This is a genomic window from Ferrovibrio sp., from assembly GCF_964218355.1.
Lineage (GTDB): Bacteria > Pseudomonadota > Alphaproteobacteria > Ferrovibrionales > Ferrovibrionaceae > Ferrovibrio.
Window position 1 is genome coordinate 1 of sequence record NZ_CAXPMC010000021.1, and the last position, 56092, is coordinate 56092.

54 protein-coding genes and 2 tRNA genes (1 of these 56 cut by a window edge) are annotated in these 56092 nt (G+C 65.6%); 22 read left to right on the forward strand and 34 right to left on the reverse strand.

Translation table 11 applies throughout. The annotated features are described in order from the left end of the window. On the forward strand, positions 1-243 hold a 243-nt coding region (locus ACEQZY_RS15330), incomplete at its 5' end, for a hypothetical protein (RefSeq protein ID WP_370155623.1). Positions 244-439: 196 nt separating this feature from the next. On the opposite strand, the gene ACEQZY_RS15335 is transcribed toward ACEQZY_RS15330, so the two are convergent. Next, complete coding sequence (locus ACEQZY_RS15335; protein ID WP_370155625.1) at positions 440-1501, reverse strand: polysaccharide deacetylase family protein; 1062 nt, start codon at positions 1499-1501, stop codon at positions 440-442. A gap of 98 nt (positions 1502-1599) precedes the next feature. Between ACEQZY_RS15335 and pyrF the strand changes: the two genes are divergently transcribed. Genes pyrF through ACEQZY_RS15365 form a run of 6 tightly spaced genes read left to right on the forward strand, consistent with a single transcriptional unit; the run spans position 1600 to position 7301 of the window. Next, the gene (pyrF, locus tag ACEQZY_RS15340) at positions 1600-2325 is read left to right on the forward strand and encodes an orotidine-5'-phosphate decarboxylase (RefSeq protein ID WP_370155628.1); all 726 of its coding nucleotides are present in this window, start codon (positions 1600-1602) and stop codon (positions 2323-2325) included. Between the two features lie 3 nt (positions 2326-2328). Continuing rightward, positions 2329-2970: a phosphoribosylanthranilate isomerase gene (locus tag ACEQZY_RS15345; protein ID WP_370155630.1), complete on the forward strand. Its 642-nt coding sequence runs from the start codon at positions 2329-2331 to the stop codon at positions 2968-2970. A gap of 18 nt (positions 2971-2988) precedes the next feature. Continuing rightward, on the forward strand, positions 2989-4200 hold the full coding sequence (trpB, locus tag ACEQZY_RS15350) for a tryptophan synthase subunit beta (protein WP_370155632.1): 1212 nt from the start codon (positions 2989-2991) through the stop codon (positions 4198-4200). Then, on the forward strand, positions 4200-5033 hold the full coding sequence (gene trpA, locus ACEQZY_RS15355; RefSeq protein ID WP_370155635.1) for a tryptophan synthase subunit alpha: 834 nt from the start codon (positions 4200-4202) through the stop codon (positions 5031-5033). Before trpB ends, trpA begins: the two co-directional genes overlap by 1 nt. 17 nt (positions 5034-5050) lie before the next feature. After that, a complete protein-coding gene (gene accD / locus ACEQZY_RS15360; protein ID WP_341705822.1) occupies positions 5051-5998 on the forward strand; it encodes an acetyl-CoA carboxylase, carboxyltransferase subunit beta in 948 nt (315 codons plus the stop codon). Next, a complete protein-coding gene (locus tag ACEQZY_RS15365) occupies positions 5967-7301 on the forward strand; it encodes a folylpolyglutamate synthase/dihydrofolate synthase family protein (protein WP_370155637.1) in 1335 nt (444 codons plus the stop codon). The genes accD and ACEQZY_RS15365 overlap by 32 nt, the downstream gene beginning before the upstream one ends. Here ACEQZY_RS15365 and trxA read toward each other — a convergent pair. Continuing rightward, entirely contained in the window at positions 7298-7621 is a 324-nt protein-coding gene (trxA, locus tag ACEQZY_RS15370; RefSeq protein ID WP_370155639.1) for a thioredoxin TrxA, read from the reverse strand. The genes ACEQZY_RS15365 and trxA overlap by 4 nt on opposite strands. A gap of 272 nt (positions 7622-7893) precedes the next feature. Between trxA and ACEQZY_RS15375 the strand changes: the two genes are divergently transcribed. After that, complete coding sequence (locus tag ACEQZY_RS15375; protein ID WP_370155641.1) at positions 7894-8970, forward strand: alpha/beta hydrolase family protein; 1077 nt, start codon at positions 7894-7896, stop codon at positions 8968-8970. A gap of 100 nt (positions 8971-9070) precedes the next feature. Here the strand turns inward: ACEQZY_RS15375 and ACEQZY_RS15380 are convergent, their stop codons facing one another. From ACEQZY_RS15380 to ACEQZY_RS15415, 8 genes are all read right to left on the reverse strand, one after another. Beyond that, complete coding sequence (locus ACEQZY_RS15380; protein ID WP_341705793.1) at positions 9071-9538, reverse strand: DUF4167 domain-containing protein; 468 nt, start codon at positions 9536-9538, stop codon at positions 9071-9073. 339 nt (positions 9539-9877) lie between these two features. Further along, positions 9878-10732 carry a peptide chain release factor N(5)-glutamine methyltransferase gene (prmC, locus tag ACEQZY_RS15385; RefSeq protein WP_370155643.1) on the reverse strand — a complete coding sequence of 285 codons (855 nt, stop codon included), beginning with the start codon at positions 10730-10732 and terminating at the stop codon, positions 9878-9880. Between the two features lies 1 nt (position 10733). Then, positions 10734-11822 (reverse strand): peptide chain release factor 1, encoded by a 1089-nt coding sequence (gene prfA / locus ACEQZY_RS15390; RefSeq protein WP_370155645.1) that lies wholly within the window; start codon positions 11820-11822, stop codon positions 10734-10736. A 5-nt stretch (positions 11823-11827) separates the two neighbouring features. Continuing rightward, positions 11828-13066: a histidine--tRNA ligase gene (gene hisS / locus ACEQZY_RS15395; protein ID WP_370155647.1), complete on the reverse strand. Its 1239-nt coding sequence runs from the start codon at positions 13064-13066 to the stop codon at positions 11828-11830. A gap of 30 nt (positions 13067-13096) precedes the next feature. After that, positions 13097-14239, reverse strand: a complete 1143-nt coding sequence (ispG, locus tag ACEQZY_RS15400; protein WP_370155649.1) for a flavodoxin-dependent (E)-4-hydroxy-3-methylbut-2-enyl-diphosphate synthase — start codon at positions 14237-14239, stop codon at positions 13097-13099. A 92-nt stretch (positions 14240-14331) separates the two neighbouring features. Next, complete coding sequence (locus ACEQZY_RS15405; protein ID WP_370155652.1) at positions 14332-15561, reverse strand: helix-turn-helix domain-containing protein; 1230 nt, start codon at positions 15559-15561, stop codon at positions 14332-14334. A 65-nt stretch (positions 15562-15626) separates the two neighbouring features. Continuing rightward, positions 15627-17957 carry a phosphoenolpyruvate--protein phosphotransferase gene (gene ptsP / locus ACEQZY_RS15410; protein WP_341705610.1) on the reverse strand — a complete coding sequence of 777 codons (2331 nt, stop codon included), beginning with the start codon at positions 17955-17957 and terminating at the stop codon, positions 15627-15629. Between the two features lie 13 nt (positions 17958-17970). Next, entirely contained in the window at positions 17971-19191 is a 1221-nt protein-coding gene (locus ACEQZY_RS15415) for an aspartate kinase (RefSeq protein WP_370155654.1), read from the reverse strand. 147 nt (positions 19192-19338) lie between these two features. Between ACEQZY_RS15415 and ubiG the strand changes: the two genes are divergently transcribed. Continuing rightward, positions 19339-20103, forward strand: coding sequence for a bifunctional 2-polyprenyl-6-hydroxyphenol methylase/3-demethylubiquinol 3-O-methyltransferase UbiG (ubiG, locus tag ACEQZY_RS15420; RefSeq protein WP_341705271.1), 765 nt, complete (start codon positions 19339-19341; stop codon positions 20101-20103). Positions 20104-20109: 6 nt separating this feature from the next. On the opposite strand, the gene ACEQZY_RS15425 is transcribed toward ubiG, so the two are convergent. Continuing rightward, entirely contained in the window at positions 20110-20529 is a 420-nt protein-coding gene (locus ACEQZY_RS15425) for a DUF1178 family protein (protein ID WP_341705272.1), read from the reverse strand. A 110-nt stretch (positions 20530-20639) separates the two neighbouring features. Between ACEQZY_RS15425 and ACEQZY_RS15430 the strand changes: the two genes are divergently transcribed. From ACEQZY_RS15430 to ACEQZY_RS15440, 3 genes are read left to right on the forward strand one after another with little or no spacing between them, the layout of a single operon-like run. After that, on the forward strand, positions 20640-21164 hold the full coding sequence (locus ACEQZY_RS15430; protein ID WP_341705273.1) for an SAM-dependent methyltransferase: 525 nt from the start codon (positions 20640-20642) through the stop codon (positions 21162-21164). A 10-nt stretch (positions 21165-21174) separates the two neighbouring features. Continuing rightward, on the forward strand, positions 21175-21768 hold the full coding sequence (locus tag ACEQZY_RS15435) for a GNAT family N-acetyltransferase (RefSeq protein ID WP_370155657.1): 594 nt from the start codon (positions 21175-21177) through the stop codon (positions 21766-21768). Between the two features lie 41 nt (positions 21769-21809). Beyond that, a complete protein-coding gene (locus ACEQZY_RS15440; protein ID WP_341705275.1) occupies positions 21810-22649 on the forward strand; it encodes an inositol monophosphatase family protein in 840 nt (279 codons plus the stop codon). On the opposite strand, the gene ACEQZY_RS15445 is transcribed toward ACEQZY_RS15440, so the two are convergent. Genes ACEQZY_RS15445 through ACEQZY_RS15455 form a run of 3 tightly spaced genes read right to left on the reverse strand, consistent with a single transcriptional unit; the run spans position 22613 to position 24573 of the window. Beyond that, entirely contained in the window at positions 22613-23461 is an 849-nt protein-coding gene (locus ACEQZY_RS15445; RefSeq protein ID WP_370155659.1) for a carbon-nitrogen hydrolase family protein, read from the reverse strand. The two genes, ACEQZY_RS15440 and ACEQZY_RS15445, sit on opposite strands and share 37 nt — an antisense overlap. Before the next feature lie 14 nt (positions 23462-23475). Continuing rightward, positions 23476-23745 carry a glutaredoxin 3 gene (grxC, locus tag ACEQZY_RS15450; protein WP_341705277.1) on the reverse strand — a complete coding sequence of 90 codons (270 nt, stop codon included), beginning with the start codon at positions 23743-23745 and terminating at the stop codon, positions 23476-23478. A gap of 42 nt (positions 23746-23787) precedes the next feature. Then, positions 23788-24573: a double zinc ribbon domain-containing protein gene (locus ACEQZY_RS15455; RefSeq protein WP_370155661.1), complete on the reverse strand. Its 786-nt coding sequence runs from the start codon at positions 24571-24573 to the stop codon at positions 23788-23790. A gap of 108 nt (positions 24574-24681) precedes the next feature. Between ACEQZY_RS15455 and ACEQZY_RS15460 the strand changes: the two genes are divergently transcribed. From ACEQZY_RS15460 to ACEQZY_RS15480, 5 genes are all read left to right on the forward strand, one after another. After that, complete coding sequence (locus tag ACEQZY_RS15460; RefSeq protein ID WP_370155663.1) at positions 24682-26463, forward strand: acyclic terpene utilization AtuA family protein; 1782 nt, start codon at positions 24682-24684, stop codon at positions 26461-26463. A gap of 70 nt (positions 26464-26533) precedes the next feature. Then, positions 26534-27655, forward strand: coding sequence for a bifunctional DNA-binding transcriptional regulator/O6-methylguanine-DNA methyltransferase Ada (gene ada / locus ACEQZY_RS15465; RefSeq protein ID WP_370155665.1), 1122 nt, complete (start codon positions 26534-26536; stop codon positions 27653-27655). A 205-nt stretch (positions 27656-27860) separates the two neighbouring features. After that, positions 27861-28340, forward strand: coding sequence for a Dps family protein (locus tag ACEQZY_RS15470; protein WP_341703128.1), 480 nt, complete (start codon positions 27861-27863; stop codon positions 28338-28340). 132 nt (positions 28341-28472) lie between these two features. Further along, complete coding sequence (gene msrP, locus ACEQZY_RS15475) at positions 28473-29420, forward strand: protein-methionine-sulfoxide reductase catalytic subunit MsrP (protein ID WP_341703127.1); 948 nt, start codon at positions 28473-28475, stop codon at positions 29418-29420. 39 nt (positions 29421-29459) lie between these two features. Next, positions 29460-30116: an HAD family hydrolase gene (locus ACEQZY_RS15480; RefSeq protein WP_341703126.1), complete on the forward strand. Its 657-nt coding sequence runs from the start codon at positions 29460-29462 to the stop codon at positions 30114-30116. Positions 30117-30386: 270 nt separating this feature from the next. Here the strand turns inward: ACEQZY_RS15480 and ACEQZY_RS15485 are convergent, their stop codons facing one another. The 4 genes from ACEQZY_RS15485 to ACEQZY_RS15500 form a co-directional block, all read right to left on the reverse strand. After that, a complete protein-coding gene (locus ACEQZY_RS15485; protein ID WP_341703125.1) occupies positions 30387-32525 on the reverse strand; it encodes a PAS domain-containing sensor histidine kinase in 2139 nt (712 codons plus the stop codon). Positions 32526-32602: 77 nt separating this feature from the next. Further along, the gene (locus ACEQZY_RS15490) at positions 32603-33490 is read right to left on the reverse strand and encodes a LysR family transcriptional regulator (protein ID WP_341703133.1); all 888 of its coding nucleotides are present in this window, start codon (positions 33488-33490) and stop codon (positions 32603-32605) included. Between the two features lie 45 nt (positions 33491-33535). Further along, positions 33536-34504 (reverse strand): thioredoxin-disulfide reductase, encoded by a 969-nt coding sequence (trxB, locus tag ACEQZY_RS15495; RefSeq protein WP_370155669.1) that lies wholly within the window; start codon positions 34502-34504, stop codon positions 33536-33538. 207 nt (positions 34505-34711) lie between these two features. Next, the gene (locus tag ACEQZY_RS15500) at positions 34712-36712 is read right to left on the reverse strand and encodes a hypothetical protein (RefSeq protein WP_370155671.1); all 2001 of its coding nucleotides are present in this window, start codon (positions 36710-36712) and stop codon (positions 34712-34714) included. Between the two features lie 227 nt (positions 36713-36939). Here ACEQZY_RS15500 and ACEQZY_RS15505 point away from each other — a divergent pair, with 227 nt between their 5' ends. Both ACEQZY_RS15505 and ACEQZY_RS15510 read left to right on the forward strand, forming a co-directional pair. Continuing rightward, positions 36940-37437, forward strand: coding sequence for an Lrp/AsnC family transcriptional regulator (locus ACEQZY_RS15505; RefSeq protein ID WP_341703121.1), 498 nt, complete (start codon positions 36940-36942; stop codon positions 37435-37437). Between the two features lie 136 nt (positions 37438-37573). Then, entirely contained in the window at positions 37574-39400 is a 1827-nt protein-coding gene (locus tag ACEQZY_RS15510) for a PHA/PHB synthase family protein (protein ID WP_370155673.1), read from the forward strand. Between the two features lie 39 nt (positions 39401-39439). Here ACEQZY_RS15510 and ACEQZY_RS15515 read toward each other — a convergent pair whose 3' ends face one another. Continuing rightward, complete coding sequence (locus tag ACEQZY_RS15515) at positions 39440-40387, reverse strand: class I SAM-dependent methyltransferase (RefSeq protein ID WP_370155675.1); 948 nt, start codon at positions 40385-40387, stop codon at positions 39440-39442. Between the two features lie 305 nt (positions 40388-40692). After that, positions 40693-40768: transfer RNA gene (locus tag ACEQZY_RS15520), tRNA-Glu, on the reverse strand. 293 nt (positions 40769-41061) lie between these two features. Here ACEQZY_RS15520 and ACEQZY_RS15525 point away from each other — a divergent pair. Then, positions 41062-41136, forward strand: a tRNA-Gly gene (locus ACEQZY_RS15525). 296 nt (positions 41137-41432) lie between these two features. Here ACEQZY_RS15525 and ACEQZY_RS15530 read toward each other — a convergent pair. From ACEQZY_RS15530 to ACEQZY_RS15595, 14 genes are read right to left on the reverse strand one after another with little or no spacing between them, the layout of a single operon-like run. Next, positions 41433-42389 (reverse strand): MBL fold metallo-hydrolase, encoded by a 957-nt coding sequence (locus ACEQZY_RS15530; protein WP_370155677.1) that lies wholly within the window; start codon positions 42387-42389, stop codon positions 41433-41435. Positions 42390-42439: 50 nt separating this feature from the next. After that, the gene (locus ACEQZY_RS15535) at positions 42440-43084 is read right to left on the reverse strand and encodes a MarR family winged helix-turn-helix transcriptional regulator (RefSeq protein WP_370155679.1); all 645 of its coding nucleotides are present in this window, start codon (positions 43082-43084) and stop codon (positions 42440-42442) included. A gap of 7 nt (positions 43085-43091) precedes the next feature. Next, positions 43092-43757, reverse strand: a complete 666-nt coding sequence (locus ACEQZY_RS15540) for an EthD domain-containing protein (protein WP_370155682.1) — start codon at positions 43755-43757, stop codon at positions 43092-43094. After that, the gene (locus ACEQZY_RS15545; protein ID WP_370155684.1) at positions 43757-44506 is read right to left on the reverse strand and encodes an SDR family oxidoreductase; all 750 of its coding nucleotides are present in this window, start codon (positions 44504-44506) and stop codon (positions 43757-43759) included. Before ACEQZY_RS15545 ends, ACEQZY_RS15540 begins: the two co-directional genes overlap by 1 nt. A gap of 26 nt (positions 44507-44532) precedes the next feature. Continuing rightward, the gene (locus tag ACEQZY_RS15550; protein ID WP_370155687.1) at positions 44533-45336 is read right to left on the reverse strand and encodes an SDR family NAD(P)-dependent oxidoreductase; all 804 of its coding nucleotides are present in this window, start codon (positions 45334-45336) and stop codon (positions 44533-44535) included. Positions 45337-45370: 34 nt separating this feature from the next. Further along, complete coding sequence (locus tag ACEQZY_RS15555; RefSeq protein ID WP_370155690.1) at positions 45371-45598, reverse strand: DUF2783 domain-containing protein; 228 nt, start codon at positions 45596-45598, stop codon at positions 45371-45373. A 7-nt stretch (positions 45599-45605) separates the two neighbouring features. After that, a complete protein-coding gene (locus tag ACEQZY_RS15560; RefSeq protein ID WP_370155693.1) occupies positions 45606-47294 on the reverse strand; it encodes an FAD-dependent oxidoreductase in 1689 nt (562 codons plus the stop codon). A 50-nt stretch (positions 47295-47344) separates the two neighbouring features. Beyond that, complete coding sequence (locus ACEQZY_RS15565) at positions 47345-48076, reverse strand: ABC transporter ATP-binding protein (RefSeq protein ID WP_370155963.1); 732 nt, start codon at positions 48074-48076, stop codon at positions 47345-47347. Between the two features lie 5 nt (positions 48077-48081). Further along, entirely contained in the window at positions 48082-48888 is an 807-nt protein-coding gene (locus ACEQZY_RS15570) for an ABC transporter ATP-binding protein (protein ID WP_370155696.1), read from the reverse strand. Then, positions 48885-49844 carry a branched-chain amino acid ABC transporter permease gene (locus tag ACEQZY_RS15575; RefSeq protein WP_370155699.1) on the reverse strand — a complete coding sequence of 320 codons (960 nt, stop codon included), beginning with the start codon at positions 49842-49844 and terminating at the stop codon, positions 48885-48887. The genes ACEQZY_RS15570 and ACEQZY_RS15575 overlap by 4 nt, the downstream gene beginning before the upstream one ends. A 3-nt stretch (positions 49845-49847) precedes the next feature. Next, positions 49848-50723 (reverse strand): branched-chain amino acid ABC transporter permease, encoded by an 876-nt coding sequence (locus tag ACEQZY_RS15580; protein WP_370155702.1) that lies wholly within the window; start codon positions 50721-50723, stop codon positions 49848-49850. A gap of 21 nt (positions 50724-50744) precedes the next feature. Next, positions 50745-51902, reverse strand: a complete 1158-nt coding sequence (locus ACEQZY_RS15585) for an ABC transporter substrate-binding protein (RefSeq protein ID WP_370155705.1) — start codon at positions 51900-51902, stop codon at positions 50745-50747. 42 nt (positions 51903-51944) lie between these two features. Beyond that, entirely contained in the window at positions 51945-53681 is a 1737-nt protein-coding gene (locus tag ACEQZY_RS15590; RefSeq protein WP_370155708.1) for an FAD-binding protein, read from the reverse strand. A 12-nt stretch (positions 53682-53693) separates the two neighbouring features. Next, positions 53694-54509, reverse strand: a complete 816-nt coding sequence (locus tag ACEQZY_RS15595) for an SDR family NAD(P)-dependent oxidoreductase (RefSeq protein WP_370155710.1) — start codon at positions 54507-54509, stop codon at positions 53694-53696. Between the two features lie 117 nt (positions 54510-54626). Here ACEQZY_RS15595 and ACEQZY_RS15600 point away from each other — a divergent pair, with 117 nt between their 5' ends. Together ACEQZY_RS15600 and ACEQZY_RS15605 are read left to right on the forward strand one after the other, a co-directional pair. Then, positions 54627-55535 (forward strand): IclR family transcriptional regulator, encoded by a 909-nt coding sequence (locus ACEQZY_RS15600; RefSeq protein WP_370155712.1) that lies wholly within the window; start codon positions 54627-54629, stop codon positions 55533-55535. A 53-nt stretch (positions 55536-55588) separates the two neighbouring features. After that, on the forward strand, positions 55589-56092 hold the 5' portion of the coding sequence (locus ACEQZY_RS15605) for a flavin reductase family protein (RefSeq protein ID WP_370155714.1). It continues 135 nt past the right edge of the window; only the first 504 of its 639 coding nucleotides appear in the window; the start codon lies at positions 55589-55591; its stop codon lies off the right edge, out of view.

The window sequence follows — 56092 nt, forward strand, 5'->3', positions numbered from 1 at the left end:
GTCAAGATGATTTTCAGAGCTGACGGACATCGTGAATCCGCACAGGGAATGCGCCGGCCGGCATGGGCCGGCGTGAATGCGCAGGTATGCGGCGCGGGTGATATCACTGCGATCAAAACAGAAAGACCCGGATTCCCTATCTCGTCGTTCCCGCGCAAGCGGGAACCCAGACTGGCCGGTGCTGCTGGGTCTCCGCTTGCGCGGGGACGACGAAGAAAAATGAGCCGCGGCGAACAGGAATGAACCGTCATGAACCGGAATGAACCCCAGCGAACCGCCGGGAACCGACGCGAACCCCGGCGAGCCATGATGAACCGCCACGAACCGTCACGAACCGTCGCGAACCGCAATTGGCTCCACTTGGCTCCGGGCGACCGGCAGCGGGATATGGGGTTATGCGCCGCCGGTTAATCCCGGCCCGCCATGACCCCGGCCCGCCTCACGGCTGAACGGTGAACTGGATGCCGGACCAGCGGAAGCGACCGGCCTGGGCCGTGGGAAGCGTGCAGGAGATGCGGTCGCGCGGCGGCGCGAAGGCCTTGCCGGGCACCGCCTCGTAGCGGCGCGGCGCCAGTTCCTTCAGGGCGATGCGCTCGCCCTGGCCGGTATAGCAGAGCAGCTCTTTCATGCGCTCCAGCCCCTCGCCCACGGTGAAGCGGTAGACCGGCGGGTTGGTGGTCTGGCCCAGTTTGATCAGCACGTCGGCCGGCTCGATCCCCGACAGCGGCAGCGGCAGGGCATTCACCGCCATCAGGGTGCGTTCGACCGAGCCGAAAGCCTCGTTCATCGGAAAGCGCGGCAGCCACAGCATGTCATGGCCCGCGTAAGCCACGCCGGAATGCTGGCCGAAGGCGGCCTCGAAGCCGTAGCCCTGCAGCACCGCCATGCTTCTCGCATCCCATTCGCCGAACGGCCAGGCGAACAGTGTCGGCGCTTCGCCCAGTTCCTCCCTGAAGCGCCGCATGGAGGTATCGAGATCGGCCTTCATCGCGTCGGGCGTCAGGGCCGGAAGCGAGGGATGGTCGTTGCTGTGGGCGCCGATGGTGACGCCCTCGTCGCGCAGCTGGCGGATCTGGTCCCAGGTCAGGTAGCCGCGCAGCTTCTGGTCGACCGGGCCGGTGGCGACGAACAGGGTCAGCGAATAGCCGGCCTTGCGGATGCGCGGCCAGCCCTCGGTCAGGACCGAGAGATAGGCATCGTCGGCGGTCAGCGCCACGGTGCGGTCGGGCAGGGGCGTGCCGGCCTTCAGCGCGGCGGCGATCCCGGGCAGCGGCCGCACCGGAATCTGCGCCTGTTTCAGGGCGGCGAGCTGGGCGTCGAACTGCTCCAGCCGGATATTGGTGGACGGAATCCTGTCCTCGCCGAAGCGGTGATACATCAGGATCGCGGCATGGGGCGGCTCGGCCGCCGGGGCCGGCCGCGGCAGCAGGGCGGCAGCCGGGATCAGGGCGGCCGCAAGGGCCAGGGCGCAGAGCCGCGCGGGCAGCGGAAAACGAGGCATGACGGCAGTTTAGCCGAGCGGCCGGGCGGCCGCCAGCGGCCCCGCCGGATGCCGCCGGGGGGAGACTTCGCCCCCTGTTTGGGCTATAAGCCCGGCCCATGACCCGCCATTCCCCCGTGCCCCGCATCGCCCCGGTCTTCTGCGCCGTCGATACCATCGAACTGGCTTTCGCCGCCCGCTGCGCCCGCGCCGCCCAGGCCGCCGGTTTCGGGCTGAAGCTGGGCAAGGAATTCTTCACCGCCTACGGCCCGACCGAGGTGCGCGCCATCCTGCCCCAGGGCACGCCGCTGTTCCTCGACCTGAAATTCCACGACATCCCCAATACCGTGGCCGGCGCGGTGCGCTCGGCCGCCGCCGCCATGGGCCCGATGATGCTGACCATCCATGCGGCCGGCGGCCCGGCGATGATCCGCGCCGCGGTCGAGGCCGCGCAGGGCGCCCGCCAGAAGCCGCTGATCCTGTGCGTGACCGCCCTAACCTCGCTGGACGCATCCGACCTTGCCGCCATCGGCATCGCCGAGGATGTCAGCAGCTATGTGAAGCGGCTGGCCCGGCTGGCCCAGGAGAACGGCGCCGACGGCGTGATCTGCGCCGCCAGCGAGATCGCCATGCTGCGCGAGGCCTGCGGCCCGGATTTCCGGCTGGTGGTGCCCGGCATCCGCCCGAAGGGCAGCGCCGCCGGCGACCAGAAGCGGGTGATGACCCCGGCCGAGGCGCTGGCACTGGGCGCCGACCATCTGGTGATCGGCCGGCCGATCACCGAGGCGGCCGATCCGGAAGCCAGCGCGCAGGCGATTGCCGGCGAAATCGCCGGGGTGGCCTGAGCCGTGGCCCTGTTCACCAAAATCTGCGGCCTGACCGATGCGGATGCGCTGGACACCGCGGTCACCCATGGCGCCGACATGTGCGGCTTCGTCTTCTTCCCGCCCTCGCCGCGCAGCCTGTCGGCCGAACAGGCGGAAGCCTTGCTGCGCGAGATGCCGACCGGCATCGACCGGGTCGGCGTCTTCGTCGATCCCGAGACCGACTATCTCGACAGGGTCCTCGCCAAGGCGCGGCTCGACCTGCTGCAGCTGCATGGCGACGAGACGCCGGACCGCTGCCGCGCCATCTCGATCTATTTCGGCCTGCCGATCATCAAGGCCTTCAAGGTGTCCACCCGCGAAGACGTCGAGAAGGCCCGCGACTACGAGGACCTGGTCGACTGGCTGATGTTCGATGCCCGCCCGCCGGCCGGCGCCGACCGCCCCGGCGGCCATGGCAACAGCTTCGACTGGTCGATCCTGAAGGGCGCCAGCTTCAACCGGCCCTGGATCCTGTCCGGCGGCCTGACCCCGGAGAATCTTTCCGAGGCCGTGAAGCGATCCGGTGCCACCGCTGTTGACGTATCAAGCGGTGTGGAAAGCGCTCCGGGCAAGAAGGACCCGGCAAAAATCCGCGCCTTCCTCGATGCCGCGCGCAGCCTCTAGTTTCCTGACGGTGCAGTGATGACGATGCTCAACTCCTACCGCTCCGGCCCCGACGAGAAGGGCCATTTCGGCAAATTCGGCGGCCGTTTCGTGGCCGAGACGCTGATGCCGCTGATCCTCGACCTCGAAAGGCACTACGAGGCGGCGAAAGCCGATCCGGCCTTCAAGGCGGAGATGGACTATTTCTTCCGCGACTATGTCGGCCGGCCGAGCCCGCTCTACTATGCCGAGCCGCTGACCAGGCATCTCGGCGGCGCCAAGATCTATTTCAAGCGCGAGGAGCTGAACCACACCGGCGCCCACAAGATCAACAACTGCATCGGCCAGATCCTGCTGGCGAAGCGGATGGGCAAGACCCGCATCATCGCCGAGACCGGCGCCGGCCAGCATGGCGTCGCCACCGCAACGGTCGCCGCCCGCTTCGGCCTGCCCTGCGTGGTCTATATGGGCGAGGTGGATATCGAACGGCAGCAGCCGAACGTGTTCCGCATGCGCCTGCTGGGCGCCGAGGTGCGCGCCGTGAAATCCGGCTCGCGCACGCTCAAGGACGCGATGAACGACGCCCTGCGCGACTGGGTCACCAACGTGCACGATACTTTCTATATCATCGGCACCGTGGCCGGGCCGCATCCCTATCCGCAGCTGGTGCGCGATTTCCAGTGCGTGATCGGCGAGGAGACCCGCGCCCAGATCATGGAGAAGGAAGGCCGCCTGCCCGACAGCCTGGTCGCCTGCATCGGCGGCGGCTCGAATGCCATGGGCCTGTTCCATCCCTTCCTCGACGACAAGGACGTGCAGATCTATGCCGTCGAGGCCGCCGGCGAGGGCCTCGATACCGCGAAGCATGCCGCCTCGCTGGCGAAAGGCGTGCCCGGCGTGCTGCATGGCAACCGCACCTTCCTGCTGCAGGATGCCGACGGCCAGATCACCGAGGCGCATTCGATCTCCGCCGGCCTGGATTATCCCGGCATCGGCCCCGAACATGCCTGGCTGCACGATATCGGCCGCGCCAGTTACGTCTCGGCCACCGACAGCGAAGCGCTGGAGGCCTTCCAGCTCTGTTCGCGGCTGGAAGGCATCATTCCGGCGCTGGAAAGCGCCCATGCGCTGGCCCATGTGATCCGCCTGGCGCCGACCCTGCCGAAGGACCATCTGATGGTGGTCAACCTGTCCGGCCGCGGCGACAAGGACATCTTCACCGTGGCAAAAGCCCTCGGAGTGAAACTGTGATGAGTGAAGCCGTGAGCCGCATAGACCGACGCTTTGCCGCCCTGAAGGCGGAAGGCCGCGCCGGCCTGGTGACCTTCATCACCGCCGGCGATCCCGACCACGAGACCTGCGCCAGGCTGCTGGCCGGCCTGCCGGCCGCCGGCGCCGACCTGATCGAACTGGGCGTGCCTTTCACCGATCCGATGGCCGACGGCCCGTCGATCCAGGCCGCCAACCTGCGTGCGCTGGCCAATGGCGCCACCCTGCGCCGGACGCTGGATCTGGTGCGCGGCTTCCGCAGGACCGACGACGCCACGCCGGTCGTGCTGATGGGCTATTTCAACCCGATCTCGGCCTATGGCGTCGATGCCTTCCTCGCGGATGCGAAGCAGGCCGGCGTCGACGGCCTGATCGTGGTCGACCTGCCGCCCGAGGAAGACGACGAGCTGTGCATCCCGGCGATGCAGGCCGGCATCCATTTCGTGCGGCTGGCGACGCCGACCACCGACGATGCCCGCCTGCCGGCGGTGCTGCAGAACACCTCGGGTTTCCTGTATTATGTGTCGATCGCCGGCATCACCGGCGCGGCAGCGCCCGATGCCGGTGCCGTGGGTGCCGCGGTGGCGCGCATCAAGCGGCATACCGCGCTGCCGGTGGCGGTCGGCTTCGGCATCCGCGATGGCGCCCGCGCCGCCGAGATTGCCGCGGTGGCCGATGCCGCGGTGGTCGGCTCGGCCCTGGTCGACCGCGTCGCCGAGGCACAGGCGAAGGGAATTGATCCGGCCGGCCATGTGCTGGCCCTGGTGCGCGAACTGGGCGATGCCGTGCGCGGCGTGGCCAAGGCCGCGGCCTGAAGCGAAGGAAGACTGCGATGAACTGGCTGACCCGTACCGTCCTGCCGAAGATCCGCGAGATCACCCGCAAGAAGGACACGCCGGACAATCTGTGGACCAAGTGCCCGAACTGCGCGCAGATGATCTACGCCAAGGAGCTGGAGGAAAACCAGCAGGTCTGCCCGAAATGCGACCATCACCTGCGGGTCGGGCCGAAGGAGCGTTTCGAGGCCCTGTTCGACGATGGCGAATACCAGACCATCGAACTGCCTGACGTGCTGCAGGACCCGCTGCATTTCCGCGATTCGAAGAAATATCCCGACCGCCTGAAGGATGCCCGCGCCAAGACCGGCCAGCGCGACGCCTTTATCGTCGCCCACGGCACCCTGCAAAAGCAGGATGTGGTGATCGCGGTGCAGAATTTCGCCTTCATGGGTGGCTCGATGGGCATGGCGACCGGCGCGGCGCTGATCGCGGCGGCCGAACTTGCGGTGAACCAGCGTGCGGCGCTGATCCTGTTCGCCGCCGCCGGCGGCGCCCGCATGCAGGAAGGCATCCTCAGCCTGATGCAGATGCCGCGCACCGTGATCGCGGTGCAGCGCCTGCGCGAGGCGCACCTGCCCTTCATCGTGGTGCTGACCGACCCGACCACCGGCGGCGTCACCGCCTCCTATGCCATGCTGGGCGACATCCAGATCGCCGAGCCGAACGCGCTGATCGGCTTTGCCGGCCCGCGCGTGATCGAGCAGACCATCCGCGAGACCCTGCCGGAAGGGTTCCAGCGCGCCGAATACCTGCTGGAACACGGCATGCTGGACATGGTGGTGCATCGCCGCGACCTGCGCGACACGCTCGGCCGCCTGGTCGGCCTGCTGCTGGACCCGGCGCCGAAGGCCGAGGTGGTGCAGCTGCCGCGGCCGGGCCTCGAGATTCCGCCGACCGGGGAGATTCCGCATGGCTCCTCTCCGGCCAAGCGCCCCGGCTGACAAGGACGCCATCCTGCAGCGCCTGACGGCGCTGCATCCGAAGGCGATCGACCTCTCGCTCGACCGCATCCGCCGCCTGCTGGCCGATCTCGGCGATCCGCATCTGGCGCTGGCGCCGGTCTTCCATGTGGCCGGCAGCAAGGGCAAGGGATCGACCACCGCCTTCCTGCGCGCCATGGCCGAAGCCGCAGGCTATCGCGTGCATACCTATATCTCACCGCATCTGGTCAGCTTCAACGAGCGCATCCGGCTGGCCGGGCGGCTGATCGATGACGAACGGCTGGTCGCCCTGCTGGAACGCTGCGAGCGGGTCAATGGCGGCCGGCCGATCACCTTTTTCGAGATCACCACAGCCGCCGCCTTCCTCGCCTTCGCCGAGGTGCCGGCCGATCTCGTGCTGCTGGAAACCGGCCTCGGCGGCATCGCCGACACCACCAATGTGATCCCGCAGCCGCGGCTGACCGCGATCACGCCGGTCGGCATCGACCATGTCGGCTTCCTCGGCGACACCGTGGCCAAGATCGCCGTCTCCAAGGCCGGCATCATCAAACCCGGCGTGCCCTGCATCGTCGGCCCGCAGCCCGCCGATGCCATGGCGGTGATTGCGGCGCGGGCCGCAGCCTGCGACGCGCCGCTGTTCCGCCATGGCGCCGAATGGATGGTGGAGACGGCCGCGGCAGACGGCGGCCTGCTGTGGCGCGATGCGGATGGCGCCGCCCTGCGCCTGCCGGCGCCGGCCCTGCCCGGCGCGCACCAGGCGATCAATGCCGGCACGGCCATCGCCTGTGCCCGGCACCTGGCCGGCTTCGCCATCCCGGAAGCGGCGATTGCCGCCGGCCTGCGCGGCGTGGACTGGCCGGCCCGCATGCAGCGCCTGACCCGCGGCCCGCTGGTCGACGCCCTGCCGAAGGATGCCGAAATCTGGCTCGACGGCGCCCATAACGCCATGGCCGGCGAGGCGCTGGCGGCCACGCTGGCGGCGCTGCCGCCCAGGCCGACCTGGCTGATTGCCGGGGTGCTGAACACCAAGGACGCCACCGGCCTGCTGCGGCCGCTGGCGCCGCTGGTGCGGGGCGCCAGCTGCATCGCCATTCCCGGCGAGGCCAACAGCCTGGCGGCGGAAGACCTGGCCGCGGCGGCGCAGGCGGCGGGCATCGCGGCGCGGCCGGCCGCCGGCCTGCTGCCGGCCGCGGACATGATAAGGGCCGAAGCGGCAGCGGCCGCTCCGGCCCGTCAGACTGTCAGGATCGTCATCACCGGCTCGCTGTATCTGGCGGGCCGGGTACTGTCAGACAACGGCTAGATCGCCGAGTTGATCCACTCGACGATGCGGCTCTTCGGCATCGAGCCGACCTTGGTCGAGACCGGCTTGCCGTCCTTGAACAGGATCAGGGTCGGGATGCCGCGCACGCCGAATTTCGACGGGGTCATCGGGTTCTCGTCGATATTGACCTTGGCGATGGTCAGCTTGCCGTTCATCTCGCCGGCGATCTCGTCCAGCGCCGGGGCGATCTGCTTGCAGGGCCCGCACCATTCGGCCCAGAAATCGACGAGGACGGGCTCCGACGACTTGAGCACATCGGACTCGAAGGAAGCGTCGGTGACTTTGGTCGGCGCGGACATGCGATCCTCACTGGATTGGGGGTGCCGGAGCGATTCCGGCAGGCCGGGTTAAGGTAGGAAGGTGGCCCCCGCCCGTCAAGAACCGCTCAAGTCATTGATTTGTTTCAAAAATAACACTGGACAAAACTGCTCGCGACTTGTTACTAATCGTTACGCCTGTCCGCCGGTTGCGGCCGGCAGCATTTGCAAACGATACGCCGCCGGCCGCTTTCGGGGCCGGCTGCCAGTCACCAGGGGATGGCATGGCCGGGGGGCCCAGTACAATCCGGACAATGGCAGCGCCGATACCGGGCGCCGGGCGGGACTTCGCCCGTTTCGGCCTGACCCGTTTCTGCCGCATCGCGCTGCTGGGCGGCGCCCTGCTGCTGGCCGCACCGGCCGGCGGCGCCCTCGCCCAGCCCCATGCCATCAGCCACCAGGCGGCCGCCAGCCGGGCGGCGGTGCTGCCCGTCAGCAAGCCGGCCCGCGAAAAGCCGGTGCGCGAGACCGTGGCGCCGCGGCAGAAATCGGCCGAACCGGCCCGCCGCGAGGCCGAGGCGGAAGGCCGCGGCTTCACCTTCCAGGGCCGCAAGGTGCGCGTCGATGTGGTCAAGGCCGAACTGCCCGGCCTCGGACCCGACAACCGGGCGCCGGCCGTGCTGATCCTGCATGGCGCCCACGGCCTCGGCGACGGTTCGCTGTATTACCCGCAGGCCTCGGCCCTGGCCGCGCGCGGCATCACCGCTTTCGTGGTGCATTATTTCGACGGCATTCCGCAGGCCCGCAAGGCCGCCCCGAGCCTGCATGACGAGCGCGAGCAGGTGATCCTGGAAGCGGTCGGCTATGTCGCCCGGCAATCCTATGTCGATCCGGACCGGATCGGCGTGTTCGGCCTGTCGCTGGGCGGCTTCCACGCCCTCAGCCTGGGCAGCCGCGACAGCCGCATCCAGGCCGTGGTCGACCAGGTCGGCGCCATGCCGGCCGAGGTGCAGCGCCGCGGCGTGACCTACATGCCGCCGACCCTGGTGCTGCATGGCGACAAGGACCGCACCGTGCCGGTGCGCCGCGCCCGCGAGCTGGTCAGCCTGATGGAACAGCTGGGCACCGAGCATGAGGTGAAGATCTATGCCGGCGAGGGCCACACCTTCCGCGGCGCCGCCCGCACCGACAGCATCGCCCGCACCGTCGATTTCTTCTCGCGGCACCTGGCGGCCGATCGCGGCCTGCTGAAAAAGGATCTCGACATCGATATCGCGCTGGGCCCGGCCCTGCCGCCCACCCTGCCGGACCGCGACTATGCGCCGCCACGCGACACCCTGGCCGACGAAAAGCTGCTGCAGCGGCCGGATTTCCGCAGCGCCGCCGAATAATAGCGGCCGTCTGTCCGGTCCCGCACCGCCATGAAAAAGGCCGCCCCGGAGGGCGGCCTTTCTGCATCGATCGCGGATGCGCCGATGATCGGGCGGCCGCTCAGGCGGCGTTCGCCTCGTCGCGCTCGGCCTGCTCGCCGCCGGCTTCGGCATTGGGGTCCAGCGCCGCCTCGAGCTCCATTTCCAGGCTGGGCTGTTCGCCATCGGCGGACGGCTGCTGCTGGGGCTGCTGGGGCTGGCCGTTGCCCTGGCCATTGCCATTGCCTGCCTGGGCATTCGCCGGGTTGCCGCTGGCCCGCTGCATCGGGGTGACGCCTTGGGCCAGCATGATCCGGTAGTAATGCTCGGCATGCTGCAGGTAGTTCTCCGCCCCCACCCGGTCGCCCGACGAATTGGCGTCGCGGGCCAGCTGGCAGTAGCGTTCGAAGATATGGCTGGCGGTGCCGCGGATCTTCACATCGGGGCCGTTGGAATCGAAATTCCGGTGCGACCCGCCGCCGCCCGCATTGTTGTTACCATGGGGCCGGCGGCCCTGAGGACGGCCGCCACGTTGACGATTCTTGTTCACAGTGTCATCTCGCAGGTTTCTTAAATAGCGCAATCAGGCCAATGCGCACACGCGCCGCGCTGCATAACTCCTGCGCGCGAAGCGGTCGGCCTCCCGATCGAACAAGCTTGCGACCTCAGTATCCCGAGTGTCGCTCACGATCCCTTCCGGTGAGGCGATGACGCCGCCTGGTCCTTGCACCCCCGGTACACCGTCCGCTGTTTTGACCCCGAGCACCGGGCTCATGCGAGCATCGGGCTCATCGGGGGGTCTGTCCGGACGTGGTTCCCTGGGACTGCGTCATCCCGAATCCCAAGATAAGGGGCCGGGGGGACCCTGCCAACCCTTTTTTGCGGGAAATTATGCGACCTTACGCCCCACCACCACACGGCGAACCCCGCCGAGATCGGCCCGGACGGCGATCCCGCCGAAGCCTGCCCCGGCCAGCAGCCCGGCCACCGCGGCATCCTGGCCCTGCCCGACCTCCAGCGCCGCGACGGCCCCCGCCGCCGCCAGCCGCGCCAGATCGGGCACCAGCCGGCGATAGGCCTCCAGCCCGTCCGGCCCGCCATCCAGGGCCATCGGCGGATCGTAGCGCGCCACCTCCGGCTCCAGGGTCGGCACCACGGCGCTTTCGATATAGGGCGGGTTGCTGATCAGGATGTCGAACGGGCCGTCGAGCCCGGCGCCCCAGTCGCCTTCCGTGAAACGGGCGCGACCGGACAGGCCGAGCCGGCCGGCATTCTCCTGCGCCACGGCGAGGGCTGCCGGCGACAGGTCGACGCCGAGGCCCTGCGCCTGCGGCAGTTCATGCAGCAGGCTGAGCAGCAGGCAGCCCGAGCCGGTGCCGAAATCGACCAGCCGCAGTGGCGCGCCCCGGTCGGCCACGGCCGCCAGCACCGCCTCGACCAGCGTCTCGGAATCGGGCCGCGGATCGAGCACGTCGCGGCCGGTGCGGAAGGTCAGGCTCCAGAATTCACGGAAGCCGGTGATCTTGGAGACCGGTTCATGCGCCAGCCGCCGCTGCAGCAGCCCCTCGAAAACGGCGACAACGTCATCGGAAAGCCTGTCGGCAGGATGCAGACGGATGCGGTCGGCGCTCAGGCCGCTGGCCTGTTCCAGCAGCAGCACCGCATCCAGCCGGGGCGTTTCGGCGATATCGGCCTGTTTCAGGCGTTCCGTGGCGGCGGCAAGCACCGCACCCACCGTCTGCATGTCAGGCATCCAGTGCGGCCAGCCGGCCGGCCTGGTCCTCGGCGATCAGCGCCTCGATCACCTCGTCCAACGCCTCGCCCGTCATCACCTGCTCGATCTTGTACAGCGTGAGATTGATGCGATGGTCGGTGACCCGCCCCTGCGGGAAATTGTAGGTGCGGATGCGCTCGGAGCGGTCGCCCGAGCCGACCTGCCCCTTGCGGTCGGCGGCGCGCGCCGAGGCAAGTTTCTCGCGCTCGGTCTCATACAGCCTGGCGCGCAGCAGCTTCATCGCCTTGGCCTTGTTCTTGTGCTGCGACCGTTCGGTCTGCTGCGCCACCACGATTCCGGTCGGGATATGGGTGATGCGCACGGCGGAATCGGTGGTGTTGACATGCTGGCCGCCGGCGCCGGACGAGCGGTAGACATCAATGCGCAGGTCGGCCTCGTTGATGTCGATATCGACATCCTCGGCCTCGGGCAGTACCGCCACGGTGGCCGCCGAGGTGTGGATGCGGCCCTGGGTCTCGGTATCGGGCACGCGCTGCACGCGATGCACGCCGGATTCGAATTTCAGCCGGGCGAAGACGCTGCGGCCGGAGATCGTCGCCACCGCCTCGCGGAAGCCGCCCAGCTCGGTCTCGGCGATGCTTTCCACCTCGAAGCGCCAGCCATGCTGTGCCGCATAGCCGCGATACATCTCAAACAGGTCACGGGCAAAAAGCGCCGCTTCGTCGCCGCCGGTGCCGGCACGCACCTCGAGGATGGCATTCTTCTCGTCCGCCTCGTCCTTCGGCAGCAGCATCAGGCGGACATGGTGTTCCAGCCCGGGCAGGGCCGCCTGCGCCTGTTTCCATTCGGCATCGGCCAGCGCGCGCATCTCGGCATCGGCCGTGCGGTCGTCGCGCAGGGCGGCCAGGTCGGCAACTTCGGCACGCAGCTTCCGGACAGCCCGGATGGCATCGACCAGCGGTTCGATCTCGGCATATTCCTTCGACAGCTTCACGAAGGCATCGGCACCCTGCCCGCCCGACGCCATCTGCGCCTGCAGGATCTCGTAACGCTCGATCACCTTGTCGAGCTTGGCCTCGGGCAGGCCGGCAGGCTCCATGACGCTTACGCCTTCAGCCGTGCCACGAGGTCGGCGCGCGGCAGCTCGGTCTGCGTGCCGCTCTTCAGGTCCTTCAGCACCACGGCGCCCCTGGCCAGCTCGTCATCGCCGATCACCACGGCGGCCACGCAGCCCAGCCGGTCGGCACGCTTGAAGCGCTTGCCGGCATTGCCGCCATAGGCCAGCTCGACGGCGATATCGGCGCGGCGCAGCTCGCCGGCCAGCGTCACCGCCGCCGCCTCGGCCGCGGCGCCGATCGGCACCAGCGCCACCATGGGCGCCGGCACCGGCTGCGGGTCGGACAGCAGCACCAGCCGCTCGATGCCGCCGGCCCAGCCGATGCCCGGCGTCGGCTTGCCGCCCAGCTGCTCGATCAGGCCGTCATAACGCCCGCCGGCCAGCACGGTGCCCTGGGCGCCCAGCATGGTGGTGGTGAATTCGAAGGCGGTATGGGTGTAGTAGTCCAGTCCGCGCACCAGCCGCGGATTGACGGTGAACGGCACGCCGGCAGCGCCGAGGCCGTCCTTCACGGCGGCGAAGAAGTCGCGGGCATGCGGCGTCAGGTAATCGTCGATCAGCGGCGCATCGGCAACCAGCGCGCGGTCGCCCTCGTCCTTGGAATCGAGGATGCGCAGCGGGTTCTTTTCCAGCCGCCGGCGGCTGTCTTCCGACAGCCTGGCCAGATGGCCGGAGAAATAGGCCACCAGCGCATCGCGATAGCCGGAACGGCTTTCCGGATCGCCCAGCGTGTTCAGCTCCAGCACGCATTTGTCGAGGATGCCGAGCCGGCGCAGGATTTCGGCGGCCACGCCGATCACCTCGGCATCGGCCTGCGGCTCGGCCGACCCGATCACCTCGATGTCGATCTGGTGGAACTGGCGCTGGCGACCCTTCTGCGGCCGCTCGAAACGGAACATCGGGCCCCAGGCGAAGGTCTTCAGCGGCACATGCTGCTGCAGGCCGTTGGAAATGAAGGCGCGGCAGATGCCGGCGGTATATTCCGGGCGCAACGTCAGGCCTTCGCCGCCCTTGTCGGTGAAGGAATACATTTCCTTGGAGACGACATCCGAGGTCTCGCCCATCGAGCGGGCAAAGACCTCGGTGAATTCGAAGATCGGCGTTGCCATCTCGCGGTAGCCGAACAGCGACGCGGCATGGCGCGCGGTGTCGACCACATGGCGAAAGCGGGCAAAGTCGTCGGGCAGAATGTCATGCGTGCCGCGCACGGGCTGCAACTGGGCCACGGCGTGTCTCCGTATCTGAGAAGTGAGTAGCTAGGAAGCGGCGTCGGCCGCTTCGTCGGAATGCTGTTCGCCGGCTCCGGCCGCCTCGATCTCGCGGGCCTTGGCTTCGACCAGTTTGACCAGATGCGCGACGATATCCTCGTTCTGCAGCCGGTGCGCCGGCTGGCCGGCGAGATAGACCTGGTGCGAACCCTTGCCGCCGCCGGTGAAGCCGATATCGGTTTCGCGCGCCTCGCCGGGGCCGTTGACCACGCAGCCGATCACGCTCAGCGTCATCGGCGTGGTGATATGGGCCAGCCGCTTTTCCAGCACCTCGACGGTGTTGATCACGTCGAACTGCTGGCGGGCGCAGGACGGGCAGGAGATGACATTGACGCCGCGATGGCGCAGGTTCATCGCCTTCAGCATATCGAAACCGACGCGGACTTCCTCTTCCGGCGGCGCCGACAGCGACACCCGCAGGGTGTCGCCGATGCCCGACCACAGCAGCATGCCCAGCCCGATCGAGGATTTCACCGTGCCGATGCGCTGGCCGCCGGCTTCGGTCACGCCGATATGCAGCGGATAGTCGCAGGCCTCGGCCAGGCCCTGATAGGCAGCCACCGCAAGGAAGACATCGGAGGCCTTCACGCTGATCTTGAATTCGCGGAAATCGTGGTCTTCCAGGATGCGCGCATGATCGAGGGCGCTTTCCACCATCGCTTCCGGGCAGGGCTCGCCGTATTTTTCCAGCAGATGCCGTTCCAGCGAGCCGGCATTGACGCCGATGCGCATCGAGCAGCCATGGTCCCTGGCCGCCTTCACCACCTCGCGCACGCGGTCGGCGCTGCCGATATTGCCCGGGTTGATGCGCAGGCAGGCGGCACCGGCCTCGGCCGCCTCGATGGCGCGTTTGTAGTGGAAATGGATGTCGGCCACGATCGGCACGCGGACCTCGCGCACGATCTGCTTCAGGGCCCGCGTCGAATCCTCGTCCGGGCAGGAGACGCGCACGATATCGGCGCCAGCCTCCTCGCAGCGGCGGATCTGCTCGATCGTCGCTTTCGCGTCCGAGGTCAGCGTGTTGGTCATCGTCTGCACGGTGATCGGCGCGTCGCCGCCCACCGGCACGTTGCCGACGAAGATTTTCCGCGATTTGCGGCGCTGGATGTCGCGATAGGGTCGGATGCTCATGGCTCTGGCCTTGTCCGGGCCCCTGCTGGCGGGGCCGCCGGACGCGGGCGTAACATGGCGTCTTTGCCGGGGGATGGCAAGCGCGCGGGCCGCTAGCCCTGGCTGCCTTCCGCCGTCTTCAGCTGGTCGGCATCCAGCGGAATGCCGCGCCGGACCTCGCCATCGCCCCCCAGCGGCGGCAGGGTGCGGCCATCGACGACGATGCGCAGACCGCCGGCATTGCCGGTCAGCAGCACCAGGCCGGCACGGTCCGGCGGCACGACATAGCGCTCGCCGGCATGCAGCAGCCGGGTGAAGACCTGTTCGTTGTTGGGACCGCGCACCTGGATCCAGGCCAGTGCGGTGGCCTCGAGGCGGATCCGGGCATTGGCCGCCCCCTGGGCGCCGAACACCGCCGGGCCCGGGCTGGCCGGATTGGCAGCGGCAGCAGGGGCTTCGGCCGCCGGGGCGGCCGGCGGACCTGCGGCCGGTGCCGGCGGATCGGCCGGCGCGGGGGTGGCGGCAGCGGCCACCACCGGGGCGGCCGGGGCAGACGGCGCCGCGGCAGGGACGGCAGCGGCGGGCGACGGCGTGGCAGACGCCGTGGCCAGCGACGGGGCAGCAGGAGCGGCGGCGGCAGGGGCCGGAGCATCTGCCGGGGCCGGCGCCGTGGTTGCCACAGCCACGGGCGGGGTCGGTGTCGAAGCGACCGCAGGCGGCACGGCCGGCGCTGAAGCGGCCGCAGGCGGCAGGGCGGGCGCTGAAGCGGCCGCGGCGGGAGCCGCCGGAGGCGCCGCGACCGGGCCCGGCGCGGGGCGGATCGGCGTCGGGTTCGGCACCAGGTCGGCCAGATGGGCCGGCACCGAGCGGATCAGGTCCTGGCCGAGCCGCAGGGTCTCCTGGTGGCGGTACCACAGGGCATAGATCGCCACGGCAATGACCAGCGCGCCCAGCACCAGCCACAGGCGCGGGGTGCGGTCCTCGGGCCGCGGCATCGGGAAATTCAGCACCGGGCGCTGCAGCGGTGCATCGGCTTCGGTCTGATAGGTCTTCAGCACCTGGTCGGGATCGAGGCCGAGGAATTCGGCATACTGGCGCAGGAAGCCGTTGATATAGACGGCACCCGGCAATTCGCCGAAACGGCCGGTCTCGATCGCCTCCAGATAATGACGGCGTATGCGCAGCCGTGCGGAAACGTCGGCCAGTTCCAGACCGCGCCGTTCCCGGACCACTCTCAGGCTATGGCCGACACCCTCGTACCCGCCCGGCGCGCCATTGGTCGCGCTGGCTGCAGTTTCGCTGGCTCCCGGCCCCGCCGGCTGTTCGCCGGTCTGTATACTCATCGGCTCGCCCGCCCTCGTTCGCGTGGCGGTCATCATACGTTATTTGGACGACGAGGTCAGCTATTTCAAACAATTACCCCGTTTTCGCGGGCGAATTCTTCTAGTTGTGCGCGCAGGCTGTGCTCCGGCGAACGGTACAGGCCAGACATAAAATCCGACAGACGGGGAACATCCAGGCTACGGAGCATTTCCTTGACCGGGCCGACCGCGCTGGCCGGCATCGACAGCCGCTCCAGCCCCAGTCCGAGCAGGGCCATGGCCTCGATCGGGCGGCTGCCCATTTCGCCGCAGAGCGTGACCGGCTTGCCGGCCGAGCGGCATTGCTGCACCACCCAGTGCAGGAAGCCGAGCATGCTGGGGCTGAGCGTATCGTAGCGGTCGGCCAGCTTCGGATGCCCGCGGTCGGAGGCGAACAGGAACTGCATCAGGTCGTTCGAGCCGATGGAGACGAAATCCACCAGCGGCAGCAGCGCCGGCAGCTGCCAGGCCAGGGCCGGCACTTCCAGCATGGTGCCCACCGACAGCTTCAGCGGCACCGGCTTGCGCAGACTGACCAGCCGCTGCACCTCGCGGTCGAGCAGCCGGCGGGCGCGGCGGAATTCGTCGACCTCGGCGATCATCGGGAACATCACATGCAGGGCGCGGCCGGACGCCGCCTCCAGCATGGCGCGCAGCTGCACCTTCAGCAGAGCCGGCCGGTCCAGGGTCAGGCGGATGGCGCGCCAGCCCATGGCCGGGTTCTCTTCCTCATGCTGGCGGCCCATATAGGGCAGCACCTTGTCGCCGCCGATATCCAGCGTGCGGAACACCACCGGCCGCTCGCCGGCATGCTCGATCACCCGGCGGTAGATGGCGGTCTGCGCCTCTGCCTTGGGCAGGGTCGGTCGCACCATGAACTGCAGCTCGGTGCGGTACAGGCCGATGCCGTCGGCATTGGTTTCGTCGAGATGCGCGAGGTCGATCAGCAGGCCGGCATTGATCAGCAGCGAAATCCGGGTGCCGTCGCGGGTGACGGACGGGTCCTCGCGCTGGGCGGCGTATTTCGCCAGCCGCGCCTGGCGCAGGGCCAGGCTCTGCTGGAAGGCGTTGATCACGTCGGGCGCCGGCCGTACGAAGACCTGGGCATGGTCGCCGTCGACCACGATGGTATCGCCCGGCTCGACCCGCGCGATCACCCCCTCGACGCCGCCGATCACCGGGATCGACAGGGCGCGGGCGACGATGGCGACATGGCTGACGCTGGAACCCTCTTCGAGCACCACGCCCTGCAGCTTGCGGCGGTCGTAATCCAGCAGCTCGGCCGGGCCCATCGCGCGGGCCAGCAGGATGGCGTTGTCGGGCAGGTTCTCGGCCGCCGAATGATGGGGCTTGCCGGCCAGATGCAGCAGCAGCCGGTTGGCGAGATCGTCGAGATCGGCCAGCCGTTCGCGCAGGTAAGGATCGGTGATCGCCTGCATGCGGTGGCGGGTATCGCCCTGCACGCGCAGCACCGCGGCCTCGGCGGTCAGGCCGGATTCGACGGCCTGGTGCAGTTTGGCCAGCCAGCCGGTGTCGTGGGCGAACATCTTGTAGGTTTCGAGCACGTCGCGGCTCTCGCCGACGATGTCGCTGTCGGGCGCCTCCAGCATGCGGTCGACCTGATCGCGCATCGAGGCGACGGCGGCATCCAGCCGCTCTTTCTCGTAGGGGATGTCGTCGGCGATGGTCTTGTCGACATGGATGCGCGGCTCGTGCAGCACCACGGTGCCGATGGCAAGACCCTCGGACAGCATGCGGCCGTCGGCACGGAAGGGCATGGTCGGCGCGCGGGTGACGGCGACCAGGTCCTCGCTGCCCGAAAGCTGGCCGGAGGCGACCATCTCGGCCAGCACCATGGCGATGGTCTCGAGCGCCTCGACCTCTTCCTCGACATACTGCCGGCGGGTCTGGTTCTGCACGACCAGCACGCCGATGACGCGGTTGTCGCGCAGGATCGGCACGCCGAGCAGCGAATGGTAGATTTCTTCGCCGGTTTCCGGCTTGTAGGCGAATTGCGGATGGGTCTGCGCATCGGCCAGCATCAGCGGCCTGGCATGGGCGGCGATGTCGCCGACCAGACCCTCGCCGACCTTCAGCCGGGTCTTGTGCACGGCGTCCGGATTCAGACCCTCGGTGGCGTAGAGTTCGAGATCGTCGTGGCGCAGCAGATAGACCGAGCAGACTTCCGCCACCATGTTGGTGGCGATGTTGCGCACCACGCGGCCGAGCCGTTCGTCGACCGAGCCGGCCTCGGCCATGACCTCGCGCAGGCGGCGCAGCAGGCCGCGCGGCCCGGGCGGCGCCGCGCGGGTCGGTACGGTGGCCTTGCCTCCGTCTGGTCTCGCCGGAGAGGCCGGTCTGTCGTCTCCTCCCCGCATCGAGCTCCCGGGGTTATTCGGCGTCCAGGCCGAAGGCGGTGTGCAGGGCACGGACCGCCAGTTCGGTATAATCTGCGCTGATCAGCACGCTGACCTTGATCTCCGATGTGGTGATGGCCAGGATGTTGATGTTCTTCTCGGCCAGCGCCTTGAACATGATATGCGCCACGCCGGCATGGCTGCGCATGCCGACGCCGACTACCGAGACCTTGATCACGTTGCGGTCGGGCACCAGCTTCATCCAGCCGAGGCTCTTTTCCTGCTGCTCGAGAATCTTCACCGCCCGGTCGAGGTCGCCGCGGCCCATGGTGAAGGTCAGGTCGGTCTTCTTGCCGTCCTCGGAGATGTTCTGGACGATCATGTCGACATTGATGCCGGCATCCGACAGCGGGCCGAAAATGCCGGCGGCGATGCCCGGCCGGTCGGCCACGCCGATCAGGGTGACCTTGGCCTCGTCGGCCGAGTAGGTGACGCCGGAAACGATCTGCTTTTCCACGATCTCATCCTCATCGACAACGAGCGTGCCGGGCGTATCGGCGAAGCTCGACAGAACCTGTGTGCGGACCCGGTGGTTCATGGCCATCTCGACCGACCGGGTCTGCAGGACCTTGGCCCCCAGCGAGGCCAGTTCCAGCATTTCCTCGTAGGTGATCTTATCCAGCTTGCGCGCCTTTTTCACGATGCGCGGATCGGCCGTGTAGACACCATCGACATCCGTGTAGATGTCGCAGCGGTCGGCCCCGAGCGCGGCGGCCAAAGCCACCGCCGAGGTATCCGAGCCGCCGCGGCCCAGCGTGGCGATGCGGCTGTTCGGGCCGACGCCCTGGAAACCCGCCACCACCGGCACGGTGCCGGCCGCCATGTCGGCCAGCATGGCGCGGCCGTCGATCTCCTCGATGCGGGCGCGGCCATGCATGTCGTTGGTGCGGATCGGCACCTGCCAGCCCTGCCACGAGCGCGCGGGCACACCCGCCGCCTGCAGGGCGATGGACAGCAGGCCGGTGGTGACCTGCTCGCCCGAGGCGACCACGGCATCGTATTCGCGCTGGTCATGCACGGGATCGATCTGCTTGCACAGGTCGACCAGCCGGTTGGTCTCGCCCGACATCGCCGAGACGACGACGGCAACCTGGTTGCCGGCCTCGACCTCGCGCTTCACCTTCTGGGCGACGTTCCTGATGCGGTCGACCGAACCGACCGAGGTGCCGCCGAATTTCATGACCAGGCGCGCCATGTCGCTCGATCCCGTTCTTAACCGTTTACGTTTTTTTGCTGTCGGGCCAGAAACTTGGCCCCAGAACCGATGGTGGAACTTGCCCCCGGAAAGGCGGCTCCTTAATACTCTCGGGCAGGCGCCCGGGCAAGCCGGGCTGCCGGAAAAATGACAGCCCGCCGAGGCCTCGTGACCGCACCCGCCGCCAGCATCGATCCTGTTGAAATCGAACGGTTTTCCGCCATGGCGGCGGAATGGTGGAACCCGCATGGCAAGTTCCGCCCATTGCACCGGTTCAATCCGGTGCGGCTGGGCTTCCTGCGCGACCGCATCTGCGCCCATTTCGGCCGCGATCCGCAGGGCCCGCAGCCGCTCGACGGCCTGCGGCTGCTGGATATCGGCTGCGGCGGCGGGCTGATCTCGGAACCGATGGCCCGTCTGGGCGCGGCCGTCACCGGCGCCGATGCCGGCGAGAAGAATATCGGGGTGGCCAGCCTGCATGCCGCCGAGAGCGGCGTCGCCATCGATTACCGCTGCACCAGCGCCGAAGACCTCGCCGCCGCCGGGGAACAGTTCGACGTGGTCCTGACCCTGGAAGTGGTCGAGCATGTGGCCGACCTGGAAGGCTTTCTTGCCGCCTGCGGGCAGATGGTGAAGCCCGGCGGGCTGCTGATCGCGGCGACGCTGAACCGCACGCCGAAGGCCTTTGCGCTCGCCATCGTCGGCGCCGAATACATCCTCGGCTGGCTGCCGCGCGGGACGCATGACTGGAAGAAATTCGTCAAGCCGCATGAACTGGCGGCAGGCCTGCGCCATGCCGGCCTGGCCCTGCAGGATGTGCAGGGTGTGTCTTACGAGCCGCTCGCCGACCGCTGGCGGCTCAGCCGCGACACCGGCGTGAACTACATGATGGTGGCGGTGAAGCAGCCCTGACGCCTGTCAGGCATCCCCGCGCGGGACCCAGGGGATCATCGCCACGTCGATGCCCTCCTCGGCCAGCTCCTCGGCCTCGTCCCTGCTGGCCTCGCCATAGATGTTGCGCTGGTCGGTCTCGCCGTAATGGATCTTGCGGGCTTCCTCGGCGAACTGCTCGCCGACATAATCGGCATTCTTCTCGACATGGTCGCGCAGCTCGCGCAGGGCCTTCATCATCACGGCCTTCTGCTTGACCTCGTCGGCGGCCTGCTCGGATTTCGGGCGGCTGATCCGCGGCGCCATCGGCGCCTTGCTGATCTTTCGGGAGTTGCAGACCGGGCAGACGATCTTGCCGCCCGCCGCCTGCTCGTCATAGGCGGCGCTGTCATAGAACCAGCCCTCGAAGACATGGTCCTTGCGGCATTTGAGTTCGTACTTGATCATGGGCGCGTGGGGTGTGAGTCGCAAAAGCCTGAAATGTTACAGAACCATAGCCTATATATGGCGCTCCCGTGGCGCCGCAGCAAGAGGCGTGGAACCCGGGGGATGGCCACATGACGGGCGGGCCGGCACCGGGCCCTTCGCCCTGGATCGTCCGCTTCGCGCCGCTGGCCGCGCCGGGCGGCAGCGTGCTGGACCTTGCCTGCGGCGGCGGCCGGCATGGCCGGCTGTTCCTTGCCGCCGGGCATCCCGTCTGTTTCCTCGACCGCGACCTGGCCGGTATCGCCGACCTGCAGGGCGCGGCCGGCGCCGAGCTGCTGGCCGCCGATCTCGAGGGCGCACCATGGCCTCTGCCGGCAGCCCGCCGCTTCGATGCCATCGTCGTCGCCAATTACCTGTGGCGGCCGCTGTTCCCCGACCTGATCGCGGCGCTGGCCGCAAACGGCCTGCTGCTCTACGAGACCTTCATGCGCGGCAACGAGCGGATCGGCCGGCCGACCAACCCGGATTATCTGCTGGCGCCCGGCGAGCTGTTCGAGCGGCTGAAGGATTCCTGCGACATCCTCGCCTTCGAGCAGGGCTGGCAGGATGCCCCGGGCCCGGCAATGCGCCAGCGCATCTGCGCCCGCAAACGCTAGGACGGCCGGCATGGACCGCATCGAAACAAGCCGCATCGAAACCGACCGCATGGTGCTGCGCCGCTTCGTGGCCGCCGACTGGGCGGCACTGGCGCGCTTCTACACCGACGACACGGTGATGCGCCACATGCTGGCCGGGCGCGGCCTGCCGCCGGCCGAGGCCCGCGAACGGGCAAAAAGCAACATCCATAATTTCAACGACCACTGGGCGCGACGCGGCCATGGCGTCTGGGCGGTGGAGGACCGCGGCACCGGCCGGCTGCTGGGGCAATGCGGCCTGCGCTGGATTCCGGAAGCCGAGGCGACGGAATTGCTGTATCTTTTCACCAAGACGGTATGGGGACGCGGCCTGGCGACGGAGGCCGGCCGCGCAGTGATCGTTTACGCTTTTGCGCAGACGGCACTCGACCGCCTGATCGCCGTCACCGATCCGCAGAACACGGCTTCCCAGCGCGTGCTGGGCAAGCTCGGCTTCGCTGCCACCGGCCCGCGCATGTTATGGGACCGCACCGTCAGCGGTTTCGAACTGCATCGCGCGCAATGGCTGACCGGCACCGGCGCTGCAGCCGGGCCGCATCTGGAAATGAGCGACCAACAGGTCTAGCATCCGGGCACGCCCCTTCTGCAACAGCAGCGCAGGCAGCCATGATCAGCATCGAACAGCGACTGCACCATGCCGAACAGGTGATCCGCGAGGCCGGCAAGCTGGCACGCGGCTTCTACGACAACCGCGGCGACCTGACCGTCAAGCTGAAAGGCGTGCAGGATTTCGTCAGCCAGGCCGATGCCGAGACCGAAGACCTGATCGCCTCGCGCCTGCTGGCCGCCTTCCCCCATGACGGCATCCTCGGCGAGGAGCGCGGCCGCCGCGGCGGCGACACCGATGCCCTGTGGGTGATCGACCCGATCGACGGCACCGCCAATTTCGTGCGCGGCCTGCCCTTCTGGTGCATCGCCATCGCGCTGGTGGTCGGCGACACGCTGGAACTCGGCCTTGTCTATGAACCGGTAGCCGACAGGCTGTATGCCGCCCGGCGTGGCCATGGCGCCTTCTGCAACGGCCGGCCCATCGCGATCAGCCGCACCGACCGCATGGACAATGCCTGTCTCGGCGTTGGCATGGGGCATGACGAGGCACCGGGACCGCATACCGCCACGCTGGAAGTGCTGCTGAACCACCATTGCCAGTATCGCCGGCTGGGCAGCGGCCTGCTGCTGATGGCCCTGGCCGCCGAAGGCGCGCTGGACGGCTTCTGGGAAGCCCGCATGAAGCCCTGGGATGCCCTGGCCGGCCTGCTGCTGGTGCGCGAGGCCGGCGGCATCACCAACGACTATGAGGGCCTGGGCGATTTCGTCCGCGCCGAACCGGTGCTGGCGCTGGCGCCGGGCCTGTGGGGGCCCTTCGCGGCGGCCACCGGCATCGCCCTGCCGGTCTTCGACCCGCTGGCCTATTCGGCGGCGCGGGCGGCCGGCGGCAGGGTGTAGGCGGGATTGCTGTTCCAGGCCGGGATCTGCACCCGCGCCTTTGCCACCTCGTCGAGATCGATCTCGGCGGTCACAAAGCCGACGCCGTCGCCGGCATCGGCCAGCACCCGGCCCCAGGGATCCACCACCAGCGAATGGCCGTAGGTCTGCCGGTTGCCCGGATGGTCGCCCCACATGGCCGGCGCGATCACGAAGGCGCCGGTCTCGATGGCGCGCGCGCGCAGCAGCACATGCCAGTGCGCCTTGCCGGTGGTGCGGGTGAAGGCGGCCGGGATCGAGATGATCTCGGCGCCCGCCTGCGCCAGCCCGCGATAGAGGCCGGGAAAGCGCAGGTCGTAGCAGACCGACATGCCGAGGCTGGCAAAGGGCAGCGGTGCCAGCACGCCTTCGGCACCCGGCGCGATCGAGTTGGACTCGCGGTAGGTCTCGCCCGATGGCAGGTCGACATCGAAGAGATGGATCTTGTCGTAGCGGGCGGCGATGCCGCCATCGGGCGCCAGCAGATACGAGCGGTTGAAGTTGCGGTTGGCACCCTCGGGCCTGATCGCCAGCGAGCCGACCAGCAGCCAGACCTCCAGTTCCTTCGCCAGGCTGCGGAAGGCCGCCAGCGCCGGATGGCTTTCCTCGGGCCGGCCGGCGGCGACATTGGCCGCCGCATTCAGGCCCATGAAGCCGGAATTCTCCGGCGTGGCGATGAAGGCGGCGCCTTCCGCCTTCGCCTTGCGGACCAGCGCCGAAATCTGCGCGATGTTCACCGCCATGTCGTCCCAGACATTGGGCTGCACGAGGGCGATCCTGACGCGGCGGCTCATGTCGCGGCCGTTCTTCAGGCGGCGGTCAGCATCGGATCGAGCTTGCCGGCCCGGTCCAGTGCATAAAGGTCGTCGCAGCCGCCGACATGGGTGCCGTTGATCCAGATCTGCGGCACGGTGCGCTGGCCGCCGGCTTTCTGCGTCATCGCCTCGCGCTCGGCGGCGTCATAGGTCACGTCCACTTCGGTGAAGCTCTGGCCCTTCTTTTCCAGCAGCGCCTTGGCGCGCGCGCAATAGGGGCACATGAAGGTGGTGTAGATCAGGATCTCGTTGGTCTTGGCCATTTCTGCCTCTGGGGTTGCTCCGCCCCGCATCTCGCAGGGGTATTATATGGTGCCCTGCTCAGGCCGAACAACCCGGGCCAGGGTGAGTACGTCGACTCCGGCCGCCCCGGCCCGCAGCAGCACCCGGCAGCAGGCATTGGCTGTGGCGCCCGAGGTCAGCACGTCGTCCACCAGCAGCACCCGCCGGCCCTGCAGGGCCGGCCGCAGGGCCGGCGCCACGGCAATGGCACCCGACAGGATGCGCCGCCGCTCCGCCCGTCCCAGCCGCCCGAGGCTGGGTGTCGCCCGCCGGCGTTCCAGCAGGGCCGGCAGGGCCTGTCTGCCTGCCAGCCGGCCGAGCGCGGCAGCCAGCAGGGCGGCCTGGTTGTAGCGCCGCCGCCACAGCCGCCCGGGATGCAGCGGCACCGGCACGATCAGGTCGCATTCCGCCAGCAGGCCGGCGCCGGCCCGCGCCATCAGCCGGGCCAGGCCCGGTACCAGGTCGGTGCGGTCGCCGCGCTTGAAGCGCAGCACCAGGTCGCGGCCGCCGCCGCCATAGACGAAAGCCGAACGGGCACGGGCATAGGGTGGCGGTTCACGCAGGCAGGCGCCGCAGACCAGGCCTGCCGGTACCGGTATGCCATAGGGCGTGCCGCAGGCCGGACAGCAGGGTTCGGCGATGAACTGCAGCTTCGGCCAGCAGGCGGCACAGAGCCGGCCCGGCTCGTCGACTTCCGCCTGGCACAGCATGCATTGCGGTGGCAGCAGAAGATCGGCCGCATTGCGGCCGGCCAGCTTCAGCAGGCGGCGCAGCGGATCCGGCAGCCGCGGGACAGCGGGAACCGACATGACGGACATCACCGGGCTGGAGTTGCGGGATTGACGTTGCGACAGACATGACGGCCGGCGGGGCCACGGCTATGGTGGCAGAAAACACCGCCCGGAGGAAACGGAACCATGAGCGGCAAAGTTGTTCGGATCGGCGGCGCCTCCGCCTTCTGGGGCGATTCCATGACGGCGGCGCCGCAGCTGCTGGCCTCGGGTGCGGTCGATTACCTGATCTTCGACTATCTGGCCGAGATCACCATGTCGATCATGGCGCGCATGCGCGCCAAGGACCCGGCGCAGGGTTACGCCACCGATTTCGTCGCCGTCACCCTGAAACGCCTGCTGCCCGAGATCGCCCGGCGCCGGGTGAAGATCGTCGCCAATGCCGGCGGCGTGAACCCGGCCGCCTGCGCCGCCGCCATCCGCGCACTGGTCGCCGAGGCCGGGCTCGGGCTGAAAGTCGGCGTGGTGCTGGGCGACGACCTGGTGCCGCAGATCGACCGGCTGAAGGACAGGCTGCAGCCGATGGAACCGGGGGCCGCGCCGCCGGACCGCTTCATGTCCGCCAACGCCTATCTCGGCGCCGCGCCGATTGCCGCCGCGCTGCAGGCCGGGGCCGATATCGTGGTCACCGGCCGCTGCGTCGACAGCGCGCTGTGCCTCGGGCCGCTGCTGCATGAATTCGGCTGGGACCTGCGCGATTTCGACCGGCTGGCCACCGGCAGCCTCGCCGGCCACATCATCGAATGCGGCGCCCAGGCATCAGGCGGCCTGTTCACCGACTGGCAGGATGTGCCGGACTGGGACAACATTGGCTATCCGATTGCCGAGGTGGCCGAAGACGGCAGCTTCACGGTGACCAAGCCGGCGGGGACCGGCGGGCTGGTATCGGTCGGCACGGTCTCTGAACAGCTGGTCTACGAGATCGGCGATCCCGCCTGCTACCGCCTGCCGGACGTGACCTGCGATTTCAGCGCCGTGCGCATCGAACAGACCGGCGAAAACCGCGTGCGCGTCTCCGGCGCCAAAGGCCGCCCGCCGGGCGACCGCTACAAGGTGTCGGCCACGTATCTCGACGGCTATCGCGCCGTGGCACATCTGACCATCGGCGGCATCGACGCGCGGGCCAAGGCCGAGCGCACGGCAGCGGCTATCCTCAAGCGCACGCGGCAGATTTTCGCCCGGCTCAATCTCGGCGATTACCGTGCCAGTTCGGTGGAGGTGCTGGGCGCCGAGGCGATGTATGGCCCGCATGCCACGCAGGCGGCGCTGGCCGTGCGTGAAGTGGTGCTGAAACTGTCGGTCAGCCATGCCGAGAAAGCGGCACTGGACATCTTCGCCCGCGAGATCGCGCCGGCCGGCACCTCCTTCTCGGCCGGCACCACCGGCTTTTTCGGCGGCCGCCCGGCACCGCAGCCCGTCGTGCGGCTGTTTTCCTGCTTCATTGCCAAGGATGCGCTGCCCGTCAGCCTTGATACCGACGGCACGGCACGGCCGCTGTCCCTGCCGGTGATCGCCGGGGACGATGCCGGCGCACCGGCCGCGCAGCCCGACAGGGCGGCGCTGCCGGCCGGCCCGACGAAAACCGTGCCTCTGGTGCGGCTGGCCTGGGCACGATCGGGTGACAAGGGTGACGACAGCAATATCGGCGTGATCGCCCGCCGGGCAGACTACCTGCCGGCGATCCGCGCGGCCCTGACGGCAGACGCCGTGCAGGCCTGGTTCGCCCATCTGGCCGAGGGGCCGGTCGAGCGCTTCGAATGGCCGGGCATCCACGGCTTCAACTTCCTGCTGCACCGGGCTCTGGGCGGCGGCGGCATCGCATCTCTGCGCAACGATCCGCAGGGCAAGGCCTATGCCCAGATGCTGCTGGATTTCCCGGTGCCGGTGCCGGCCGCCTGGCCACTCTGAAAGACCGGGGGGCGAATGGCTGCGCAAAAGCCGGATGGCGGGGTCCGGCCGACCGGCGTAGTGTGAGGCCATGACTAGGACCCGCACCGCACCCCCCCGCATTCCGGACGGCCGCGCGCCGACCGACGCCGAATTTGCCGCCATCCGCGGCAATGACGCGGCGGCCGATGGCCGTTTCCTTTATGCCGTGACCACGACAAAGGTGTTCTGCCGCCCGTCCTGCGTCAGCCGGGTGCCGAAGCGCGAGAATGTCCGCCTGTTCGCTGCGGCCGAGGCGGCCGAGGCGGCCGGTTTCCGGCCCTGCAAGCGCTGCCGCCCCCAGACTTATGTTGCAGGCGGGGTGCCGGCCCCGGATGCGCGGCTGGAACGCGCCCGCAGCCTGATCGACCGGCGCCTGGCCGATGGCGACAGCACGCCGACGCTGGCCGAACTCGCCCGCACCGCCCATATGGGAGCCAGTCACCTGCAGCGGCGCTTCGCCGCCGCCTACGGTCTCAGCCCGCGCGCCTATGCCGAGGCAAAGCGGGTGAAAACCCTGAAACAGGAACTGCGCCGGGGCAGCGGCGTGAGCGATGCCATTTACGGGGCCGGCTTCGGCGCGGCCAGCCGGGTCTACGAGAAGGCCGGGCGCTGGCTCGGCATGACCCCGGCCGATTACCGGCGTGGCGGCGAGGGCCTGACCCTGACCGTGGCGATCCGGCGCAGCCCGATGGGCCTGACCCTGGTGGCGGAAAGCCCGCGCGGCATTGCCGCCCTGCTGTTCGGCGACCGCGAGAAACCGCTGCTGGACGAGCTGCGCGGCGAATTCCCCGCCGCCGCGATCGACCGCGACGATACTGCCGGCGATGCCGCCTTCACTGCTCTGGATGCGGCGCTGCAGGGTCGACCGCTGCCGCGCGGCCTGCGGCTGGACCTGCGCGGCACGCCGTTCCAGATCCGGGTCTGGACCGCCCTGCAGACGATTCCGCCGGGCGAAACCCGCACCTACCAGGACATCGCCCGCAGCCTCGGCATGCCGACCGCCGCCCGCGCCGTCGGCAGTGCCTGTGGCAGCAACATCCTCGGCGTGCTGGTGCCCTGCCACCGGGCGCTGCGCAGCGATGGCGGGCTCGGCGGCTATCGCTGGGGCCTGGCGCGCAAGGAGAAGCTGCTCGATGGCGAGGCGGCGGTCACCGAAAACGCGGCGGAATAGGCCCGCTATTGCCCCCATCGCGCCCCATTCCAGTCATATTACTTTCCCAGTATTCTGATCCAAATCACGGCAACGCCCTGCTGCAGGTGCATTGTCTGACTGCGGGCCCGCGAATGCCGCGGCCCCGGAGATGCATTGCGCCGCCTTGCAGTTTCTTTGAAGCGTTCTAAATTAATAAACAGGATCAATGAAAGGAGTAGCCCCCATGGCTGTCGCCATCGATATCGGCATCGCCGACAAGGACCGCAAGAAGATTGCCGAGGGTCTGTCGCGCCTGCTGGCCGATACCTACACCCTCTACCTGAAGACCCATAACTACCACTGGAATGTCGAAGGCCCGATGTTCCAGACCCTGCACACCATGTTCGAGACCCAGTATACCGAACTGGCGCTGGCCGTGGACCTGATCGCCGAGCGCATCCGCGCGCTGGGCCATTATGCGCCCGGCTCCTATGTCCAGTATGCCAAGCTGTCCTCGATCAGCGAGGAGACCGGCGTTCCCTCGGCACAGGACATGATCCGCAATCTGGTGAAGGGCAACGAAGCCGTCACCAAGACGGCCCGCGAAATCTTCCCGCTGACCGACAAGTCGAGCGATGAACCGACCGCGGACCTGCTGACCCAGCGCATGCAGATCCACGAGAAGACCGCATGGATGCTGCGCAGCCTGCTCGAGAAGAAGTGACCGGCCGCCGCCGCAGGCAGCCCCCGTTCACCGAAGCTTGATTGGCGCCCGCCGGCCGACCCGCTAGGGTTCGGGGCGGGCGTCTTTCTTTTTCTGCGATCGCCCGCCAGCGAAAGGTGCAGGAGTGCGAGCATGCTGATCAGGATACGTCGCGGATGGGAAATTCCCGAGGCCCAGGCCACACCGGAGGCCGTGTTCCTCAACCGGCGCGGCCTGCTGCTGGGCCTGGGGGCCGCCGGCATCGCCGCCGGCCTGCCGCAGCCTGCGCGCGCCGATATCGCCGCCGACCTCTACCCGGCCAAGCGCAATGCGGCCTTCACGCTCGACCGCGCGCTGACGGAGGAAAAGGTCGCCACCCATTACAACAATTTCTACGAATTCGGCTCGCACAAGCAGATCGCGGCAGCGGCCCAGAAGCTGACCATCGAACCCTGGCAGGTGAAGATCGACGGCATGGTGGAGAAGGAGATCACCATCGATGCCGCCGACCTGATCCGCAAGATGCCGGTGGAGGAACGCCTCTACCGCCATCGCTGTGTCGAGGCCTGGGCAATGGCGGTGCCATGGAGCGGCTTTCCGCTTCGCGCACTGGTCGATTTCGCCAAACCGCTGTCGGGTGCGACCTATCTGCGCATGGAAACCTTCCAGCGGCCGGCCGAGGCCGGCGGCCAGCGGCAGTTCTGGTATCCCTGGCCCTATACCGAGGGCCTCAGCATGGCCGAGGCCCGCAACGACCTCGCCTTCATCGCCACCGGCGTCTACGGCAAGCCGGTCCCGAAGCAGATGGGAGCACCGCTGCGGCTGGCGGTGCCGTGGAAATACGGTTTCAAATCGGTGAAGTCGATCGTGACCTTCACGTTCACCGACCAGCGTCCAAAAACCTTCTGGGAGGCGATCGCGCCGGACGAGTACGGTTTCTGGGCCAATGTGAACCCGGCCGTGCCGCATCCACGCTGGAGCCAGGCCAGCGAGGAGCTGATCGGCACCGGCAAGCGGGTGCCGACCCAGATCTATAACGGCTATGGCGAGTTCGTCGCCGAGCTTTACAAGGACATGACGAAAGAGAAGCTGTACATGTAAGGCGCTTCCGCGCCGCAACGGCTTCGGCTATGCAGGGGCATGGCCTTCGACCTGATCATCTTCGACATGGACGGCACGCTGGTCGACAGCGAACCGATTGCCAACCGCGTCTTCTACGAGAAACTGCTCGGCCATGGCCTCGATTCGCGGATCGACGAGGCTGCGCTGGCCCATGACCTGACCGGGCTGAGCCTGCCCAGCTGCTTCGCCCTGCTGCACGAGCGGTACGGGCTGGTCCTGCCGGCCGGCTTCGAGCACGACCTGCAGGCCGAAACCTACCGCCGGCTGCGGCAGGAACTGCAACCGATTCCCGGCGTGCCGGACATTCTGCCCCGCCTGCCGCAGGCAAAATGCGTCGCATCCTCGTCGGAACCCGACAAGATCGTCATGAGCCTGCAGCTCTGCGGGATCGACCGGCATTTCGGGCCGCACCTGTACAGCGCCCGCCAGGTGGCGCGCGGCAAGCCGCATCCCGACCTGTTCCTGCATGCCGCCGGCAGCATGGGCCACCGCCCGCCGGCCTGTGCCGTGGTGGAAGACAGCCTGCCCGGCGTGCAGGCAGGCCTCCGCGCCGGCATGACCGTCTTTGCCTACCGGCCGGAACCGGCCGATCCCCATGCCGCCGCTTTTGCCGACCTCGGCTGCCGGGTCTTCACATCCATGGCCCAGCTGCCCGGCCTGCTGGCGGCCGGCTGAGCCAAAAAAAAGCCGGCCTGGAAGCCAGGCCGGCAAAGTCTTAACAGGGAGGCTCCGCGCGAGACGCGCGGAAGGCCGGGACAACGGGGGAGCTGCCACGGCCAAAGTTTCTGGCCGGAGCCGGAAACTCAGAAGATGCTGCGACGCAACATCTGACAGGCACAGATGTAATGCCTGTCAGGATGTTTGAGTATCCACCAATTTCTCAAATCAGCCATGCGGTCGCTGCATAACTGGCCGGTGAGAAGATAAAGAATATTTATCAGCAAGTTATACCGCCTGCGGGCTCTTGCCGGGGGGCGGGAAGTACAGACGCGCCCGGGTCCCGCGGCCCGGCTCGCTGGTAATTTCCAGCCGCCCGCCATGCAATTCGATCAGGGCCTTCACCAGAGGCAGCCCCAGACCGGTGCCGCTCATCTGGGAAACCAGCGCGGATTCGATGCGCCCGAAAGGCTCCAGCGCCCGCGCGATATCCGCCTCGGTCATGCCCATGCCGGTATCCTCGACGGTGACCACCGCGCCGCCATCGGCATGCGGCGCACAGCCGAAACTCACGCGGCCGCCGGAGGGCGTGTATTTCACGCTGTTGGACAGCAGGTTCACCAGCATCTGCTTGGCCAGCCGCTCGTCGGCAAACAGCGTCGTACCCGCGGGAACCGGCTGTGCGATCAGGGCCACCAGCCGGTCGGCCGCCAGGGGCCGCAGCAGAATGACGCATTGTTCGGCAAGCCGCTGCCAGGGCACCGGTTCGGGCAGCAGGCGCATCTTGCCGGCCTCGACCTTCGACAGGTCGAGAATATCGTCGATCACCGACAGCAGATGCTTGCCGGCCGTCAGGATATCCCCGGCATAGCGGTCGTATTGCGGCACCCCGGACGGGCCCATCAGCTGCAGCGCCATGATCTCGGAAAAGCCGATGATGGCATTGAGCGGCGTGCGCAGCTCGTGGCTCATGTGGGCAAGGAACTGGGATTTGGCGCGATTGGCGTATTCCGCCTCCTGGTGGGCCTTGATCGCTGCCTTGCGGGCCGCTTCCAGCGTCTCGGTGCGTGCCGCCAGCATTTCAGCCTGGTGGGCCAGATTTTCGTTGGCTTCGCGCAGCTCGCGCTCCTGCCGCTTCAGCTCGCTGATATCCGTCACCAGCGACGCGGTACCGCCGGATGACAGGCGGAAATCCCGGATCTGCTGCCAGCGCCGGGACATCGTGTCGAAAAAGATATGCGGCTCGCCCTGCGCGGCCTTGAAGGTGCGCCGCCGGTGTTCCGCCCATTCCCCGTAGTCGGTGCGCACCCCGGCAGCGGCCGGGGCGGGCCGGCCGAGCAGGCAGCGGTCGCAGACCTCGTCGTGGCTCATGCCCACGGTCTGCGCCAGCGGCACCGTGATGATGTCGGCATACGCCTTGTTGCAGATCACCAGGCGCTCATGCTCGTCGTAAAGAGCCACACCGTCAGGTGCCAGGGCAAGGGCATCGCTCAGCCTTTGCTGCGCCTCGCGCAGCCGCGCCTCGGAGGCCTTGCGCTCGGTGATGTCATTCACCACCACCAGCGCCGCATCGTCGCCGGCATACTGCATCGGCACTGACGCCATGGTGGCCCAGATCGCCCGCCCCGCCGCCGTTGCGATCTGCATCTCGCCATCCGGCTCCGGCTTGCGATCACCGAAAATCCGCGCGTGATGCTCGGCGTCCAGCACATACCGCGAATGGCCCGCCCCGGCCGCCCGGCCGGCGATGCCGAACAACTCCCCGGCCAGCCGGTTGTGATACAGGAAGGCGCCGTCGCCACGCCGCACCACGACAATCGGGAATGGCGCCGTGTCGAGAATGGATTGCAGCCGCTGCTGCGCCGCCTCGGCATCGGCACTGACCCTGGCGCGGTCCTGCAGCATGGTGCGCAGCCGGCTGACCATCTGGGAGCTGCGGTTGTAATAGCGGTACAGCCGCCAGGAAAACGACACCAGCGTCAGGCTGGCCACCAGGCCAAGGCCGGCCAGCAGCAGGTTGTCGCGGCCGCCCTCATACAGCAGCACTGTCACCCCCGGCAGAACGGCAAGGACGATCAGCATCACCGACAGGCCAACATGCACGGCAATGGTCAGCGATACCGAAGCCACCATGGTCAGCAGCACCATCAGCGCCAGCAGCGGCACCGGCTCGCGCGGCAGCAGGACCATTGCGGCAATCATCAGGCCGAGAATCAGACCGTTTATCGCATAGGCCACCGCGAACCGGGCCAGCCAGGGCATCGGATGGTCGCGGCGGTGCCGGTCGCCGGCAAAGGTCCGGTGCAGCAGGAACTGCAGCAGCAAGGCAAAGGCGCTGACGGCGATGTAGCCGATGCGCACCGTGGCCGGCAGGATGTCTTCCAGCAGGGCGGCAACCAGCAGGGCGGCAGCGAACTGCGCGGCCATATCGTGCGGCCGCCGAACCCTGACCAGCAGTTCATTGCAACGCGCAACCGTTCCGGTCGGATTTGGTCCGGCCAGCGTCAAAACTGCCAGTCCGCGACTTTGCGCAACAGGAAATCGCGGAACACGGCCAGACGCTTGGTATTCCGCAACTCCTCGGGGTAAACGAGATAGGTGTCGAAACCCGGACCGTCGAGGTTGGGCAGAACACGCACGATGCGCGGGTTGCCACCCACCATGTAGTCCGGCAGCGAGGCAACGCCGAGGCCGCTGGCCACCGCCTGCATCACCCCGTAGACATTGTTCACCGTCAGGATCGGCTCGCGCGGCGCCGCCGGCTCGCCGGCATGCAGCAGCCAGTTGATATTATTGAAATGTGCCGGCGCCTCTTCGCCGTAGACGATCAGATGATGCCGGTCCATATCCTCGATCGTCTGCGGCGCCCCGAACCGGGCGATGTAGTCGACCGACGCGTAGATATGGTTATGCACCGTGATCAGCTTGCGATGGACCAGATCGGCCTGGGTCGGCTTCCACATGCGGATCGCCACGTCGGCCTCGCGCATCGACAGGTCGAGTTCACGGTCATCCACCACCATCTCGATACGGATATCGGGATAGAGATCCATGAATTCCTTCAGCCGCGGCGCCAGCCAGACGGTGCCGAAGGCTACCGTCGTGGTCACGCATAATTCGCCCGACGGCTTGTCCTTGGCATCGGCGATCATCGCCTCGGTCACCGCCAGCCGGGCGAAGATATCGCGGGCCGTGCGGTACAGCAGCTCGCCCTGCTCGGTCAGGATCAGGCCGCGGGCATGGCGGTGGAACAGCGTGGCATTGAGCTGGGTTTCCAGGGCCCCGATCTGGCGGCTGACCGCCGACTGGCTCAGGCCGAGCGACTCGCCGGCATGGGTCAGGCTGCCGGCCTCGGCGACGGCATGGAAAATCCGCAGCTTGTCCCAGTCCAGCGCCGACATCGCCCCCCCGCCTGTTTCCGCTATGCCCGCGCCGGATCAGTCCGCCGCATCGGCGGCCGGCATGGCGTGGTGGGCCAGAAACCGCTCGGCCTCCAGTGCCGCCATGCAGCCGGTGCCTGCCGCGGTGACCGCCTGGCGATACACCTTGTCCTGCACGTCGCCGGCCGCAAAGACACCGGCAATCGCCGTCTGCGTGGTACCAGGCTTGGTGCTGAGATAGCCCTCGCCATCCAGCGGCAGCTGGTCCCTGAACAGCTCGGTATTCGGCGTATGGCCGATGGCGACGAACACGCCGTCGGTGGCCACGTCCTGGGTGGCGCCGGTCTTGGTGCTGCGCAGCCGCGCCCCGGTGACGCCCTTTGGATCACCATCGCCGAGAATCTCGTCGACCACATGATCCCAGATCACGCGGATCTTCGGATGGGCGAACAGCCGCTCCTGCAGGATCTTCTCCGCCCGCAGGCTGTCGCGCCGGTGCACCAGCACCACCTCGCTGGCATGGTTGGTGAGATACAGCGCCTCTTCCACGGCGGTGTTGCCGCCACCGACCACCACCACTTTCTTGCCGCGGTAGAAGAACCCGTCGCAGGTGGCGCAGGCGGAAACGCCGAAGCCCTGGAAATGCTGTTCGCTTTCCAGGCCCAGCCACTTCGCCTGGGCACCGGTGGCGATGATCAGCGCGTCGCCGATATAGGTATCGCCGGAATCCCCCTTGGCGACGAAGGGTCGCCGGGAGAGATCGACCGAGACGATATAGTCGTTGAGGATGGTGGTGCCGACATGCCTGGCCTGCGCCTCCATCTGCTCCATCAGCCAGGGGCCCTGGATCACCTCGGCAAAGCCCGGGTAATTCTCCACATCCGTCGTGATGGTCAGCTGGCCGCCCGGCTGCAGGCCATGCACCATGATCGGCTGCAGCGATGCGCGCGCCGCATAGATGGCCGCGGTACAGCCGGCCGGGCCGGAGCCGAGAATCAGGACCTTGGTGCGATGGGTGGTTGCCATGGCGAAGTCACTCCACCGGCCCGGGGGGCCGGAAAAACGGGATATTTTCCGATTATGACAGGCACGGAACCCGGCGCAAGGGCAAGCCCCGGGCCCGCTGCTGGTGCGGCGTTATCGCAGGCTTGCATGACGATCCGGTGACGCCGGTCTCCGCGACTCGCAGGGCAATCTAGGGCAGACCGGCAAAAAGTCGCGCTTCCCGGCGCGTCAGAAGCCGAACATGTGATCGAGGCAGAAGCTTTCGGCACCATTCTGCAGCCCGTGGAAACCGAACAGGCGGCAGCCGGTGTCGCGCACCTGGATCCAGCCGCCGCGTCCCGCCCGCTGCAGGTCGGCCGCCGCAAACACTTCCGAGGCCCGGAAAAACCGTGACCCGCCATGGGGAATCGGCAGCGGCGTCTCGGCAATCTTCACGGCCCGGCCGTCGAACAGGGTCAGGACGGTCTGCGACTGCGGCTGGCCATAGACCTCGCGCGGCAGCGAGGCGGCATAGACCAGATGGCAGATGGCATCGAACGGCGCCTCGCCCAGCCGCAGGAACAGCCGGGTGGTCAGGCCGGGCGGCCGGTGCGTGTAGGATTGCGGCTCGTCGCGATAGGTGATCGGCATGTTGTAGATATGCGCGCCGAAGATGGTTTCCGCCGCATGGCCGGAACTGCGCTGCTCGTAGAGGCCGAGCGCATGCAGCCAGCCATCGGCCTCGCCGCCCTCGCGGAAGTCATAGACATACTCGATATGGCCGTAACCCGACGGCAGCCTGGTCCTGCCAGCGGCCAGCCAGGCATCGACATCGCAGGGCCGCGAATCGCGCCGGGCCAGCCGGCCCAGATATTCCTCGGCCGCCACCGTGCCGTCGGCATCGTAGAGCACGGCACGGATCGGCAGTTCCTGCTGGGCCGTCGACATCGGCGTCGGCAGGGTGACGGACTTCCACTGGTCGAGCGGCAGCACCGGCAGCGGCATGATATAGCCCTTGCCGATCAGGTCCCCGAGTTTCGGCAGGTCGGGATTCGGCTTCAGGTCGGTGCGTTCGACATTGGCATGGGCGATACGGCGGCGGCCGGCCTGGCCATCCGTGCCGGCCTGCACGACCTCGTAGCGCGGCCGCACGAAGTAACGGCCGGCCTGGATTTCGATCTGGTCAGGGAATTTCGCGTCCGGCAGCAGGCGGCCGAGATCGACCGCGACGGTACCGAAGGGCGGCACGGAACCATCCCACCAGGCGATGTCCTGGGCACCGACGAGATTGGCACCGACAGCGCCGGCCGGGATCGGCATCGGATGGCTGTTCTGCACCCACAGCAGCAGGCGCTCGCCCGGTTTCGGCGCCGGCACGCCGGCATAGAGATCGGCCGGCCAGGCATTGGCATCATGGGTGCAGGAGAGCTGCCGGCCGCTGCCGGAGAAGCTGTCGAGCGCGTATTTCACCACATCATGGCCCTTGATGCGGATCGCGTGGATGAACAGCGAGCCGGCAAAATCGGCCAGCCCGAAGCGCTGCCGGATCGCGCGGCTGTCGATCGCGACGGCATGGAAGGCGCCGCTGGCATCGGGTCCGAGCGGCTCGGTCCATTCCGCCAGCACCGCCCCGTCGCCATCGAACAGGCAGAGCCAGAGCGCCGGATCGGCGGCGCCGTAGCCAGCCCAGTAATTCGCCGTTACCACCCGGGTATGCAGGCCGTCGCCGGCTGCTTCATCGCGCAGGAAGGCAAAGTTGGTGGCGAAATTCAGCGGGTCGAGATAGCGGCTGCGGTTGCTGAGCCACGCGTCCGGCAGCCGCATGGCATCCAGTGTGAAGACCTGGCAGCCCGCAGGCAGCAGGCGGGCGATCTGCGCTTTGTGGATCGCCGCATCGAAGGCAGTGATCAGCACCGCGTCGGGCGCCGCGGCGGCGATCGCGGTGACCGGACGGGTGACCTGGCCAAGCCGCGTCTGGCCAATATCCTCGATCCGCTGGACAAAGACGCCGACCAGATTGGCGCGCGGCACCGGGAAAAAGGCGTCGAGATGGTCGACGGCATCCTGGGCCTCGGGATCATAGACGGCCAGGCGTGCAAACGGCTTCAGGTCCTCGATCAGGCGCCGGCCGAGAGCCGCCACCTTGGGATGCCCCAGGGCCTTGAAAAGACTATGCCCGCCGAAATTATTGCCCGGCCGCCAGCCCCCCCGGGCATCGGCATTGGTAAAGGTGTCGATTTTCAGCGCCATCAACAATCCCGGCAGGGGGCGGCATCATAGTTCTTGCGGGCCGCCGGTGCCCCCGTCCGGCTGCCTCGTCCCGCGCAGCTTTACCATTGGCGGCCCGCCCAGGGAATTGCCCCGGGGCAAAGAATACCTGCCGGGCCCTGACGAAATTTTATAAGCCCGGACCCTTGGAATTTTACCCGCATTTATAATAATATTGCGCATATTTTACTCCTGAGAGAAATTTTGTCATGCAGCGCGTCAAGCTCGACCTCATCGACCGCAAGATCCTGACCGACCTGCAGGCCGATGGCCGGATGACCAATGTCGAGCTGGCCCAGCGGGTCGGAATCTCGGCACCGCCCTGCCTGCGCCGGGTCCGCGCGCTGGAGGAGGCCGGCTATATCCGCGGCTATCATGCCGAACTCAGTCCGCCGCTGCTCGGCTACGGGGTCACGGTGTTCGCCATGGTCGGCCTGAACAGCCAGGCCGAACCGGATCTGATCGCCTTCGAGCAAACCGTGGCCGGCTGGCCGCAGGTCCGCGAATGCCACATGCTGGCCGGCGAGAACGATTTCATCCTGAAGATCGTGGCCCGCGACTGGGATGCCTACCAGACCTTCCTGACCCGCGAACTGACCGCCCTGGCCAATGTCGCCCATGTGAAGACGGCCCTGACCATCCGCTGCTCGAAGAACGAGCCGGGTGTGCCGGTCGACATGCCGGCCGAGGAAGAAGCCGCCGATTGATCCGGCATCCGGCCGCCAATTCCGGCTGTTTGCCCGGCCACGCCCCGCCTTGATCGTCCGGCCTTGACCGAGGTCAAGGGCCCGGCGCCTCGCTGGCGGTAGGGTTTTCCCTGCCCCCGCCAGAACGGAGCCGGTCATGGCCCAGCCGCCCATCCTTCCCGGTCCTGCCCCATCCTCCCCGGCCGCCCGGATGCCGGCACCGCCGCCGGCCGCCACGGACCTGCCGGACCGCAGCGACCTGCCGCTCGATCGCCTGGTCAACGCGGCGCTGGCCCGGATCACCGCCGGCATCTCGCCGCTGGCACTGCCGGCTGCCTATCTCGACTGGGGCATGCATCTGGCGCTCTCGCCCGGCAAACAGCTCGAACTGGTCCGCAAGGCCCAGCGCAAGATGACCCGCTTCGCGCTCTATGCCGCCGGCTGCGCAGCGCAGGGCGGCCAGGGCAGCACCTGCATCGAACCGCTGGCCCAGGATCGCCGCTTCAGCGATCCCGCCTGGCAACAGCCCCCCTTCAACCTGATCCACCAGGCTTTCCTGCTGACCCAGCAATGGTGGCACAATGCCACCACCCATGTGCGCGGCGTCTCCCCCCATCACGAGGCGGTGGTGGAATTCACCACGCGGCAGATTCTCGATATCTTCGCGCCCAGCAATTTCCTGGCAACCAATCCGGTCGCCCTGCAGCGGACCATGGCCGAGCACGGCATGAACCTGGTGCGCGGCTTCGGCAACGTCATCGAAGACTGGCAGCGCAACCTACTCGGTCGCCCGCCTGCCGGCGCCGAGAAATTCCGTGTCGGCGAAGCACTGGCGACTACGCCGGGCAAGGTGGTGCTGCGCAACCGCCTGATCGAACTGATCCAGTATGCGCCCGCAACCGACACCGTGCAGGCGAAACCGATCCTGATCGTGCCGGCCTGGATCATGAAATACTACATCCTCGACCTTTCGGCGCGGAATTCACTGGTCAGGTATCTGGTCGAGCGCGGCCATACCGTGTTCATCATCTCGTGGAAGAACCCCGATTACGGAGACCGCGACCTCGGCTTTGACGATTACCGCCGGCTTGGCGTAATGGCCGCACTGGATGCCGTTTCCGCCGTCTGCGGCGGGCAGAAGGTCCACGCGGCCGGCTACTGTCTCGGCGGCACGCTGCTGTCGGTGGCCGCCGCAGCCATGGCGCGCGATGGCGACGACCGCCTCGCCAGCCTGACATTGCTGGCCGGCCAGACCGACTTCTCGGAGGCCGGTGAACTGACCCTGTTCATCGACGAGAACCAGGTCACCTTCCTGGAAGACATGATGTGGGAACAGGGCTTTCTCGATACCCGCCAGATGGCCGGTGCCTTCCAGATCCTGCGTTCGAACGACCTGATCTGGTCACGCATGATGCAGGACTACATTGCCGGCGAACGCGCGCCGATGATCGACCTGATGGCCTGGAATGCCGACCAGACCCGCATGCCCTACCGCATGCATAGCGAGTATCTGCGCCGGCTGTTCCTCGACAACGATCTCGCCGAGGGCCGCTTCAGGGTGGATGGCCAGCCCGTCGCCCTGACCGACCTGCGCATGCCGGTCTTTGCCGTCGGCACGGAATGGGACCACGTCGCACCCTGGCATTCGGTCTTCAAGATCATCCGGCTGACCGATACCGACGTGACCTTCCTGCTCACCTCCGGCGGCCACAATGCCGGCATCGTCAGCGAGCCCGGCCACGACCGCCGGCATTTCCGCATTGCCCATCACCGCGAGCACGATCCCTATATCGACCCGGACCGCTGGCTGGAGCAGCAGCCGCAGCAGGCCGGTTCGTGGTGGCCGGCCTGGACGGAATGGCTGGAAAAGATCGGCGGCGACCGGATCGTGCCACCGCCCATGGGCAACGCCGCTGCCGGCTATCCGCCGCTGGCGGATGCCCCGGGCAGCTATGTGCGTGAGCCAAATCCATATCGGCCATGATGCCGGGCACGGATAGGCCGCGATATTATTGAGACGGCCTCAACGCTTGGTGATCAAATGGCCCTTTGGGGTTCTGTCATACCCACCGCCCAGCCGGTCAGCCCAAAAGCGAACCTCGGCTTCCGAGGTCAGGTGGCGATAAAATGCCAAATAGTAATCTTCCGCGTTAGCGAGATAAAAACTAAAGCTCTGCTTGGGCAGGTTGCTGTACTGGAGAATGCCGGGAAAGGGAAAACGTCGATGCAGGCGCCACAGTCCTGTCATGGCAAGAATTGTGTACAGCATCGCGTTTCGCCGCAGGAACGCCTTGGCCTTATCACGGGCAATCTCATGCAGCCGATACTTGTGCCTGAGCATGGAGATGCGCTGATTATGCTCGTTGCGTGAATAGAGGTTGGCAATATTCAGTTTGCCACCGCTGCGCAGGACTCTCATCATCTCCTGAGCAGCCAATTCCGGGCTTCTGGTATGCTGGATACAGCCCATCGAGAGCGCGATATCAAAGGTGCCGGATGCAAAGGGCAGGTCGCAGGCATCGCCAACCAGGAAAGTCAGGCGGCCATCGTCGTTCCGCTGCGCCACCCGTTCGATGAAGGTGCTGTAGTCAAGGCACACCAGCGCACGTGGCTGCAGCGAAAGAATCCAGTTGATGTCTATGCCCTGAGCCGTGCCAACCAGCAGAACTTTGGTATCCTTGAAGTCCGCCGCCTGCATCCCTGTCGCCGTCAGGACCTGCGCCGCGGACGGCTCAACAACCGGAAAATCGCCCAGGATGTCGTCATACGACGTCGCGCTCTGCTGATCGAATGGCAGGCGAAGATTGGCAACTTCGCCGGTCACGACATATTCAAATGCGCTGGAGCGCAGGCGGACCCCATCCCACTGCAGCGGAATCTCCCGCCCGCTGCGTGCCCAGGTCTGCGGGCATATCAGCCACGGCAGCACCGCCTGCAGTCGCGCAGGCATTTCCTTGGGGGCAGCATCCATCTTTCCATAGTACAATGTCTGTGAGTATCGGCAAGAGCAGCAGCCGCACTGCACGCCGCCATTGCGAGATGGTGTTGCCCCCGATGGCGCTGCGAGATGGCCCTGCGAGATGGCGCTGCGAGATGGCGCTGCAAGTCGGGAGGCGGCGGTCGAACAGGCCAGACAGACAGTCCTGCCGGCACATCGGGGCAACCCGCCGGCTTGCCACACCGGACGCCGGCAAAGGGAAAAGCCGACAAAGGGAAAACAGGAGAGTGCGGTTGCCTGCAGACCCGAAACGGGCGCGGCTATGCCGGCTTTGGCGCTGGCGTCCCCACGGGGATTCGAACCCCGGTTTGCGCCGTGAGAGGGCGCCGTCCTGGGCCTCTAGACGATGGGGACCCATGCAGGCGCAGGCCCGGGCCCGCGCGAGGCGCACCTGATACAGGAGCCTCCGGGGCGGCGCAAGCCCTTTCGGCCAAGCCGCTGAAAATTCGCGCCGATCCCGCCCCGCCGGCCGGCCGGCACGGGCCGCCGGAACCCTCTGCGGGGGCGAAATCATTTTGTCCTACAAGACCCTTGCATCGGGTTTGCGGCTGGGTATAGTGCGCGCCTGCAACACGGCCCCGGCCGGTTGCCCGGCTCCGGCCGGACCGGCGGCGACACCCCTTTTCGCCACCCGGTATTTCTGTTGAGCGGGCGTAGCTCAGGGGTAGAGCACAACCTTGCCAAGGTTGGGGTCGAGGGTTCGAATCCCTTCGCCCGCTCCAAATTTCTCCTGGATATCTCTCAATTTTTGTGCCGACCTATCGAGCCTATCAAGGTTGCTTTGCTTCCCTGCTGTACTCTTCAACAGGGGGAAGCAATGGGGAAACATCGGTACGATGAAGCTCTCGGGACAGCTAGACCAGCATCGGATCGGCGCTGCGCATGGCGGCCATGGCACTGAAGGCCGCCAACACCACGAGGAGCAAACGGCGCTCAGTCGAGTCGGTGGAAATACTCAAGGCTCGACTCCATCCGCCGCCGGGCCGCGTGCGCAAACCCGGCAGCGAAGGTCTTGTCCTTAGCCTTCCAGCGCCTTCCACATCTGGACATCGCGTTCAGCGGTCCAGATCCGGGGATCGGCATACTGCGTGACTTCGTCATAGCAGCGGGTAACGTCGAACGGCATGCAGTGGTCAAAGATGACCCAATGGCCATACTTGGGACGCAGCTTGTCCATCGTTTCTTGATAGACGACCTTCAGGTCGCGACCAGCTGCGGCGCCAGCTTTCACACTCTCGTAGACGTCAGCAATGAAGGACCGGGTACCGGCGAGACCCTTGGCCACCTCTTGCGGTGTGGTCAAGGCAGCGCCACGGCCGGGCAACAGAGCCTTCGGGCTCAGAGCGGCAAGATTATCGAGGGTCTGCGGCCAATCCTTGAAATAGGCATCGCCAGCGTAGGGTGTGGCATCAAATTCGACCAGGTCGCCGGACAGAAGCGTCTTTTCCTTCGGCAACCAGACAATCGTGTCGCCCTTGGTATGGCCGCGGCCGACCTGCAGCAGTTGCACCTCAAGCTTGCCAAGCCAGAGGGTCATCTTGCCGGTGAAAGTCAAGGTCGGCCAGGTCAGGCCTTCCGGCACAGTCTCGACGTTCTGGAAGAGACGCGGGAAACGACCGATTTCGCTCGCCTTGTCCTGCTCACCACGCTCCACGATGAGGTCGTAGGTATCCTGGCTGGCAATGATATGGTCCGGCTTGTAGGCGCTCGCGCCAAGCACGCGGACGGCGTGATAGTGCGTCAGCACGACATACTTGATGGTCTTGTCCGTCACTTCGCGGATGCGGCGAATGACATCGGCAGCCATCGCAGGCGTTGCCTGGGTATCGGCAACCAGCACCGCGTCGTCGCCGATGATGATGCCGGTATTCGGGTCGCCTTCAGCCGTGTAGGCCCAGGCGTGCTCGGAAATCTGGCTGAAGGTAACTTTCTTCTCTTCCAGATCTGCCTGTGAGGCGAATTTCTTGGTTGTCATGGGGGTGCCTTCCTTACTGAATTAGCGACGGGTGACGTTTTCGACTGCAGCTATTCGCCAGACTCAATGCGTTGAGCACAAGCGGAGAGCTTTTCCAGGATGCTGTAGAGTTGCGTGCGTTCATCCGAACTCAGGAAAGCCGTCAGCGCGTCCTGCATTTCGAAGGCTAGCGGCACAATCTTGCTGTAAACATCCTGGCCTTGCGGAGACAGTTTCAGGATGAAGGCCCGCTGATCCTTCGGGCCCAGCGTCCGCTCAAGGAACTGCCTTTCAGTCAGGCTGATTGACGCGCGGCTGACACGGACTCTGTCCATGCGCGTACGCTCGATGACGTTCTGCGTCGTTATCGGGCCGCTCTCAGCAACGACAGCCAGAACTCGCCATTCCGGGATTGTTATGCCGAACCGCTCTTCATAGCGATTGGCAAACAGCCTGGAGACGATTTCGGCCGTTACCGAAATTCGGTAGGGGAGGAAATTATCGAGTTCGAGTGTGGTGCTATTCTGCTGCATCGAAGCCGTGTCGGTTTGTGGATTCAGCCATGCGTCCCGTCGCTTTTGACAACTATTTTTCAGTGTGGGCGCCACGCTTCTTCTACCTAAAGGGTGCGAATTTCGCAAACGCGCATTGCTCTGCGCGATGAGCATTCCCGCATGCGCATCTCTACCGCTGAAAACGACTGTTGCGGGTGTCATCGGCCATTCATCCATTCATGATCGGTAGTGGGTCGATGAGCCATGCAGTGCCTCGCGTCAGACACTGTGACGCAGCCTTCTGCCATTCGGATGTCGGGCCAAAGACCCCAGCAAGAGACCTTTCTGGCTCAAACCAAAGCGTCGCAAATGCGTGAGGTTCTTCCTTCTCGTAGGCCAGCACGTCTCGGTGCGCAGCGCCAAGGACCGGGTCCACTGAAACCTCTAGTGGTTTGGCAGTCGCGAGAACGTCGAACAGGTCCATGATGTCTCTGCCATCGGCAAGACGAGCAGCAACCATTACCTTGGTGTTCCCGGGCCGGATCTGCTGAGCGCCTGCGGGAACCTGGCACAGCGTAATGGCACTCATGAATCTGGGCTCGTCCTCCGGCAGCAGGCGCCGGACAGATTCACTTTTTCCGGCCTCCGCCATGGCCTGCTCGCTCTCGAACTCAAGCTCGACAATGCCATCGGCTTTGTATGGCTCGTGGTTGCCAGGCGCGATCCATACTACACCTTCCACTCTGTTCTGCGTATAGCGGGCTATTCTAGGCATACTGGTGGCAATGGCTGCATGGGGGCCTGCCCAATGTTTGCGGAACGCCTCCACAGTCAGATCGGGCCGCCGGACCAGCAGACTCGTACGCTTGCCCTTGCTGCGGATTTCATCCGACATCAGCGACCACCTCCGACATCGACCAGCGCGCCATTCACATAGGACGCCTTGTCGCTCAGAAGCCATACGACGGCCTGGGCGACCTCATCGGGCGAGCCAGCACGGCCCAATGGAATGGCGGATGCCGATCGGGCAACGCGGTCCGGGTCGCCAGCGGCGATATGGATTTCCGTCTCAATCAGACCAGGACGCACTGCATTCACGCGGATACCGTCGGGCCCCAGCTCCTTGGAAAGACCAAGGGTCATGGCGTCAATGGCAGCCTTGGAACCAGCGTAGTCCACATATTCATTCGGTGAACCCATGCGAGCTGCTACCGAGGAAACGTTGACGATGACGCCGCCCTTGCCGCCTTGGGACACTCCCATCCGGCGCGCGGCTTCGCGGACGCAGATATAGGCGCCGATAGTATTCACCGAGAAGATGCGGGTCATGCGTTCGGCCGTCATGTCGACCAGGTTCGACCGCGGCAGGTTGATACCGGCATTACCGACATATCCTGTGAGCGCGCCGAGCTTGTTGGTGACCTCATCGAACATGGCGATGACGTCCGTTTCCTTGGAAACGTCGGCTTTGACGGCGATAGCCTCACCGCCACCTGCCTTAATTTTTGCCACAACCTCGTCGGCGGCCTTGGAGTCAGACGTGTAGTTCACGCCCACCGCCCAGCCTTCCGAACTCGCCATAAGCGCGATGCTTCGGCCGATGCCGCGACTACCGCCAGTAACGAGAACTACCTTCTTGGTCATTCTGGTCTCCAAATCCGGCTGTCGGGTCAGACAATAAGGTAGCCGCCGTCCACAGGGAGCATGACACCGGTGACGTAGGACGAGAGCTGGGATGCCAGGAACAGGATCGGGCCAATCAGCTCACCAGCATCACCGAACCGCTTCATCGGGATGTGGTCCATGTACTGGCGAACTGCCTCTGGCTTGTTCCGTGTCGGTGCAGTCATGGGCGTAATCATCAGGCCGGGCGCAACACCATTCACGCGGATGCCGAGCGGCGCCAGTTCGGCCGCCATAGTCTTGGTCATCATCAGGACTGCACCCTTCGATGCCCCATAGCCAATGCCGCCAGTCGTAGCGGCAAAGCTGGCAATGGAACCGATATTGATTATGCGGCCCTTGGTTGCCGTGAGCTGGGACAGGAAAGCCTTCACGAGGTGAGCCGAGCCGAGTGTATTGACGGTAAACTGGTCATGGACCGAGGCGATGAAGCCGTCTTCCTCGACGCCCACCCGGCGCACAATGCCTGCATTGTTCACCAGGACAGATGCGTAACCGAGGTCGCGCTGCACGTCGCCAGCAAGCTTCTGGCACGCCGCCAAGTCTGCGACATCGAGATGATAGGCCGCTGCCTGTCCACCGTTGGCCTTGATAGCATCCACTGTTCCGGCGAGCTTGTCGGCATCGCGGTCAACCACGGCAATCTTTGCGCCACACTGGGCCAGGCCAATTGCAATCGCGGCGCCATTGCCCTGGGCTGCACCAGTGACAATGGCGATATCGCCTTTCAGCAGGTCGGGAAACCGGCTCAGGTCAAAATGCTGGGACGCGGTCGTTTCTGCGGAATTCATCAGAGACTGGCCTCAATTAAAATAATTACGCGGTCTAGTGGGCGGTCGTCGCGGCATTGGGAGCGACACCCTTCCTGGCCGCCTCCAGAGCCTCGGACAGCACGGAAATGTCACCGACGTGGTTCGCGAGCAGGAGAATAAGCTTGGAGTTCACCAGTCGGCTCTGCTCAGGACTGAGATCGCGATGGGCATCGACCAGCATCTGGTAGAAGTCATCGGGACGGTCGATGTTCGGTTGGGTCTTCAGGGCGGTAGCGCTCATGGTGTCCTCACGCGTTGCAGGTTGCGCGCAGCAGGGCAGCACGGACCGCCTTGGCATCGAACTTACGGAAGCGGGCACAGACATGCTGGTCCGGGCGCATCAGATAGGTCGTGCCTGCTTTGCCGTCATAGCGCTTGGCGGCATGACCATCGATATCGGTTACAACCCGATACCCCTTGGGCACGTCCTGCTTCAGGCCGCCCTTCGGCGCGACGACCAGGACCGACAGCGGCCCGACAGTCTGAGCGAACTCCGCCAGTTCCTCGGACTTTGGTACCCGCACATCGCTCTTTTCATCGGCAAAGATGACGAGGCTGAAGCTGTCACCCAGCATATCGAGCAGCCAGCCGTCGCGTCCACCTTCCTCGACAGGGGCGTCTGCCGCTACCGCACCCGGAGCAAGAATGCCGCCGAAAGCATCGATGTCAGCAGTGTTGAGCGCAGAGGTAGCAAGTACAGCCGGGACCGAAAGGCGACCGCTATTCACGTGGCGCTGGGCGAACGGGAAGTCGCGCGCCAGCTCCAAGGTAGCGTTGCGGAAGTCCATGCTCGCCTGGTTCTTCGGCGTGATGAAGTCAGTACTGCGGGTCGAGTTCAGGATGTTCTCGTCCGCGGCATAGACGCGTTCATCATCATAGGTGTCGAGCAGGCTATCCGGCGCCTTGCCGTCCAGGACGTAGCGCAGCTTCCAGGCGATGTTCTCGGCATCCTGTACGCCGCTATTGGCGCCTCGGGCACCAAACGGTGACACGCCATGGGCGGCATCGCCTGCGAAGATGACCCGGCCATGCCGGAACTTGTCCATGCGCATGCAGACAAAGGTGTAGACGCTGACCCATTCCAGGGTGAACTCGGCATCCTGCCCGAGCAGCGCCTTGACACGCGGTATCACCTTTTCGGGCTCGCGCTCCGCCACGGGGTCGGCATCCCAGCCGAGCTGGAAGTCGATGCGCCAGACATCATCGGGCTGCTTGTGCAGCAGGACCGACTGACCGGGATGGAACGGCGGGTCGAACCAGAACCAGCGCTCCGGCGGGAACTCGGCAGGCATCTTGATGTCTGCAATCAGGAAACGGTCCTTGAAGATGTTGCCCTTGCTCTCCAGACCCATCAGCTGCCGGGTGGTACTGCGCCCGCCATCGCAGGCGACAATCCACTTGGCGCGCGTCTTGTACTCGCCGTCCGGTGTTTCGACGGTCAGCACAACGCTGTCCTTGACCTCTTCCAGGCCAACAAGGCGGTTCTTCCAGCGGATTTCCAGGTTCGGCAGGTCTTTGGCCCGGTCGAGCAGGTAGGCTTCGCAGTAGTACTGCTGGAGATTGACGAAGGCCGGGCGGCGGTAAGCAGTATCCGGCAGCAGGTCGAATTCGTAGACCGGATTGTCCTGGAAGAAGACCTTGCCGGTCTTCCAGATGACGCCCTTGTCGACCATCGGTTGGCCGCAGCCTAGACGGTCGAAGATCTCCAGGGTTCGCTTGGAAAAGCAGATGGCCCGCGAACCGTTCGAGAGCGTGTTGTCGTCATCGAGCACCACGACTTTCACGCCGCTCTGCGCCAGGTCGATGGACGTTGCCAAGCCGACGGGACCGGCGCCGATGACGATGACGGGATGGTCAGCCTGAGCGCCGCCCTGTTCTGGGCAGGGCTTGTACTCGTAGCTGCGCGATTTGATGTCGGCTTCGGCGCTGGCGTTCATGCTGGTCCTACTGCTCCATCTCTACGAGACCTGTCCGCTGACGGACCGGCTCAAACTGCCTGGGCAACCGGCGGGCGATTTCCGCCAAGGAAGGCTTCAGCCACCGCTGGATTGCGAAGAAGCTGCTGTCCAGTACCTTCAAGCTCGAACTTGCCCAGCGACATCACGCAGGCCCGGTCGGCAATTCGCAGGGCGGCGCGGGCATTCTGCTCAACCAGCAGGATTCCGATGCCAAGCTCGTTTCGCATGTGCTTGATGAGGCGGAAAATCTCGGCCACCACCAGTGGTGCCAGGCCCATTGACGGCTCATCGAGCATCAGGAGGCGGGGTTTCGAAATCAGAGCACGGCAGATGGCGAGCATTTGCTGTTCGCCACCCGACATCGTTCCTGCGAGCTGGTTCCGACGCTCCACCAGTCGGGGGAACATCTTATAAATCGGGTCCAGGCCAGCCTCGAATTCGGACCGCCCAAGGCCATAAGCGCCCAGTCTCAGGTTGTCCTCGACCGAGAGCTCGGCAAAGACGCGGCGGCCTTCTGGCACGTGACGCAGACCGAGACGGGCAATCTTGGAGGCCCGCATGCCCTTCAGGTCCTTCTTGTCGAACGAAATATTGCCGCTTCGAACGGGAAGGATGCCCGAGATAGTATTGAGCAGCGTCGACTTACCTGCACCGTTGGCGCCAACGAGAGCAACGATTTCGCCAGAATTCACCGTCAGATTCAGGTTCTTCAGGACTGTAATCTGGCCGTAGCCCGCGACGAGGCCCTGGAATTTGAGCAGCTCGGTCATGCCACGCACTCCTCAGCCTCAGCCTCAGCCTCGTCCTCATCATCGGCACCCAGGTAGGCGGCGATGACCGTAGGATTGGCTGCAATCTCAGTCGGGGAACCCATAGCCAGAGTCCGGCCGAAGTTCAGGACGACCACGTAGTCGGCGGTGGACATCACCAGTGGCATGTCATGTTCGACCAGCAGCACCGAAATGCCGCCACGGGCAATTTGCTTGAGCAGACGACCGATATCGGCGGTCTCCGCCGGATTCAGACCGGCCGCAGGTTCATCGAGCAGGATGATTTTCGGCTCCTGCGCAAGTGCGCGGGCGATCTCGACGCGACGCTGAATGCCATAGGGCAGTTCAGTCGCACGCCTATCCCACCACTGCTCAGGAACGCCGGAAGTCCGAAGTGCAATGGCGGCCCGGTCGGCAATCTCGGAGTTCTCCTTGGCCACCATCCAGGGAGCGAAGATTGTTTTGAGCAGGCCGTGACTGCCGAACCGGTACGCACCTGCCATCACATTTTCGATGGACGACAGGCCGTGAATCATCTGTGGCGTTTGGTAGGTGCGAGCAATGCCCATTCGAGAGCGGGCATGCATCGGCAGCTTGGAAATGTCGACGCCCCCGAGCTTCACCAAACCCGCAGTCGGCAGGAAAACCCCGGTGATGAGATTGATAAGCGTCGATTTACCGGCCCCATTCGGACCAATCAGCGCCGTAACGATGCCTTCTGAAAGGCTGCATGTGACGTCGTCGACAGCCTTCAGACCACCGAAAGCCTTGGAGACGCCTTCAAGGGAAACAATGGACTTCATTCTGCGACCCTCCGGCGCGTAACAAGTTTCGCCAGAGTCTCACCAAGGCCGTTCGGCGCCAGCATCATGATGGCAACCATCGCCAGGCCGTAGACCAGCAGCTTTGCATGGTCGAAGCCTTCCAGAAGATTCGGCAGGACCATGATGGCTAGCGCACCAAAAATGGCGCCCCAGACCGTCGAGAGAGATCCGACGATGACCATCATCAGAAGTTCGATGGACAGGCCAACATTGAAGGATGTCGCATTGAAGGCGCGCAGGAAGTAGCCGAATAGCGCACCGGCAATACCGGCATAGGCGGCAGCAATTGCAAATGCGATGGCCTTGGTCCGGGCCACATCGACCCCGGTGCAGCTTGCCACGACCTCGGAGGTCTTAATGGCCATCAGTGCGCGGCCGAACCGTCCATCAATGAGCAGCAGCGCAACCGCCGTGCAGATGACGAGGCAGATGCCAGCAAGCCACAGGACGACGTGGATATGGGACAGGCCAAAGTAGTCCAGAGCCGGAAGCCCGGTAATACCCGGGTCGATACCCCCGGTCACGCTGCTCCACTGGGTCGCGACCACATAAAAGACAGCCGCGAGTGCCAGGGTGGCGAGCGCCAGGTTGTTGCCCGACAGCCGTAGAATTGGCCTGGCAATGAGATAGCCAAAGAACCCCGGCACCACTGCTGCGACTACTAACCCGACCAACGGAGGAATGCCGAGCTGCTGAATGGCGAAGGCCGCGCTATAAGCGCCGAGACCGAAGAAGGCGCCTTGGCCGATGGAGACCTGGCCTGCAAAGCCCATCAGAAGGGTCAGGCCGACCGCCGCAATGGCGAAAATCAGCGAGAGCGTGAGCGTGCTTCGGTAGAACTGGCTGGTCAGGGCGACATCCAGAACTGCGATGCCGACAACAAGAAGTCCCAGTCTGATGAAATTGCGGCGAAGACTGGAGTTTGCGCTCTTCATGATTTACACCCGCTTCACGGAGACGCCGCCAAGCAGGCCCTGCGGTCGGAACAGCAGAACGAGCAGCAGGATGATGAAGGCGACGCCGTCTTTGTAGCCGGACGACACATAACCAGCAGACAGCGCTTCGACGACGCCAATGATGAGACCACCCACGACGGCGCCAAGCGGATTGCCCATTCCGCCGGCCACCGCCGCAGCGAAGCCCTTCAGGCCCAGAAAGACGCCATTCTCATAGAAGGCCGCCGAGATGGGAGCCAACAAGGCCCCCGCGAGGCCACCAAGGCCTGCGGCAATCGCGAAGGCGGCAGCCGCGGCCTGCCGAGGCTCGATCCCGCAGAGCGCCGCAGCACGTGGCTCCTGGCTCGCCGCCTTCATGGCTTTGCCAAAAGTCGTGCGGGAGAACAGGTACCAGAGGGCGATACCCACGGCGACGAGGGTCAGTGCAATCCAGATGCCCTGACTGACGATGTAGACATCCCCCATCAGCAACATCGGGAACAGACCAAAATCTGGAACAAAGGTGACAGAGCGGCCGAAGATGAGCGCACCCGCACCGCGGATTGCCAGGCCTGTACCAATTGTGAGCATGACGAGCGACAACTCATCGGCGCTGCGGGCGTTATTCAGGAAAGCGACCTGCATCAGGACGCCGACAAAGGCTGTGCAAGCGATGGCCAGAATGACGCCGAGCCAAAGCGGGAGACCCGCTGTGACCACGACGCCAGCCAGGCCTACACCACCCAGCATCAGGAACTCGCCATTCGCGAAGTTCACAATGCGGCTGGCATTGAAGACAATCGTAAAGCCGAGCGCCGCCATGGCGTAGATGCAACCTAACAGGCATCCGCTGATGAGATTCTGAAGAAAACTATCCATGACGGCGTCTCTTTCATTCAATTAGGCGGGAACAAACTTGCCATTCTTGATTTGAACCATGACCACTGGAGACAAGGTATCGTCCTGTCCGCCGTGGTTCGTGGCCGAATAGGCCATCATGCCATTGCAGCCCGGGAAACTGACGCCGGACTTGATGGCATTCGCGATACCATCACGAGACAGCGGGCCACTGATTTTCTTGACGGCGAGTTCGACCAGTTTCACCGCGTCATGGGCATTGCCGACGAACGTGGTGACCGGCTGGTTGTACTTCGCGCGGTACTCCTTCGCGATTTTGGCGACGACCGGCTGCAGCGGGTCACTCGCCGGGAGGAGATCCGGGATCAGGAGGCGCATGGTCGAAACATACGTATTCTCGGCTGAACGACCTGCCTGCTCCAGCAGAGCCGGGCTGGCAACACCGAAGCTGTTGATGATCGGCGTCTTGAAGCCTGCCGCTTCCGCATTGCGCAGGATGATGGTCGGACCCGGATTGACGCTCCAGATCATCAATGCCTGGATGCCAGCGCGGCGGAGGCGGAGGATTTGGGGTGTCATATCGGTGTCACGCGGGCCGAATTCCTCAGCCAGCGCAATCTTCATGCCGAGCTTTTCGGCATTCGCCTTCAGGTAGGTCGCACCGGCCTGGCCGAAGCCGTCCGCAGAAGTAATGATGCCGATGTTGGTCCAGCCCTTTTCCTTGGCAAACTGGAGCATATGCAGCGAAACGTGACGATCCGTCGGCGCGGTTTTGAAGACGTACGGGGTCGGCGGAACCACAATGGACTCTGTGCCCGTCATCGTAATCAACGGAATCTTCGACTCTTCCGCGATCGTGCGCAGGACCAGGGCTTCGCCGGTCGTGCTCGGACCGACGACGACGTCGACCTTGTCAGATTCGATGAGACGACGAAGCTGCTGGGCAGCAACTGTGCTGTTGCCTTCCGTGTCGTATGTGACAGGCACAACTTTGCGACCGCCGATGCCGCCAGCGGCATTGTACTGCTCGACCATGAGATCGAAGACCAGCCTTTCCGATGCACCAAGGAAAGCTGCCGGTCCGCTTGTTGCAGCCAGGAAGCCCAGACGAAGCTCATTTGCGCTTTGAGCAAACGAGATCTTTCCGAGTCCCAATGCTGCGGCACCCGCCATTGTGCCAAGAAACTGCCTGCGATCCATACTATCCTCCCACTTGGTTGAGTTTACCTTCTAAAAAACTTCCTAGACCACACCAGCCACATGACGCCCGGCGACATAGCCGAAGGTCATGGCTGGGCCGAGCGTGATGCCGCCGCCGACATAATTGCCACCAGCCACGCTGGCCATGTCGTTGCCAACCGCGTACAGGCCACCAATGGGCTTGCCGGAGCCGTCGAGAACGCGGGCCAGTTCATCGGTTTGCAGACCGGTGAAGGTGCCGATATCGCCAGGAATGACGCGGAGCGCGTAAAACGGCCCCGTCGAAATCGGTGCCATGCAGGGATTGGGCTGCACTTCCGGATCGCCGTGGAACCGGTTGTAGGCAGTGCTACCCTTACCGAAAGCTGAGTCCTTGCCGGAGGGAAGGTCGTCATTCCAGCGGCGGACGGTCTCCGCGAAGTTCCTGGCATCAATGCCAACGTTCGCAGCCAGCTCTTCCAGGGTGTTGCCGCTCTGCAGATAACCGGAGTCGATGAACGGCTTCAGCGGAATTGGCGCGGGCTTCGCAAAGCCAAGGCCGTAACGACGAATGGTGCGATGGTCGGCGATGAGGAAGGCCTCGGCCACCTCCTCACGGGGCGTCACACGCACCAGCGCCTGGACGAAATCATGATAACTGTTCGACTCATTCACGAAGCGCTTGCCGTCGCGGCGAACCGCAATCACCCCGGGCTTGCCACGGTCGATGAAATGGGGGAACGGCGCCAGAGTGCCGTCCTTGCGCGGCACCAGACTAGTCGGCGCCCAGGCAGCGTGGTTCGGATAACCTTCCCGAACCTGGCCGCCGACAGCCTGGGCGATACGAAGGCCGTCGCCAGTATTGCCTGGGCTGGCCGCCGAGGCGTGTTCACCTTCACGGGCGTTATGCGGATAGATAGCTGTGCGGTGGACGAGGTCCTGCGGGAAACCGCCGCAGGCCAGGATGACACCCTTGGTCGCGACGATGGTCTTCTCGCCTTTGGGCGTAGCGATGCGTGCGCCGATGACCTCACCGGCTTCATTGCGGTTCAGTGCCTTCACAGGGCTCTTCAGCCAGAGTTCCACGCCTATGTCGTTAGCAGTCCGGAACAAGCGAGCAGAGAGCGCATTGCCGTTCGTCAGCAGCATGCCGCGGCCATGCATCACCAAGTCGAGGCCGTGCAGGAACAGGCGACGCGCGACGTACAGGGCCGCCGAGATGCGTTGGGTCGCACGATAGAAATGCCAGAGCTCCTTACCGGAGCCGATGGTCAGGCCAAAAATGGTCAGCTCAGGCCGCGGGCGACGCAGCTTCGGAAGGTCCTTGCCAAGAATGGAGCCACGAACCGGCTTCGTCAGGATGGTGCGGCCACCGGGCGTGCCGCCCGGCGCATCCGGATGGTAATCAGCGAAGGCAACCGCCGGTTCAAACCGAACCTCGGTGTTCGCCTGCATGTAATCGACCATTTTCGGGCCTTCCCGCAGGAAGGTTTCCACACGCGCCGGGTCGAACTGATTGCCAGCTTCGTGCTGAAGGTAGGTCCGGGCAGCTTCGACCGAATCCGTGGTGCCAGCAGCCTTGTTGACGGAGTTGTTCGGAACCCAGAGGTAGCCGCCCGACAGCGCCGTGGTGCCGCCCATGACGGGCTCCTTCTCCACCACGATAACTTTGAGGCCCTGCTTGCGAGCGACAATCGCTGCCGTCATGCCGCCAGCGCCTGAACCAGCGATTAGGACATCGCAAGTCACGATTTCAGAGCTACTCGCTACGCTTCCGCTCAAATTTTTTTCGCTACTCACTGGGGGACCTCATCAGATGGCAATAAAGCCGCCGTCGACGGGCAGCGTCACGCCCGTTACAAAACTCGACAATTGAGAACTCAAGAACAGGATCGCGCCCACCAGCTCTTCGGGCTCGGCAAAGCGCTTCACCAGAGCATGCTGGAGAAGCTCTTCAGTCACCGCTGGATTGGAGCGTGACGCCACGGTCATCGGCGTCGAGATAAGGCCAGGCGCAATAGCGTTCACGCGGATGCCATCCTGAGCAAGGTCTGCGGCTAGGCCCTTGGTCATCTGGACCACGGCGCCCTTGCTCGCTGCATATCCAACGACGTTGCGGCGATAGGCGATGAAGGCCGCGATGCTGGCCACGTTGACGATACGCCCGCGGGTTTTACGAAGCTGCGGCAGCAACGCGTGCGCCATGTTCAGGGAACCTTCGACGTTGACCCGGAACTGGTCGGACGCCGAATCCAGGAAGCCTTCGTCGTCCATGCTGACCTTGCGGAAGATACCAGCATTGTTGATGAGGATGGAAATCGGGCCGAACTCACCCTTGGCCTTCGCGACCACTTCGGCGGCCTGCGCCCGGTTGGCCACGTCGAGCGCGATTACGATGGAACGACCACCAGCCTTGTTGATTTCGGCCGAGACTTGAGAAGCTGCAGCCAGGTTGACGTCGCAAAGCACGACAGCAGCGCCACTCGCAGCCAGGGATTTGGCGATCGCCGCCCCATTGCCTTGGGCTGCACCCGTTACAAGCGCGGCGTCGTCTGCCAGCAGGCCCGGGATAGCGTTTGCGACCTTGCCGAACGGAAAACTGGCGTAGGTGACGGCCGTGTCTGCCACTTGTTTCTCTCCCGAGAAGTTTTATAATGCGTAATTGATTACGCTTAATAGATATAATCACAAATGAGATGATCGCGTCAATGCGCCTTCGTCTCGGGAATTGCCCAGGAGAGGACGATGGCGAACGAAAACTCCGAAAATGCTGAGGAAATGCAGGCTGGTATTCAGTCTGTCGAGGTTGCGGGCGTAATCCTTCAAGCCTTGATTAAGACCGACCACTCGCAGCGGCTCTCGGAAGTGGCGAGAATGACTGGCCTTCCTCCCGCAAAAGTACATCGCTATCTCGTGAGTTTGGCTCGAATCGGTCTCGCCTCGCAGAATCTCCTGACCGGTCGATACGACCTCGGCCCTATGGCCATGCAGATTGGCTTGAAAGGCTTCAGTCGTTTCGATGCGCTGCGTTACGCGTCCGATATGCTCGACGGCCTGGTCGAACGTCTTGGCGAAACAGCAGGTCTGGTCGTCTGGAGCGAACAGGGCCCAAAATTCGTGCGTATGTCGGAGGCGCGGCACGCACATGCCAGCACCATCTCCTTCTCGCATATTTGCCCGATGACCTGGTCGGCCACCGGACTACTCTTCAGCTCGTTTGAAGACCAGGCTCGCACTCGTCCGCTCATCCTGCGAGAGCTGGAACAGAACAGGCTGCTGGACCGTCCTTCGGCCCCGAAGGATGAGAGCGAACTTCAACAGACTCTCGTCGCCGTTCGCGCGCAAGGCGTCGCCACCGTCGCCAATGGTGGCGGTGCGGGCATCGCTGGCATCAGTGCACCAGTTTGGGATGCCTCGGGTAAGTTCGCGATGGCGGTGACTGTCTTCGCGCAATCGGGTCGCATCGACACCCGGATGGGGACCGAGCTTGTTCGGGAGGTCTGCGCTACTGCCGAAAAGCTTTCACTCGCGCTTGGCTACCACCCGTCGATTCCGAAGATAGGCCTGACCGAGCCCGCCAATAACACCGACTCCGTGCCGCGACCCCAGCGCAAAGCCCGGCAATCCCGCTCCGCCCAGCTGCAGGATAGCTGAGCGGCCTTGTTCCCACCCATGCCCGGCAGGACGGGCGAAACACGAGTAAGCAAATGACCCAAGCCGCAGTCGCAGATAAATCACTCACTAAGCTGCATGCCCGCAGTTTGTCTTGGGCGGACCAGTACAAGCTTCTGGGCGGTCTGGTCTATCCTCGTCCCATTGGTCTGGTGTCGACGATTGGCCCAGACGGCCCCAATGCCGCCCCGTTCAGCTTCTTCAACGCCATCGCCGTTGACCCACCGATGTTGATGTTCTCGATTGGCCCGAAAGCCGGTACCATCAAGGACACCCTGACCAACATCCGCGAATGCCCGGAATTTGTTATCCATCTCGTGAGCGATGAGATTAAGGACGGCATGAATATCTGCGCCGTCGAACACCCTGCGCATGTCAACGAAATGGATCTAGCTGGTTTTACCACCGTGCCGTCCGATCTGGTAAAGCCGCCCCGTATCGTTGACGCCCCAGTGCAGTTCGAGTGCAAACTGGAGCGGATTATTGAGCTGGGGAAGACTCCCTACTACCTGGTAATCGGTGAAGTCCTGCTCATCCAC

Bases quoted from the DNA above. Each gene is read 5' to 3' on its own strand.
- ACEQZY_RS15440 (WP_341705275.1), top strand. From the start codon at position 21,810: ATGATCAGCATCGAACAGCGACTGCACCATGCCGAACAGGTGATCCGC.
- pyrF (WP_370155628.1), top strand. From the start codon at position 1,600: ATGACCCGCCATTCCCCCGTGCCCCGCATCGCCCCGGTCTTCTGCGCC.
- ACEQZY_RS15600 (WP_370155712.1), top strand. From the start codon at position 54,627: ATGGCGAACGAAAACTCCGAAAATGCTGAGGAAATGCAGGCTGGTATT.
- ACEQZY_RS15460 (WP_370155663.1), top strand. From the start codon at position 24,682: ATGAGCGGCAAAGTTGTTCGGATCGGCGGCGCCTCCGCCTTCTGGGGC.
- ACEQZY_RS15470 (WP_341703128.1), top strand. From the start codon at position 27,861: ATGGCTGTCGCCATCGATATCGGCATCGCCGACAAGGACCGCAAGAAG.
- ACEQZY_RS15435 (WP_370155657.1), top strand. From the start codon at position 21,175: ATGGACCGCATCGAAACAAGCCGCATCGAAACCGACCGCATGGTGCTG.
- ACEQZY_RS15555 (WP_370155690.1), bottom strand. From the start codon at position 45,598: ATGAGCGCTACCGCCCTGAAGACCCAACCGAACATCGACCGTCCCGAT.
- ACEQZY_RS15550 (WP_370155687.1), bottom strand. From the start codon at position 45,336: ATGAATTCCGCAGAAACGACCGCGTCCCAGCATTTTGACCTGAGCCGG.
- ptsP (WP_341705610.1), bottom strand. From the start codon at position 17,957: ATGCGGGGAGGAGACGACAGACCGGCCTCTCCGGCGAGACCAGACGGA.
- trpA (WP_370155635.1), top strand. From the start codon at position 4,200: ATGAGTGAAGCCGTGAGCCGCATAGACCGACGCTTTGCCGCCCTGAAG.
- ACEQZY_RS15405 (WP_370155652.1), bottom strand. From the start codon at position 15,561: ATGAGTATACAGACCGGCGAACAGCCGGCGGGGCCGGGAGCCAGCGAA.
- ACEQZY_RS15540 (WP_370155682.1), bottom strand. From the start codon at position 43,757: ATGTCGGATGAAATCCGCAGCAAGGGCAAGCGTACGAGTCTGCTGGTC.
- ACEQZY_RS15535 (WP_370155679.1), bottom strand. From the start codon at position 43,084: ATGACACCCGCAACAGTCGTTTTCAGCGGTAGAGATGCGCATGCGGGA.
- ACEQZY_RS15570 (WP_370155696.1), bottom strand. From the start codon at position 48,888: ATGAAGTCCATTGTTTCCCTTGAAGGCGTCTCCAAGGCTTTCGGTGGT.
- ACEQZY_RS15430 (WP_341705273.1), top strand. From the start codon at position 20,640: ATGACGGGCGGGCCGGCACCGGGCCCTTCGCCCTGGATCGTCCGCTTC.
- ACEQZY_RS15365 (WP_370155637.1), top strand. From the start codon at position 5,967: ATGGCTCCTCTCCGGCCAAGCGCCCCGGCTGACAAGGACGCCATCCTG.
- ACEQZY_RS15585 (WP_370155705.1), bottom strand. From the start codon at position 51,902: ATGGATCGCAGGCAGTTTCTTGGCACAATGGCGGGTGCCGCAGCATTG.
- ACEQZY_RS15425 (WP_341705272.1), bottom strand. From the start codon at position 20,529: ATGATCAAGTACGAACTCAAATGCCGCAAGGACCATGTCTTCGAGGGC.
- ACEQZY_RS15455 (WP_370155661.1), bottom strand. From the start codon at position 24,573: ATGTCGGTTCCCGCTGTCCCGCGGCTGCCGGATCCGCTGCGCCGCCTG.
- ACEQZY_RS15575 (WP_370155699.1), bottom strand. From the start codon at position 49,844: ATGAAGAGCGCAAACTCCAGTCTTCGCCGCAATTTCATCAGACTGGGA.
- ACEQZY_RS15560 (WP_370155693.1), bottom strand. From the start codon at position 47,294: ATGAACGCCAGCGCCGAAGCCGACATCAAATCGCGCAGCTACGAGTAC.
- ACEQZY_RS15335 (WP_370155625.1), bottom strand. From the start codon at position 1,501: ATGCCTCGTTTTCCGCTGCCCGCGCGGCTCTGCGCCCTGGCCCTTGCG.
- grxC (WP_341705277.1), bottom strand. From the start codon at position 23,745: ATGGCCAAGACCAACGAGATCCTGATCTACACCACCTTCATGTGCCCC.
- ACEQZY_RS15580 (WP_370155702.1), bottom strand. From the start codon at position 50,723: ATGGATAGTTTTCTTCAGAATCTCATCAGCGGATGCCTGTTAGGTTGC.
- trxA (WP_370155639.1), bottom strand. From the start codon at position 7,621: ATGTCCGCGCCGACCAAAGTCACCGACGCTTCCTTCGAGTCCGATGTG.
- prmC (WP_370155643.1), bottom strand. From the start codon at position 10,732: ATGCAGACGGTGGGTGCGGTGCTTGCCGCCGCCACGGAACGCCTGAAA.
- ada (WP_370155665.1), top strand. From the start codon at position 26,534: ATGACTAGGACCCGCACCGCACCCCCCCGCATTCCGGACGGCCGCGCG.
- ACEQZY_RS15375 (WP_370155641.1), top strand. From the start codon at position 7,894: ATGGCAGCGCCGATACCGGGCGCCGGGCGGGACTTCGCCCGTTTCGGC.
- ACEQZY_RS15515 (WP_370155675.1), bottom strand. From the start codon at position 40,387: ATGGATGCTGCCCCCAAGGAAATGCCTGCGCGACTGCAGGCGGTGCTG.
- ACEQZY_RS15445 (WP_370155659.1), bottom strand. From the start codon at position 23,461: ATGAGCCGCCGCGTCAGGATCGCCCTCGTGCAGCCCAATGTCTGGGAC.
- ACEQZY_RS15510 (WP_370155673.1), top strand. From the start codon at position 37,574: ATGGCCCAGCCGCCCATCCTTCCCGGTCCTGCCCCATCCTCCCCGGCC.
- msrP (WP_341703127.1), top strand. From the start codon at position 28,473: ATGCTGATCAGGATACGTCGCGGATGGGAAATTCCCGAGGCCCAGGCC.
- ACEQZY_RS15530 (WP_370155677.1), bottom strand. From the start codon at position 42,389: ATGACAACCAAGAAATTCGCCTCACAGGCAGATCTGGAAGAGAAGAAA.
- ACEQZY_RS15545 (WP_370155684.1), bottom strand. From the start codon at position 44,506: ATGACCAAGAAGGTAGTTCTCGTTACTGGCGGTAGTCGCGGCATCGGC.
- ACEQZY_RS15500 (WP_370155671.1), bottom strand. From the start codon at position 36,712: ATGGCGCTGAAAATCGACACCTTTACCAATGCCGATGCCCGGGGGGGC.
- trxB (WP_370155669.1), bottom strand. From the start codon at position 34,504: ATGGCAACCACCCATCGCACCAAGGTCCTGATTCTCGGCTCCGGCCCG.
- ACEQZY_RS15485 (WP_341703125.1), bottom strand. From the start codon at position 32,525: ATGGCCGCGCAGTTCGCTGCCGCCCTGCTGGTTGCCGCCCTGCTGGAA.
- trpB (WP_370155632.1), top strand. From the start codon at position 2,989: ATGACGATGCTCAACTCCTACCGCTCCGGCCCCGACGAGAAGGGCCAT.
- prfA (WP_370155645.1), bottom strand. From the start codon at position 11,822: ATGGAGCCTGCCGGCCTGCCCGAGGCCAAGCTCGACAAGGTGATCGAG.
- ubiG (WP_341705271.1), top strand. From the start codon at position 19,339: ATGACAGCCCGCCGAGGCCTCGTGACCGCACCCGCCGCCAGCATCGAT.
- ispG (WP_370155649.1), bottom strand. From the start codon at position 14,239: ATGAGCATCCGACCCTATCGCGACATCCAGCGCCGCAAATCGCGGAAA.
- accD (WP_341705822.1), top strand. From the start codon at position 5,051: ATGAACTGGCTGACCCGTACCGTCCTGCCGAAGATCCGCGAGATCACC.
- ACEQZY_RS15415 (WP_370155654.1), bottom strand. From the start codon at position 19,191: ATGGCGCGCCTGGTCATGAAATTCGGCGGCACCTCGGTCGGTTCGGTC.
- ACEQZY_RS15505 (WP_341703121.1), top strand. From the start codon at position 36,940: ATGCAGCGCGTCAAGCTCGACCTCATCGACCGCAAGATCCTGACCGAC.
- ACEQZY_RS15480 (WP_341703126.1), top strand. From the start codon at position 29,460: ATGGCCTTCGACCTGATCATCTTCGACATGGACGGCACGCTGGTCGAC.